This is a genomic window from Streptomyces sp. NPDC056987 (assembly GCF_042673865.1).
In the GTDB taxonomy this organism is placed as follows: Bacteria; Actinomycetota; Actinomycetes; order Streptomycetales; family Streptomycetaceae; genus Streptomyces.
The window spans coordinates 52,114-107,511 of sequence record NZ_JBHURV010000026.1 but is presented as its reverse complement, the minus strand read 5'-3'; the positions used below and the strand labels follow the sequence as shown (position 1 = coordinate 107,511).

Genomic DNA, 55,398 nt, shown 5'->3' with positions numbered 1-55,398 from the left:
GACCACGTCGATCTGCTCCAGGGTCGCGCTGACCGCGTCGTCGCCGGCCATGTCGGACCGTACGTAGACGGACCAGAACTGGCCGCCGACACCACCGCGCCGCAGCCGGGGCAGGTCGGTGTGGAGGTGCCCCGACAGGTCCCCGGCGATGTCGAGGCGGTCCAGGTCGTACCGGACGTTCTCGCGCAGCGCCCACGGCAGGTCGTTGTGGCCGTCGACGACCGGGGCGTCGGCCAGCAGCGCGCGGGCCGCCGCCAGGTGGTCCGGCTCCACGGCCGGAACGGGCGCGGTCACTTTCCGAACCCGAAGTGCTCCGAGCCCTCGACCTTGGCGCGCAGCCGCTTGCCCTTCTCCGACGCCTGGTCGTTCAGCTCCTGCTGGAACTCACGCATCCGGCCCTGGAGTTCCGGGTCGTGCGCCGCGAGGATCCGGGCGGCCAGCAGGCCCGCGTTGCGCGCGCCGCCCACCGAGACCGTCGCGACCGGGACGCCCGCCGGCATCTGAACGATGGAGAGCAGCGAGTCCATACCGTCCAGGTACTTCAGGGGTACGGGGACGCCGATCACCGGCAGCGGGCTCACCGAGGCCAGCATGCCCGGCAGATGGGCCGCGCCGCCCGCGCCCGCGATGATCGCCTTGAGGCCGCGGCCCGCCGCGTCCTCGCCGTACGAGATCATCTCGCGCGGCATGCGGTGCGCGGAGACGACGTCCACCTCGTACGGGATCTCGAACTCGTGGAGGGCCTTGGCCGCCGCTTCCATGACGGGCCAGTCCGAGTCGGAACCCATGACGATGCCTACGACAGGTGGAGTCATTCCGTGATCGTTCCTCTGAGGTAGCCGGCTGCGTGACGGGCGCGCTCCAGCACGTCGTCCAGATCGTCGCCGTAGGTGTTGACATGCCCCACCTTGCGGCCGGGCTTCACGTCCTTGCCATACATGTGGATCTTGAGCTGGGGGTCCCGGGCCATGCAGTGCAGATACGCCGCGTACATGTCGGGGTAGTCGCCGCCCAGGACGTTGCACATCACCGTCCAGGGCGCGCGCGGGCGCGGATCGCCCAGCGGCAGGTCCAGAACGGCCCGCAGGTGGTTGGCGAACTGCGAGGTGATCGCGCCGTCCTGCGTCCAGTGCCCGGAGTTGTGGGGGCGCATCGCCAGCTCGTTGACGAGGATGCCGGGCGTGCCGTCCTCGGACCTGACCTCGAAGAGCTCGACGGCGAGATGGCCGACCACGCCGAGCTCGGCGGCTATGCGCAGGGCGAGGCGCTGGGCCTCGCCCGACAGCTCCTCCGAGAGGCCGGGCGCGGGCGCGACGACCGTGTCGCAGACGCCGTCGACCTGCCGGGACTCGACCACGGGGTAGGCCACGGCCTGGCCGTGCGGCGAGCGGACCACGTTGGCCGCCAGCTCCCGTACGAAGTCGACCTTCTCCTCGGCGAGGACCGGGACCCCGGCGCGGAAGGGCTCCTCGGCGTCCGCCTCGGACCGTACGAGCCAGACGCCCTTGCCGTCGTACCCGCCGCGCACCGTCTTGAGGATGACGGGGAAGCCGCCCGCCTCGGCGGCGAAGGCCGCGGCGTCGGCCGGGTCGGCCACGATCCGGTGGCGCGGGCAGGGCGCGCCCAGCTCCGTGAGCCGCGCGCGCATGACGCCCTTGTCGTGGGCGTGCAGCAGCGCCTCCGGGCCTGGTCTGACGGGGATGCCGTCCGCCTCCAGGGCGCGCAGGTGCTCGACGGGGACATGTTCGTGATCGAACGTGATCACGTCACAGCCGCGCGCGAAGTCACGCAGCGTGTCCAGGTCGCGATAGTCGCCCACGACGACCTCGCTCACCACCTGGGCCGCCGAGTCCTGGGGGGTGTCACTGAGGAGCTTGAATCTGAGGCCGAGGGGGATGCCCGCCTCGTGGGTCATACGGGCGAGCTGACCGCCGCCGACCATGCCGACTACCGGGAACGTCACGCACCTAGCGTAGCCGCCGCCCGCCCCGGCCCGCCCACTTGTCCACAGGCACCCCACCTCCGGGCATCGGCGGGCACCGCGCCGGGCACTGCCGGACGCCGCCGGGCTGTGGACGGAGGGGCGGGCTCCGGGGGCGCTGGTTAGCATGGTCCGACCGGCGGTGCCGATCACGGGCACCGCACGCCAATACCGCATGCCGACACCAATTACCGCACACCAATACCGCGCACCGATACCGCACACCGAAACCGAAACCGAAACCGACCGGACGGGGCTGAACGGGCAGATGAGCGAAGAGGGCGCACTCCGCGTGCGACTGGGCCGGCTCGTGCGCGAGGTGGCCAAGTTCGGGGCGGTGGGCGGCGTGGGCCTGCTGGTCAACCTGCTGGTCTTCAACCTCGTACGGCACACCACGGAGCTGCCCGTGGTCCGGGCCAGCATCCTCGCCACGGTCGTCGCGATCGCCTGCAACTACGTCGGGTTCCGGTACTTCACCTACCGGGACCGCGACAAGAGCCGCCGCACCCGCGAGCTGACGCTCTTCCTGCTGTTCAGCGTCGTCGGGCTGGTGATCGAGAACGGGGTGCTGTACGCGGCGACGTACGGCTTCGGCTGGGACACCCCGCTCCAGAGCAACGTGTTCAAGTTCCTCGGCATCGGGATAGCCACGCTGTTCCGCTTCTGGTCGTATCGCACCTGGGTCTTCAGGGCCCTGCCCGCCTCCGGCGACGCGGAGCAGCCGGAGTCGGAGCCGGCCGGCATCCGCTGACCTGGGGGCTTTCGTGCGTCGGTGCGCCGGTGCGTCGGTGCGTCGGTGCGTCGGTGCGTCCGGGTGCTCGCGGCGCCGTCGGCCGCGTCAGCGGACCGGGCGGTCCGGGTCCTTCGTCGCCTTGCGGGTACGGGCCTCCCGGCTGAGGAAGAGCGCGAAGACCGGCGGCTGCTGCTGGAGCAGCTCCAGCCGTCCGCCGTCCGCCTCCGCGAGGTCACGGGCGACGGCGAGGCCGATCCCGGTGGAGTTCCGGCCGCTGATGGTCCGCTCGAAGATCCGCGCCCCGAGGTCCGCCGGTACGCCCGGCCCCTCGTCCGTCACCTCGATCACCGCCTGGTTGCCGGTGACGCGGGTGCGCAGCGCGACCGTACCGCCGCCGTGCATCAGCGAGTTCTCGATCAGCGCCGCGAGCACCTGGGCGACCGCGCCCGGCGTGGCGACCGCCCGCATGCCGTGCCGCCCCGAGCAGACGATGGCGCGCCCCGCGCTGCGGTAGGCGGGCCGCCACTCCTCGATCTGCTGCTTGACGACCTCGTCGAGATCGAAGGCGACGGCCGAGCCCGTCCGGGGGTCGCGCGCGTTGGTCAGGAGCCGTTCCACCACGTCGGTGAGCCGCTCGACCTGCGTCAGCGCGATCATGGCCTCCTCCTTGACCGTGTCCAGATCGTCGGTGGCGGAGATCTCCTCCAGCCGCATGGACAGGGCGGTCAGGGGCGTACGGAGCTGGTGCGAGGCGTCCGCGGCGAGCCGGCGCTCGGCGGTGAGCATCCGCGCGATCCGCTCGGCGCTGGAGTCCAGGACATCGGCGACCCGGTCCAGCTCGGGCACCGCGTACCGCTTGTGGCGGGGGCGCGGGTCGCCCGAGCCGAGGCGCTCCGCCGTCTCCGCCAGATCGGTGAGCGGTGAGGCCAGCCGGTTCGCCTGGCGTACGGCGAGCAGCACGGCGGCGACGACGGCGAGCAGCGCCACCGCGCCGATGATCAGCAGCGTACGGCCGACCTCGCGGGTGACGGAGGAGCGCGCCTCCTCGACGATGACGGTCTCGCCCTCCTCGCCCTCCGCCTTCGCGCGGATGACACTGCCGGTGGGGCGCGTACCGATCTCGACGTCCGCGCGGCCGGGGATCTCGATCCGCGCGTACCGCGTCTGATCGATCTGTTCGGAGAGGATCCTGGCCGTGATGCGGTCGCCGCCGATCAGCCGGCTGTCGACGATGCTGACCAGCCGCAGCGCCTCGGAGTCCACGCTCTCCTGGGCGCTGTTGCTGATCGTGCGGGTCTCGACGATGACGAGCGACACCCCGAAGACGGCGATGACGACAAGCACCACGGCGAGCGTGGAGTTGATCAGACGACGGCGCACGGTGCCCTCCGGGCATCAGCTCTCAGTACTTCAGCTCTTCTCGAAGCGGAAGCCGACGCCCCGTACCGTCGCGATGTACCTCGGGTTCGCCGCGTCGTCGCCGAGCTTCTTGCGCAGCCAGGAGATGTGCATGTCGAGCGTCTTGGTGGACGACCACCAGGTGGTGTCCCAGACCTCGCGCATCAGCTGGTCGCGGGTGACGACCCGGCCCGCGTCCCGGACCAGGACGCGCAGCAGGTCGAACTCCTTGGCCGTGAGCTGCAGTTCCTCGTCGCCCATCCAGGCCCGGTGCGACTCGACGTCGATCCGCACGCCGTGGGTGGCCGGGGCCGGCACGGGGTCCGCGGCACCGCGCCGCAGCAGCGCCCGGACCCGCGCCAGCAGCTCCGCCAGCCGGAACGGCTTGGTGACGTAGTCGTCGGCGCCGGCGTCCAGGCCGACGACGGTGTCCACCTCGTCGGCGCGGGCGGTCAGCACCAGGATCGGGACGGTGTGGCCTTCGGCGCGCAGTCTGCGGGCGACTTCGAGGCCGTCCATGCCGGGCAGCCCCAGATCGAGGACGACGAGGTCGACGCCGCCCTGGAGTCCGGCGTCCAGCGCGGTCGGACCGTCCTCACGGACCTCGACCTCGTATCCCTCCCGGCGCAGGGCGCGGGCCAGCGGCTCCGAGATGGAAGCGTCGTCCTCGGCGAGCAGTACACGGGTCATGGGGTGATGGTAGACCGCGAAGGGTGCCGGTCGGGAAGTGCTCGGCGACCGTCACGGGGGCGCGGCGGGGCGCCCGGTGGGGCGTCCGGCGGGCCGTGGACGAGCCGCGGAGGGAGTCCGGACGGGGTCCGGTGTGACGCCTGCGGCTCAGTGGTTCGATCGGATGATCAGCCTTCGAATATAAGCGTTTGGTTCCATGAAAACCTGTGATCCATCTCTCAGACCCTTCCATAGGGTGCTCTATCGTGCCGTATGGTGTTGAGACGCCTGTAGTACCACCCGGGGACCTTTGGCCTGCTGAGCGCCGAAGGTCCTTTTTCTGTGCAGACCCCCCACGAAGGATCGACCATGGCGTCCAGCCTGACGAAGGAATCGCCCGATTCGCCCGGCGCACCCGCCGGACCGGAGAAGACCTTCTTCGGCCACCCCCGCGGACTGGCCACCCTCTTCATGACCGAGATGTGGGAGCGTTTCAGCTTCTACGGCATGAGGGCACTGCTCACGATCTATCTGCTCTCCGGCGGACCCGATGCCTCGAAGGGGCTTCAGGGCGGCGGCCTCGCGATGGACCTGGCCACGACCACGGCCATCTACTCCATCTACCTGTCGATGGTCTATCTGCTGGCGCTGCCCGGCGGCTGGCTGGGGGACAGGGTCTGGGGCCCGCGCAAGACCGTCACGATCGCGGCCTGCACGATCATGCTGGGCCACCTCACGCTCGCCCTGCCGGGCTCGGGGACCTTCTTCGCCGGTCTGGCGCTGGTGGCGCTCGGCTCGGGCCTGCTGAAGGCCAACATCTCGACGATGGTCGGCCATCTCTACGACGGCCCGAACGACCCGCGCCGCGACGGCGGGTTCACCGTCTTCTACATGGGCATCAACATCGGCGCCTTCTTCGCCCCGCTGATCATCGGCACCGTGGGCGAGAAGTACAGCTGGCACCTCGGCTTCGCGCTCGCCGCGGTCGGCATGGCCATCGGCCTGGCCGCCTTCCTGCTCGGTACGAAGCACCTCAGCCCGCAGAGCAGCCGGGTCCCCACCCCGCTCTCCCGCGAGGAGCGTGCCGCCTGGCTGCGCAAGGGCCTGACCTGGCTGCTGATCGCGGCCGTCTTCTACGGGGCCGTCGTCCTCAGCGGCCACTTCACGCTCAACTGGGCGATGGTCCCGCTGACCCTGGCGGGCCTGGCCATCCCGGCCGCCGTGCTGATCAGGATCAAGCGCGACAAGGAACTGTCGGCGACCGAGCAGACCAAGATGTCCGGGTACATCTGGTTCTTCGTGGCCGCCGCCGTCTTCTGGATGATCTACGACCAGGGCGGCTCGACGGTCCAGGCGTTCGGCACGACGAAGGCCGCCGACTCGCTCTTCGGGCTGTCCTTCCCGACCTCCTGGTACCAGTCGCTGAACCCCGTCTTCATCATGGCGCTGGCGCCGGTCATCGCCTGGTTCTGGCTGTGGCTCAACCGCAGGGGCCAGGAGCCCAGCACGGTCGTGAAGTTCGCCGCCGGACTGTTCTTCATCGGCGTCTCGTTCTTCTTCTTCCTGCTCCCGCTCTTCATGGCGGACGGGGGGACGCTGGTCAGCCCGATGTGGCTGGTGGGCATCTATCTGATCCAGACCGTCGGTGAGCTGTGCGTGTCGCCGGTGGGCCTGTCGGTGACGACGAAGATGGCGCCGGCGAAGTACGCGAGCCAGATGATGGGCGTCTGGTTCCTGGCGGTGACGGCGGGCGACTCGGTGACCGGGCTGCTCTCCATCGGCGGCGTCGATCTGAGCCGTACGGGCGTGGTGGCCCTGGAGGCGCTGCTCGCCACGGCGGCGGGGATCGCGGTCTTCATGTACCGGCGGAAGGTCAGGGCACTGATGGGCGACATCCACTGAACCGCTGAACCACTGAGCCGCTGAGTCACCGGACCACCGGGCCAGGGCCGCGAGCCGGTTCCGTACGGGGATACGGGACGCGTCGGCACGGGCGTACGGGAAGGGGCGCCGCACCGGTCATCCGGTCGCGGCGCCCCTTCGCGTACGTACGGCCTACGTACGACCTACGCGCGTCACGCCGGAGCGGACAGCTCCGCCCAGACGGTCTTGCCCACCGCGCCCGGCGTCCTGGCGACGCCCCAGTCGAGGCAGAGCCGCTGCACGATAAACATGCCGTGGCCCCCGGGTCGCCCCGCGCGATGCGGGGTGCGCGGCGCCGGCTGGCCCGTGCCCAGGTCGCTGACCTCCAGCCGCAGCACCTTCGCGGTGTACGCGACGCGCAGCCCCTCGGGGCCGCCGGCGTGCAGGCAGGCGTTGGTGACCAGTTCGGAGACGACCAGGAGGACGTCCTCCGCGGCGGCGCGGCGGTCGGCGGTCGCGGCCGGGAGCCAGCCCCAGTCGTGGAGCGCCTGGCGGGTGAAGTCACGCGCGAGCGGGACAACACCGCTGGCGCCGGCCAGTACGAGCGTTCGCACCCGCGCGTCGGACGCCACGGGGGGATGCCCCGACCGGTCCGACTCGGGGCCGAGGTCGCCCGGCGGCGGCTGCCGGGTGGTGCTCATCAGCGCTTCACCTCACCGATTCACCAATGCGTGAGTTCATCAATGCGACTTCAATACAACTTCAGTGCAGCTTCAGTACAACTTCAATACGGCTTCATCAATTGTGCGAGCCAGGATCCCGCGGGGCCTGCCCGGGGTCTTCTGCCCCTCCGAATCGTGACAACACCCACTTCATCGATCGGGCGTCGTGACACAGGCAACACAGAGGCCTCCGCTGCCACGACAAGGCGGAAAAGAGGCCATGAAAGGGGTCGGATCCGATCGACGGCGGAGGCGGCGCCAGGAGCATCGCCGGGACCGGGTCCGGGGCACAGGCCGAGGCGCCGGCCGGGACCGGCCCCCACTCAGCCGGCCAGGGCGTCCGCGAGCGAGTCATGGACGGTGAACACGGCGTCCGCCCCGGTGATCTCGAAGACCCTCGCGACGACGGGCAGCATCCCGGCCAGATGAACCCCTCCCCCGGCGGCCTCCGCCTTCAGGCGGGCACCGAGGAGCACGTTGAGCCCGGTGGAATCGCAGAATTCAAGCTGTGAACAGTCGATCACCAGGCGCACCCGGCCCCGCCCAACGGCGTCCTCCAGAGGCTCGCGCAACAACTCGGCCGTGTGGTGATCCAGCTCACCGACCGCCGTCACTACCTCACTCAGGCCCTCGGCCCGAACTCCGACCTGAAGCCGGCCCCGGTTCGTGCTGCCGACCGTCTGGCGGTCCATGCCCGTCCCTCTTCGCCGATGGTGTCGATCATGCCGACAGTGGTCCGTCTCGCCGTCATCACCAGCGGATGACGCCCGTCGAACATTACGCCTTTCACACGTCGGGCGGTACCCAAAGTCCCCCACAATATGGACATATGCCGCAATTAACACTTGCAACGGTCCGTACCTACCGGGTAGGGCTAGTAGGGACACGTCCGCCCGCGACCGGCTTTGGAGGCGCCGCAAACCGGAGCAACACATATCGGCTTCGGCAGCCATATGCCGAGAACGTATGGAGGAGACCATGTCACCCCGGCTCGACGAACCGCGTACCCAGAACGCGCCGTCGGCAACTCCGCCCGCAGCTGTTGAGACCCACGTCACTCTGTCCGACGCTCCGTCCGGCACTTCGTCCGACGCGACGCGGCAGTCCGAGGACTGCCCCGACGGGCTCACCGACCTGGCGGACCTGCCTGCGATTCCGCCCTTCGACGAGGTGGGCGCGGTGGACGCCCGGGCCCTGTCGAAGACCCTCTTCGCCCGCCTCGACGCGCTGGAGGAGGGCACCCACGAGCACGCGTACGTCCGCAACACCCTGGTCGAGCTGAACCTCGCCCTCGTGAAGTTCGCGGCCTCCCGGTTCCGCTCCCGCAGCGAGCCGATGGAGGACATCGTCCAGGTCGGCACGATCGGCCTGATCAAGGCCATCGACCGCTTCGAACTGAGCCGGGGCGTCGAGTTCCCCACCTTCGCGATGCCGACGATCATCGGCGAGATCAAGCGTTTCTTCCGCGACACGTCCTGGTCGGTACGCGTACCGCGCAGGCTCCAGGAGCTGCGCCTCGACCTCGCCAAGGCGGGCGACGAACTGGCGCAGCGCCTCGACCGCGCACCCACCGTCCGGGAACTGGCGGAGCACCTCGGCCTCACCAGGGAGGAGGTCGTCGAGGGCATGACGGCGAGCAACGCGTACACCGCGAGCTCGCTGGACGCACAGCCCGAGGACGACGACACCGAGGGCGCGCTGGCCGACCGGATCGGGTACGAGGACCACGGGCTCGAAGGCATCGAGTACGTCGAGTCGCTGAAGCCGCTGATCGCGACGCTGCCGTCGCGCGACCGTACGATCCTCTCCCTGCGCTTCGTCGCGAACATGACGCAGTCGGAGATCGGGGAGGAGCTGGGCATCTCGCAGATGCATGTGTCGCGGCTGCTCACCCGCACCCTGGTCAAGCTCAGAAAGGGCCTGACGCTGGAGGAGTGAGCGGGCCGGAGTTGCGTTCCTCTCCTCGCCGCCGTTGTCCGCCCCGTGCGCCCGTCCCCTGAACGTGGGGACGGGCGCACTCGGCTGTGGGGCCGGGCCCTGACGGATCAGCGGCGGCGTGGCAGCCGCGCACAACAGCCCGGACCGCCGTGCCGGGTATGGCTGTTCACCTGGATGGGGAGGGAGAGACCATGGGAGAGGAAGAAACGCGCCGCACGAGCACGGGAGATGACACCGGCGACGGAGCCGGGCAGGGATCCGGGGACGGGAGCGGGTCCGGGGACGGGTCCGGGGGCGGAAACGTTCCTGGGGTCCGTGCCGGAGACGGTGGTGCGCCGGCCACCCCCTTCTGGCGCAGACCGCAGGACATCCTCACGACCGTCGGCGGAGTGGTCGCCGTCGTCGCCGGAGTGGCCGGGCTGATCTTCCTCTTCTGGCCCGACGCCCAGCCCCGACCGACCCCGGAGCCGGAACCTGAACCACCGCCTGCCGTCACCCTGGTCAACTCCGATGTGGACCGCGAGGAGAACATCGCCGCCGACACCGTCTTCGACGGCCAGGTCACGGGCCGGATCGAGCAGAGCACCTCGGTGGTCAGCGCGGTGCTGCGGAACAGCGGCGACAACCCTGCTCTGGTGAGCCACGCGGAGGTGCACTTCAGCGCGGCGACCCAGGTCGGTTGTACCTACGGCGGTGGCGGAACCGACATCATGGCGCAGTACAACGTCAAAGTGCCGGAAAAGGTGGGCAAGGGTTCGGTGGTCACCCGGAAGATGCTGTACACCCTTCCCCCGCACGCGCAGGAACGTGTGGCGTTCACGGTCGGGCCGGTGCGCCATGGCGGGGGTTCACTGCCGTGGGTCTACACCTTCACCATCTCCTTTCACATGGAAGACGGTTCGACGGCCACCGTGCCCGAGGTCAGCTATCTCTCACCTCTGATACGCGCCGAGGCTTTCCTGGAGGGCGCCCGGCAGGCGATGGACCCCGAACAGATCGGTGGGCCAGGGCTGATGGACCCCGCCTGCGTCGCCGAGCAGGCCCGGTCCGTGGCGGGGCTCGTCTCCTCCGCCGCGCGGCCCTCGCCGGAACTGCGGGAGTTCAGCGCGGAATTGACCCGTATCGCGGCTCAGTGATCGCGGCTCGACGGCTCCCCGGGCCGCAGGCCGTCACAGTAGGGTCATCGGATGACCAGTGACTTCGCTTCCTCCCGCCGTATCGGCGTGATGTTCGACAGAGACGGGCGCCCGGAAGAGCTGGCGGCGTACGCCCGCGCGGTCGAAGAGCTCGGCGCGGACGACCTGTGGGTCGTGGAGGACCTGGCCTGGGCGGGCTCGGTCTCCTCGGCGACGCTCGCGCTGGCCGCCACCGACCGGCTGCGGGTCGGCATCGGCATCATGCCCGCGCCACTGCGCAACCCGGCGCTCCTCGCCATGGAACTCGCCACGCTGGCACGGGTGTTCCCGGGCCGGATCATCGCCGGCATCGGACACGGGGCCCCCGACTGGATGGCGCAGGTGGGCGCCGCCTCCCCCACCAAGCTCGCGCTGCTGGAGGAGACGATCACGGCGGTACGGAGCCTGCTCGCCGGTGGGACCACGACCGTGGACGGCCGCACGGTCCACATCGACGGCGTACGCCTGGTCCACCCGCCGGAGGTGGCACCGCCGCTGGTGGCCGGTGTCGTACGCCCGCGCTCGCTGGAGCTGTCCGGCCGCGTGGCCGACGGTACGGTCATGGCCGAGGGCCAGGGCCCGGACGTACTCAAGGCCGCGCTCGAAACCATCGGGAAGGGCCGCGCCGCCGCGACCCCGCCCCGCCCGCACGAACTCATCGCCTTCACCCACCTGTACGTGGACGACCGGCCCGACCGCGTCGCCACGGCCACCGCGCCGGTGGTCGAGGAGTACACCGGTTGGTTGGGCATCCCGCCCGAGGAGGTCTTCCTCGCGGCGGGCGACGCGGCGACAACCGCCCGCCGCATCGAGAGCCTCTGGGACGCGGGCGCCGACACGGTGGTCCTGCGCCCGGTCGGGGACGCCCCGTTGGACCAGGTCAGCGCGGCGCTGGGGCACCTGGCGCGCTGAGCCCGGCGCCCGTTCGCCGTACGGACCGTGGCCTGCCGCCCGGGGATCCCCGGGCGGTGCGCTTCGGCCCGGCGGGCGCCCGGGGGCACGGTGAACAGCAACACGGGGTCCCGCATGGCCGGCCCAGGCCCGCGTGGACCGGTCGCACCGGTCATGTGGATCCCGCCGACGCCTCGTGCGCGATCGGCAGCTGGGCCCATACCGTCTTGCCGGGATCACGCGGCCGTACGCCCCACTTCTCGCAGAGCGCTTCCACTTCACCATGCTCAGCCTCGGCGCAGAACCCGCGCCTGAAGTCGTTGCTTACGACACGACGATGAGTACGGTGCTTCTTGAGGACCTGGAAGACATGGCCGTGCACGCCAAGATCTTCGAAGCCCTGAGGTCTGCCGCCCTGACCACTGGTCAGAGCCTCGCCTTCATCAGACAGACACTGAAGGACATCCCTGCGGACAAGGACGCGAAGGAAGCAGAATGAAGAATCGGCACATCGTCACGGCGTTCAAGAAGGCCAGCCGTTCAGCGGGCGGAGCCCAGGACTGCGTGGAAGTCGCCCACACCGCGGACGGCGGCCGCGCCGTACGGGACAGCAAGGACCCTGACCGTGGCGTCCAGTACCTCACCCCCGGTGAGTGGACCGCCTTCCTGGACGGGGTGAAGGCGGGCCGCTTCGACGTCTGAACCGCGCCGAGGTCTGACACTCACACTCACCCGTCACGCCGAGGCGGGGAACGGTTCCAGCAAGCCGAGCAGCCTCTTGGAACGGTGCGGCGGGATGATGTGGCCGCAGTCCTCCCAACACACCACCGGCCCACCACGGCCCCACGGCAACCAATACGCCCCCGGCCCACGCGGCGTGCCCCCGACGCGGCGGGCGGAAAACCGTTGGACAGGGTGGGGGTGGGCGGGGAGCGTGGGCGGTATGGAGCAGGATGAGATCTGGGACGCAGAGACCGCCCAGCGCTATGACACGCCCGGCGTCGGTATGTTCGCGCCCGAGGTCGTGACGCCCACCGTGGACCGTCTCGCCGCGCTCGCGGACGGCGGGGCGGCGCTTGAGTTCGCCGTCGGGACCGGTCGGGTGGCCGTGCCGCTGGCCGGGCGGGGGGTGCCCGTCACCGGCATCGAGCTGTCCCTCCCGATGGTCGGGCAGCTGCGTACCAAGGCCGACGAGGCGACGGTCCCCGTGGTCGTCGGTGACATGGCGACCACCGCCGCCCCCGGGGAGTACACCCTCGTCTATCTCGTCTTCAACACCATCTCCAACCTGCTCACCCAGGCCGAGCAGGTCGAGTGCTTCCGCAACGCCGCCCGCCATCTCGGACCCGGCGGCCGGTTCGTGGTCGAGCTCTGGGTACCCGAGCTGCGCAAGCTGCCGCCGGGGCAGGCGGCCACCGTCTGGCACTCCGAGACCGGGTACATCGGTCTGGACACGTACGACGTCCTGCGTCAGCACGTCGTGTCGCACCACTTCCACTTCGGCGACAGCCGAGAGGCGCAGCTCTATCGCAGCCCGCACCGCTACATCTGGCCGGCCGAACTCGATCTGATGGCCCAGCTCGCCGGATTCGAGCTGGAGAGCAGGCACGCGGACTGGGCGGGGGCCGAATTCACCGCCGATTCGCGCGATCACGTCTCCGTCTACCGCATCCCACCGAAACCGTAGTCGACGAGCGCCCCTCGAACGCCTCCATACATCTGTCCGCCCGCGTCCGGGCTCTCGTTCGAGCGCCCGGTGAGCGCTACCTTTCCCAGAGGGAACCGCTCGCCGGCAAGGGGGACTGATGGAGCGACCTGGATACCCCGATTTACCGAGATCCCGACCGGACTTGGTGACTCGGCAGCTCTGCGGATACGCGTATCTCGACATGGACTTCGCGTCGACCGTGCTCAAGCTCTTCCTGGTGGAACGGTTCAGGGCACACGGCGCGCCCCTGGGCATCGACCAGGTGGCAGTGGTCCGGCACGCGCGTCGCGCCGAGCGGCTGCGGTCGGTGCGGGACGTGCTGCTCGGTCTCTGTCTCGTCGCGCTGGTCCTGGCTGTGGTCGGAGCCGCCGCAGCAACGCAGGCGGGGGCCCACCAGGCCCGGCCACTCCTGCACCGTTACCTGAGTCTGGGCGGCTGGGCTCTCCTCGCGGCCGTGCTGCTCGTGTACGGCTGGGGCTGGTTCGTGTGGCGGACGGCCCACCTCCTCCACTGGGGGGAGACCGGGCCACGCGAGGGCGCCCGGCCTCTGGATTCTCTTCTCGAAGCCGAACTGGACGCGCTGGACGAGGCCAATGTCCGGGCGTACGCCACGACGTACGACGGCAGACGTCCCCTGGTGGACGGCGAGCATCCTTTCGTGGGGCACGGCAGCCTGGTCATGGAGACCGTATGGCCGGGCATCGACGTGGGCCGGCCCGCAGTGGACAAGGAGGGCCGCAAGCTCACGATCAAGCCGTTCGACGGGGCCGCGCTGCATGCCTATGTCGCGGAACAGGCGGCCGGCATCGCGGGCATCGACGGGTTACGCGCCCGCGACAGGCTGTACGTACGGGGGCACCATGTACGCGATCTCGGCACCGAGTTGCTGCCGGATCCAATGCGGCGTCCCGTCACCCGTATCGGATCCGACCGCATCGCGGAGGGGGTGGCGGCGTCGGGAAACGTACGCACCTATCTCTCGCTGGAGCTGGTCGGTTCCGACGGCACGCATGTGGAAACCATGTTCCTCCGGGCCCGCCTCACCCTGTCCCGCCTCTCCTGGGAAGTCTCGGCCTATGCGGTGCCGCCCCTGTGGGCGTCGATCGGCGAGAAGGTGGACGAGCTCCCCCTGGGCCCCGGAGAACGGGCGTTCCGGCTCCTGGGATACACCCTCCGGGAACTGCGCCCGCAGCTCTTCAGATCGGTGGGCCGGCTGGCCCGGCGCACCGCGCGGCCGCTTCGCGACGGGGTGCGGCTCTGGTCGAACCGGCGTCGGATCGTGCGACGCCAGAGCCGTTTCGACTACGGAACCCTGTACACGCTGCGCGCATACGTGTCGGACGCGGATCGCTGGGACTACCTCCAGCGGATGGACGCGCGGGACGCATTACAGCGGCTCCAGCAAGCGGTCCTGCTCGCCACGGAACGGTTCCTGACCGAGCACAACGTCGACGCGTCCGACCTGAAGCGCATCCGGGAGGTCGTCAACAACCAGACGTACAACTTCAACGGTCCGGTGGTCGGGCAGAACAACTTCGGCAACCACGGGACCAACGTCGCGGGGCGGTCCCCTGCCTGGTCCGGCGACGGCACGGGCAAGGGTCCCGGCTCAGGTCCAGGCACAGGCACAGGTGCGGGTGCGGGCATGGGCGGAAGCGAGCCCGGCAGGGGCGGCGGTGCAGGCCCGTCGCAGGCAGCCGCCGCCGGACTTGGGCCCTCGTCCGCGCCCGCGCCCTCGTCCGCGCCTGCTCCCGCACCGGGCAAGGCCGAGAGCTGACGACGACGCGGAACGGAGGCGGCAATGGGCACATACAACTTTCACGGACCGATCAGCGGACAGTCCAACTTCGGTGACCACGGCCTGAATCAGATCTTCCAGGGGCCGTCCGCCGCCGAGGCGATGGGCGTCGCCGACGACTTGGTGCGGCTGTTGCGTGCCGAGCAGAGCGAGCAGGACGACGCCGCCGTACAACTCCGTGGCGAGCTCGCGCGGGCGGAGAGTGAGGAGCGGCCCGTGGACGGGGAGCGCGTACGCGGCTGGCTCACCACGATCCGGGACGGCTCCGCCGCGGGCAGCGGCGCGCTCGCCCTCGTCACGTCCCTGGCACAGCTGCTGGGCCTCTGACACTCCTGGGGAGCGGGGGACAGGGCGCGGGGGCGGACGTAGCGTGGGCCCGTGCCTGAGATTCAGCGGCTTCGTGCCGACCATGCCGCCGCTCTGCTCGCGTTCGAGCGGGAGAACCGGGCCTACTTCGCGGCCTCCGTTCCGGACCGGGGTGACGCGTACTTCGCCCGGTTCGAGGAGCGGCACCGTGCGCTGCTCGACGAGCAGGAGGCCGGGGAGTGCCACTTCCATCTGCTCGTGGCTGAGGACGGGGCCGTGTGGGGGCGGGTCAATCTGGTGGACGTGGCGGACGGGAGCGCCGAGTTGGGGTACCGGGTGGCCGAGCGGGCCGCCGGGCGCGGGGTGGCGAGCAGCGGGGTGCGGCGGGTGTGTGAGCTGGCCGTCGCCGAGTACGGGCTCTCCTCACTGCGGGCCAGGACGTGGGCGGACAACGCCGGTTCGCGTGCCGTGCTCGCCCGTACCGGCTTCACGCAGGTCGGCGAGTTCGAGCTGGACGGGCGGCCCGGGCTGCGGTTCGTGCGCGAGCTGGCGGGGTGAGTGGGGGGCGTCGCGGGGAGGCTGGGCCTTATTGACGGGGCGTCCGGTATGCGCCACATTGAGCCGGGGCAGGGGGGATGGGGATACGCGATGGCTCTTGGGGAGGGCGGCCCGGCGGAGTACTCGGTGCTGGAGTCGCTGATGGGGCAACGCCTCGGCAGGGAGTGTCTGTACGTGCCGTCGTGCCGGCTGGGGCTGTACGTGGCGCTGCGCCACTGGTGTCCGCCCGGCGGCCGGGTGCTGATGTCGCCGGTCAACGACGACGTGATCTTCTTCGTCGTGCTCGCCGCCGGGCTGCGCCCCGTGCAGGCGCCGCTGGACGCGCGCGACGGGTCCCTCGACGCCGGGGCCGTGCCCGAGTCCGTCTGGCGTGGGCTCTCCGCCGTGCTCACCACCAATCTGTACGGGAACCCCGACCCCGCGCCCGAACTGCGCGCCCGCTGCGACGCGTTGGGCATCCCGCTGATCGAGGACGCCGCGCACGCCATCGGCAGCGAGATCGGGGGCCGGCCCGTCGGCGGGTTCGGGGACGCCGCCGTGTTCAGCCTCTCCAAGCACGTCGGGGCCAAGACCGGCGGCTTCCTCGCCGTCGCGGACCCTGACCTGCGTACGGAACTGGCGCGGGCCCGCGACGCGCTGCTCCAGCCCGCCCGGATCGGCACCGAACTCGCCTACGCCGTACGGCCGTACGCCGAGGCCGGGGTGCGCGGGCTGCGGCTGGCGCGGGGTGCGCGGGCCGCGCTGCGGCTGCTCGGGCAGGAGGAGCGGGACGGGATCCGGATGCCCCTGCGGGGAGGAGAGTTACGGGAGGCCCTCAGGACGGCGCCGGGACTCGACGGGTTCCATTCCTGGGTCCGGGTGGACCTGCACGACTACCGGCTCCGCCCCGGCCGCCCGCGCCTCGGACGGACCGAGCGGCTGCTGCGCGGGCTCGACGGAACGCTCGCCGCCCACCGGGAGGGGACGCGGCGGCTGCTGAACAGCCCATGGGCCGCGCCGGGCGCCGCCGAGGGGCCCGTACAGCCGCTGTTCCGGGTGCCGCTGCTCGTCGAGGACCGCGACGCGGCGATCGCCGCCCTCGCCCGGCGCCGCATCACCACCGGCTATCTCTACGATCCACCGCTCGACGTGTACGCGGGCGCCGCGTTCACCGATCCCTCGCCCGCGCCGGACCCGGCGGCCTGGTTCGCCCGGCACGCCCTGCCCGTCGATCCCCGCCACGCCGAGCGCGCACTTGCCGTACTCACCGAACTGGGCGCCCGTCCGGTGGAGTTGGAGGAGACCGGCAGCGGTGGCTGACACCGCCCGGCGGCCGGATCCGCATCCGGGGCCTCGCCTGGAGTCGGGCGAGTCCCTTCTCGTCGACAGCGGTTCGGGGCGGGCCGTCGGCCCCTCCCCCGGGCCGGGCCACAGCGGCAGTAGTGACAGCGGCGACCCGGGCCGCGACTCCATGTTCCGCAACGCGTACGCGCTGATGCTCTCCACCGGTGTCTCCGCCGCCCTCGGCCTCGGCTTCTGGCTCGTCGCCGCCCGCTACTACACCGAGGAGGCCGTCGGCCAGGGCTCCGCCGCCATCGCCGCCATGCGGCTGCTCGCCTCGATCACCGCGACCACCATGATCGGCGCGGTGGTCCGCTACGTCCCCCGGGCCGGCCGGGCCACCGGACCGCTGGTGTGGCGCGCGTACGCCGTCAGTTCGCTCGTCGTGTGCGTCGCCTGCGCCGTGTTCCTGGCGACCCTCGATCTCTGGGGGCCCTCCTACGCGCCCCTCGACGGGCTGACGGCCGGGCTCGTCTTCACCGCGTCCTGTGTCGCGTGGGCGCTGCTCACCCTCCAGGACGGGGTGCTGACCGGGCTGCGGAAAGCTTTCTGGGTGCCCGTCGGCAACGCCGTCTTCTCCATCGGCAAGCTGCTCATGCTCGCCGCGTTCGCCACCGCCCTGCCCGTGCTCGGCGTCTTCGTCTCCTGGGCGGCGGCCATCGCCCTGTCCGTACTGCCGCTGGGCTGGCTGATCTTCCGCCGCCTCATCCCGCGCCAGGCCGCCGCCGACCGCGACCGCGAACCGCCCCGGCTCCGGGAGATCGGGCGGTTCCTCGCCGGTGACTCGGTCGGGGCGCTCTTCAGCCTCGCCATGATCAACCTGCTGCCGGTGATGGTCGCGGTCCGCTTCGACTCCGCGCACAACGCCTTCTTCTACACCGCCTACACCGTCGGCGGCACGATGGAGTTCATGGCCATCAACATGGCCTCCTCCCTCACCGCGCACGCCTCGCACAGCCCCGACCGGCTGGCGGAGGGCGTGCGCGGGGCGCTGCGCCGGATGACGCTGCTGCTGGTGCCGGTGGTGCTGGTGCTGGTGCTCTTCGCGCCGCAGATCCTCACGCCGTTCGGCGCCGACTACGCCGAGCACGGCACCACCGTGCTCCGGCTGCTCGCCGCCGCCGCGCTGCCCCGCGTCGTCGTCGAGCTGTACATCGGGGTGCTGCGGGTCCAGGGCCGTACGGGCATGCTCGCCGCGCTCCAGGGCGCCATGTGCGTCCTGGTCCTGGGCAGCGCGCTGGTCCTGCTCGGGCCCGCCGGGATCTCCGGCGCCGGGCTGGCGATGCTGCTGTCCATGACGCTGATCGCCCTGGTCGCGGCGCCGGGACTGCGCGCGGCGCTGCGCTACCGCCACCGGACGAAGGACGGCGCCGACTGGGTCGGTGTCCGGCGCACGGGGGCGGAGCGGGGCGGGAGGCCCGGGGACGGGAAGAACGGGGAGGAGGACTCGTATTACGGGACCGCCTGGGCCCGCAGGGCCGCCGTACAGGGTGCGGCGGGCACGGTGGCCGCGGCGGGCGACGCGCGGGCCGAGGAGGACGCGGCGTACGGCACGACCTGGGCCGGACGCACCGCCTATCTGCGCGGCGCCCACGACACGCCGACGCCGGCCTTCGGCATGGCCGTACCCGTCCCCGTACGGGGTCCCGGGAACGCGCCCGCGCACCCGCCGGGGCATGCCGACCGGATCGACGAGAGCCGGACCGTCACCGTGCTGTGGCTGCTGCTCGGGCTCTGTGCCGGGCTGTTCTGGACGCCGCTGGCCCGGCTCGGCGACATCGGCCGCGATCAGCTCACCGGCGCCCAGCTCCTGGACGTACTGCCGCCTCTCACGCTCGTCGCGGGCATGCTGCTGATCGTGGTCCAGTGCGCCGCCGTCTCGCTGGAACGGCCCGGGCCCGTCCTGCTCGCCCTCGGGCCGCTGATCACCTTCGCCGCGCTGCACAGCGCGCCGCCCCTGCTCGGCGTACGGCCGGACCGGGCGTCGGGACCCTGGCACCGGCAGATCGGGGACGCGCTGGCGGGAGCCGCCGGGCAGAGCGGTCCCGACGGGCCCGATCAGGTGCTGCGTGCCCTGCCCGTCGTGCTGCAACTGCTCTGCCTGGCGCTGGTCGCCGTGATGCTGTGGGCGCTGGGAACGGACGGGCGGGTTGTGTCGGGGGTGGTGTGGGTGCTCGCGGTGGCCGGGTGGTCGGCGCAGGATCCGCTCGCGGCGGTGGCCCTGCCGCTCTTCCTGGCGCTGCTCGGGGTGACGTGTGGGGCCCTCCTCGTACGGCGTCAGCTGGGCGTACGGCGCCAACAGGACGTACGGCGTCAGTAGGGCGTACGGCGTCAGCGCGGCGGGACCGGCTGGCGGAAGTAGTCGTCCCGGCCCGCCTCCCGGTAACCGTCCAGCGCCGGGCCCTGGTTGACGGTCAGATCGCAGTGCGGGCCCGGCACCGGCCGGTTCCACTGCACCAGCGCCTTCACCCCCGGCAGCGTCCGCGCCACCTCCGGCACCCGCTGGTACCAGCCGCGCTGCCGGTCCGGGTCGTCCGGGTCGGGCGCCGTACTGAACTCCGAGAGCATGACGGGCTTGCGGTCCGAAATGTTCGCGCGCAGCCATTCGTAGGTGGGGCGCTGGCTCTCGTCGAAGTCCAGCCAGCGCGCGTTCCGCTGGCAGCGGTAGTAGTTGTACTGGTCCATGCCGATCCAGTCGACGTACGCGTCGCCCGGGTAGAGCGATTTCATCAGCTCCGCGTTCCCCAGATAGCCGGAGACCGTCCACACCCACACCACGTTGTCCACGCCGAGCTTCTCGAACCGGTCGTGGATGTGGCGGTAGGCGGCGACGAACTCCTCGGGCGTGCCCGCGTCCGGCGTACGGAAATCCGTCTCCTGGTCGAAGGAGAAGAAGACTCGCTTACCGTACGCCTTGAGCCGCCTGGCCTGCGGATCGATGATCTCCTCGTCGAACTTCCCGGCCGCGACATTGGCCCAGCCCAGCTGGGTCTCCGTCCAGTTCTCGTGGTGCGGCTCGGTCCACACGGTGGACTCCCAGGCCAGCATCAGCATCCGGTCCCGGCCCAGCTCCTGCTCCTCGGGGGTGAGGAGCACTCCGTCGCGCTGCGTGTTGGACATGTCGTGGTAGTTGTAGACGAGATCGAGCTTGCGCCCGATCTTCTTCTCGAAGCCGTGCACGGCGTCCGTGAGCGAGCCGTTCGCCGCGTACGGGACGTACGCGCCCCACCAGGCCCCGCACGGCGGGGCCAGCTTCTCGTCCGGCGCGCACGGCCCCTGCGGCAGCGCGCCGGAGGCGGCGTTCTCCGGGAGGGCCTGGTCCGGGCCCGGCCCGTCCTTCTCCGCCCGGGCGACCCAGACCCCGAGCCCGGCGAGCAGGGCGCCGACGGCGGCGAGGACGAGCGCCAGGTACGTGCCGCGGCTCGCCCCGGCGCGTACCCCCGTACGTATGTGGTCGCGCGTCATATATGGCCTTCCGGAGCGGGTTTGGCGCGTTCGGCCGCGCCCCGCGTCGCGGCGGGCAGCGGCATGGCGGGCAGCGGGGCCACGACCGTGCAGAAGACCGCGAGCGAGCCGAGGAACAGCGGGACGGAGAAGCCCGCCACGAGGAAGAGCGCGGTGGCGGTGAGCGTGGCGAGGGAGAGGCTCAGCGGCGCGGCCAGCGCCAGGGCCTCCAGCCGGGCGGCCGGGCGCAGACCGCCGGGCAGCGGGAGGAGCAGGGCGCACCCGGGGCCGAAGGTGACGAAGAGCAGGATGGGGATCCAGCGCAGCGGCACCCCGTCGGGGAGCGCGGTCGCCGCGAGGGCGGGCCACCCGGAGAGGGCGAGCCCGGCTCTGAGCCAGGGCCGGGAGTGGAGCTGCGGCTGGTGGGCGGTGCGTTGGTCCATGGCGGCTGCCTCCGTGTTCGTCATCGGGCGGGAGTCGCGGGAGTGCCGGGAGTCGCGGGAGTGGGCGCGGGAACGGGGGTCTCGACGTGTTCCAGCAGCAGGCCGTAGCGGCTCTCCTCCACGACCTTGAAGTGCGGCGACCGCTTCAGCGCCTCGCGCATCCGGGCGAAACCGCCCGCCGGCAGATACCCCTCGCCGATGGTGGCCTTCTCCTGGGACGGGGTGAGGATCACGTACGCCGGACGGCCGTCCGGGATGCCCTCGTCGAGGTAGCGGGCGGGATCCTTGAGCATTCTCAGGTTCTCCGGCACTTCCTGTTCGGTGAAGAACCAGCGCTCGTACCGGTCGTAGCGGTAGTACGCGCCGGGGAAGGAACCGGTGGTGGCGAGGATCAGCGAGCCGTCCGGCGCCCGGTCGTAGGCCCGTTCGACGAACGCGTTCTCGGCGGGCGGCGCGTACTGCATGCCCTCCTTGCCGTAGTACGAGGGCAGGAAGCCGACGAGCAGGGCGGCCAGGGCCACGGGAAGCACCAGGGCCGTCGCCCGGCGGGCCAGGCGCCGGGCCTTCTCCCGTCCCGCGGCGGGCGGTACGAGCGCGGCGGCGGCGAAGAACGCCGTGCCCGGCAGCCCGAACAGATAGACGCGGAACAGCATTTCCCCGCCGTAGTCGTTCACGGCGAACAGCGGTACGGGCGCCGCCGCGGCCAGCAGCAGCGGCAGCGCGCTCCGTACCAGCCTGCGCCGCAGCAGCACCGCGGTCGCGGCCAGTGCGCCCAGGACCAGCACCATCAGGATGTTGGCGGTGCCCACCAACTCCGGCCCGGGACCGGTCGGTTCACCGGCGAAGCCCGGGCGGGAGTTCTTCAGCAGGTCGCCCGCCGAGTCCCGCAGGGTGGCCAGGGTGTCCAGGAAGAGGACGCGGCCCATCGTCAGGTCCCAGACGAGCATGATGAGGCCGGTGACCACGAGCAGCCCGATGTTGCGGTAGCGGCGGGTCAGACAGAGGGCCATGAGCGTCATGCAGAGCATCACGGGGGTGAGTTGGTGCGAGGCGTTGACGGCGGCGATCAGCGGGGCGAGGATCGCCACGCAGACCGCGCGCTGTCTCAGGGTGGTGGGCGGCGGCACCGACGTCGCCGACGGATCGAGGCGGGAGCGCTCGCGCAGCCGGCCGGCCGATCCGGGCCGTACGAAGTGCCGTACGACCACGGCGAACACGGTCAGGAAGAGCAGATAGGCGAAGCCCTGCGGCGCGAGGTAGTCCTGGCCCACCCAGTTGGCGAGCTGGAAGATCCAGACGGCGGTCCAGACGAGCCGCCAGTCGTCGGTGAAGGTGCGGTAGATCAGGATCAGCACCGGAAGCATGAGCAGCCCGAAGAGCACCGGCGCCCAGTTGGTGTACGAGGCCGCGCCGTGCACCCCGAAGGCTCTGATCAGCGCGGCGTTGAGCGAGAAGAAGCCCGGCCACTGGTCGTACGCGGACATCCCGCCGGAGAGCCGCTGCTGCGGGTGGAAGGTGCCCTCGGCGAGCAGCCGCGCTATCACGGCGTCGTGCTTGGACGCCCAGGCGTAGCGCACGGAGTCGTAGAGGATGCCGGGCGGCGCCTTGAGCGCGACGAGCATCGCGACGCAGTAGGTCAGCGGCCACCACGGGGCGGTCCCGGCCCGGCGCAGGCTGACGAGGAAGCCGAGGGAGAGCACGGCGAGCGAGGCGTAGTACGCGACCGGGAAACGGTCGAGGAGACCGAACTCCCCGATGTCCCGGAACCCGATCCGGGGCAAGGACCAGGTCCAGAGGACGGCCGCGATCAGCAGCGGTGGCCAGGTGAGGAACCGCTGGAAGCGGATCAGGAACGACGCGCCCGGGCCGCGGCGCGGCGGACGGGGCGGGAGGGGCGGGCGCGGGTCGGTACGCGGTGGACCGGTGCGCGCCTGGTCGGTGGGCGCCTGGTCGGTGGGCGCCTGGTCGGTGGGCGCCTGGCCAGTGGATGCCTGGCCGGTCGGCGCCTGGCCGGTACGCGGCGGACCGGTGCGCGCCTGGCCAGTGGGCGCCTGGCTGGTGGACGCCTGGTCGGTGGGCGGCGGACCGGTGCGCGCTTGGCCAGTGGGCGCCTCGCCGGTGCGTGCCGGGTCGTTGGTTTCGGAGCCGGTCGTGCTGTCGGTACGCGCGGTCATGAGATACCTTCCCCCCTCGTCATCATCCGTCACCGTTCAGCGCCGTTCAGCGCCGTTCATGACCATCCGTCCGTAACGACCCGGCATGGCCGCCCGCCCGTGACTGCCGTCCGTGGCTACCCGGCGAATTCCGGCCCCTTCACCCGCGCCCGCGCGCCCCGGTACAGCCGCCAGCCCAGCGTGGCCGGCGAGTCCCGGTACGGCGCCACCTTCGCCCGCTCCCCCGCTGCCGCCCCGCCCGCCATCCAGGACGCGACGTCCGCCGCGGTGTGGGTACGGCGCACGATGAGCCGGGCGATGCGGTACGGCTCGTCGCGCCCCGAGCTGAGGGCGTGCCGTACGGCGACGGCCGAGGCGTACCCCGCGCCCTCGGCCGCCCGGCGCACCGCGCGGCTGTTGTAACCGTGCGGATAGGCGAGATGCGCGACCTCGCGGCCGAGCGTGTCCTCCAGCACGTCCTTGGATTCCCTCAGTTCACGCCGGAGAGCGGGGCCGCGCAGGGTGTCGAGCTGGGCGTGCGTGACCGTGTGCGCCCCGACCTCCAGGCCGTACGACTCCAGCCGGCCCGCCTGGGCGAGGGTCATCATCGACGCGGGCGGCAGCAGGCTGGTGCGGCCCGGGGTGATGGCCCCGGTGGTCAGATAGGCGGTGGCGGGCAGGGCCCGGGCGGCGAGCGCCTCGGCCGTCGGGCCCGGCAGATCGGCGAAGCCGTCGTCGAAGGTGAGGACGACCGGCCGGGACGGCAGCGGCGCGCGCCGGGTGAGGTGCCGGACCAGGGTGCTGACGGGGACGGCGGTACGGCCGCTCGCGGTGACCGCGTCGAGATGAGCGGCGAAGTCCCTTGGCGTGACGGTGAATTCGGCGATCCAGGCGGGCGGGTCGTCCATCACGGCGTGGTAGAGGAGGACGGGGATCCGGTCGGGCGTGCCCCACTCCGGCGTGCGCCGGTCCGGTGTGTCCCACTCCGGCGTGTCCCACTCCGGCGCGTGCACGTCCGGTGTGTTCCGGTTCAGTGTGTTCCGGTCCGGTGGGTTCTGCTCCCGCGCGTGCCGGTCCGGTGTGTGCCGGTCCGGTGTGTTCCGCTCCGTCACGGCGTCCTCCCGGTGGCACCGCCGCGCGCCCGGAGCCGCGCCTTCGCGTAGCCGAGGGGGCCGTACAGCATCCCCCGGCGCTCCAGGCGGGAGAGGGAGCGCGGCCAGGGGTACGACTGCGCGCCGTGCGTGCCCGGCGCTTGCGTCATGTCGCCGGCGGCACCACCGGCGTGCGCGTCGTACGGGCGGTGCGCCGAGATCGCGCGGGCGTGCGCCAGTCCGCGTGGCACCTTCACGAGCAGGGCCGGCAGCAGGGCGGGGCGGCGTACGAGGATCGCCGTGAGGTACGCGGTCAGGCCCGCGCCGTATCCGTACGCCTGGTTCCGCAGGTCCTGCCAGGTCTCGCGGTGGTGGTGCCAGACCAGCGCCTCGGGGGTGTAGCGCAGCCGGTGCCCGGCGGTGAGGACACGGACGAAGGCGTAGAGGTCGTCACCGCCCTTGGCGGGTGTGCCGGTGCCGGTGGCCGGGTCGAAACCGCCGACGGCACGCAGCGCGTCGGCGCGGAACGCCATGTTGGCCCCGGAGCCGAAGCTTCCGGCCGTGAACGGGAAGAGGGGTTCGCCCGCGGGCGGCGCCGCCGGGTCGTACAGCCGGGGCGCGAAGCCTTTGGCGAAGCCTCCGTGGCTCTCCAGCAGGATCTGCGCGGGGGTGGTCAGCCGGGCCGGGAGGATGAGGCCCGTGGTGCAGCCGAGGCCGGGGTCCGCCGCGAAGGGCGCGGTGAGGGCGGAGAGCCAGTGCGGGTCGGCGATCACGTCGTCGTCGGTGAAGGCGAGGACCGGGGCGGCGCGGTCCGCCGCCGCGACGCCGCGGTTGTGGGCCACGGCGAGGCCGGGGCGCGGCTCGTGCGCGTAGTCGACGCGGCCTGCGTAGCGGGAGACGACCAGGTCGCGGGTGGCGGTGGTGCGGGGCGCGTTGTCGACGACCAGGACGCGGAAGTCGGGGTGGTCCTGGGCGAGGAGCGAGTCGAGGGCGCGGGCGAGTTGGCCGGCGCGCTCGCGGGTGGCGACGACGACGGCCGTACGCGGGGGAAGGGGCGCGGGCGGTGCCGGATCCGGGTCGGCGGGGGACCCCGCGCCAGGGGCCGCCTCCGGCCCGCGGAAGGCGGCCACCAGCGCCTCCGCCGGGTCCTGGCCCGCCGCCACCCGGCAGGTCACCGTCGCGACGGGGCGGCCGTCGATCCGCACCAGCGCGTACACCGCCCCCTCCCCGAGGGGCGGGCCGCCGGGCGCCGGGCGGAGGGAGCGGACGGTGCCGTCGGCCGCGCGGAGATCGAGCTCGGCGACGGCGACGGCCGCCGGAACCGCCGGAACCTGCGGGCGGCGTAACGGCGGGCGACGGTCAGGCCCACCCCCGCCGGCCTCCGGGCCCGTCCCCTCGCCGGTCCCCCGACTCGTCCCTCCGCCGACCGCGCGGCCCGTCCCCCCGTCGGCTGCTCCGTCGGGCTCTGCGCCAGTACCTGAGCCGGTGCCCGCGCCAGTAACTGAGCCGGTGTCTCTACCCGTCGTCCGTGGTGTGTGCGTCATCGCTCCCCCTGGTCGGTTGATGCGCCGCCCGCCCCCGTGCCGCGTGCCGCGCGTTCGTCAGCTGTCCCGCAGGCGGCCGTCCCGCAGGCGGCCCATCCGGTTCAGCGCCGTCTTCGCGTGCGCGGCCAGCCGGGGCCGCTCCCGTACGAAGCCGTGCGCCCGGCGGACCGGCTCCTTGCCCAGCCGGTAGAGGGCGCCCCGCACCCCCGGGCGGGTCACGGCGCCCTCGTGGACCCGCAGGCCGCCGGTCTTGAGCGCGTCCTTGTACTCCGCCGCGCCCCGCCCCAGATCGAGCACCCCGATCCCGGCCGCCGCCGCGGCCTCCGCCATCCGCAGATGCAGGATCAGGCCCGGCGAGAACTTGGCGAAGTCCGGGTCGTACGCCGGGAACCAGCACGACAGCACCGTGCGCGAACGCAGCCCGAAGTGCGCCGCCACCGGGCGGTCCGCCACGTACAGCACGGAGAGCACGCCGGAGCACCCCGGCGTACGGGTCGTGGCGAGCTGCTGTACGAGTGCGCTGATCCACTCCTTCGCGAAGCGGTCACGGCGGCCGGTCCTGCGGTACTGCGCGGACTTCCACTCCATGAGCGTGCGCAGCGCCGCCGGGTCGCGCTCGTCGAAGACGAAGCGGACCTCGCCCGCCTGCCGGCCGAGCCTGCGCTCCTTCGCCGCCGTCGTGCGGAAGAACTTGGGCGACCGGGCCCGCAGGGCCGCCGCGTACGCCTCGTACCCCTCCCCGACCTCGATGACCGGGGACTCGAACCCGGCGGGTTCACCGGCGCCGCCCGGGACGAACAGCCGCTGGCCCGCTTCGAGGTTGTCGTACTCCCAGGCCACCAGCGAGCAACCGGCGAGCAGTTCGCGTGCCGTGAGCCGCAGTCCGCCGCGGAACACCCCGCCCTGACAGTCGGAGACGCCGAGGCCGATGGCCCTTCCGTGCCCCAGCGGGCCGCGCTCGTACGGGAAGAATCCCACCGGCTCGCCGGGCCCGCCGGGCCCGCCCGTGGCCGTACCGGACGCGCCCGGCGCGCCTCCCGTCCCCTCCCGTACGACGGCGACACGCGCGCCCGGCCGGACGCGGCCGACCGCCAGGGTGAATTCCGGTTCCATGAAAGGGCTGGCGGGAGCCCCGGACTTGGCGCGCAGCTCGCGCCAGGACTCGATTTCCGCGTCGTCCAGATCCGCGGGTGCCACCACGCGCAGGCGCGCAGTGCGGCGCACATCGTTCAACTCGACCAACTCGACCCCCCGGTCGCATCCCCCCGCGAACCCGTGTCCCCCGTGGGCCCGCACTCGACAGGACGTTACCGGCCCACATCATTCCGGGACAGTGCCAGTCGCCCATCTCGTCACGGATCAGGGCATCGCACGCAACAGGTGGTGCAGAAGGGTGCGGGAGGTGGAGGAGGCAGGGAAGGCGGAGGAGGTGCTGAAGGTGTCCAGAGGCGCGGTGGACACGGGTGTGCGCCCATCCGGACCAGTGGGGCCTGATCCGGACCGGCGCCCTGAAGTGACTCTCCGCCGAACTCTCCGGCCGAACGTCGCGCCGAACTTGCGCCGAACTTGCGTCGAACTCTGCGCCGGGCGACGGGCCGCCTCAGAGGCGCAGTCCCACGGCGAGTGCGATGGTCAGCCCCAGTGTGCAGACCGCGATCACGAACCAGGCTTGCTGTTTCCCTTCCGGAGTCATGGCCGCTGCCGGCCTTCACGGTCACGTTCCCGCAGGTAGTCCATGAACGTACGGCACATGCGCGCCAGTGCCCGCATGTAGACCCAGTGGGCCATGGCGCCGGGCCCGGGTCCGCTGTCGGTCAGGTCGTACCAGTCCTTGAGTGCTCCTTTGGCCCGTACGGTGTGCTCGGCCTCGGGGATCGCCTCCACGATGGAGACGAGCCTCGCGCCGTGGCCGACGAGCCGGGCGGTGAGGTCCGCGATCTCGGCGGGCGGCGGCATCATGCGATGCGGCGCCAGCGCGCGATCGGCGTCGAACCCTATGGCGTTGTGGTCCACGCACTCCGAAGTGTGTGAAGTGTGAGGAGTCTGCGCGGAGTCGGCGTTGTAGGTGGTGTGCGCGTTTTCTGCTGTGCCACCTGTTCTGTCGTCTGTCACTGTGTTCACCTTGGCCCCCGTCTTCGTGTGCTGTGCTGCTTGGCCCTGTTGAACAGAAAACAGCCTTATGACCCTCCGCGAGTACCGTGGAGAACAGTCTGATGATGAAAGCCATGAACGCTTGGGGGAGTTGGACACATGGCGAGTAATTCCCGCACTCCGAACACCGGTCTCGCCGGTTTGCTGGCGCAGGCGAAGTGGTCCCGTGCGCAGTTCGCACTGATCATCAACCGCATCGGCGCCGAGGCCGGGCTCGAACTCCACTACGACCAGTCGGCGGTCTCCCACTGGGTCGCGGGCACCATGCCCAAGGACCAGGTCAGGCCGCTGATCGTGGAGGCTTTCGCACGGAAACTGGGCCGTCCGGTCACGCACGCCGAGGCCGGACTGCCCGTCGCGCGCCCGGGCCCTCCGGGCTCCGGCTTCACCGGCGCCCCGGGGGGCTCCGCCGGTTTCACCGCTTCCGTCGGCTCCACCGGCTCCGCCGGTGTCAACACGATCGAAGAACTGGCCGACATGGGGAGAGCAGACATGGATCCGTCACGTCGCGGCCTGATCGCCGCAGGGCTCTTCTCCGCCGCCGTCGTCGTCCCGCTCTTCCCCGATCTGGCCCACGCGGCGGCCCCTTCGACACCCGCTCCAGGGAAGCGGACCGTACGGATAGGCGCGCCACAGGTACAGGCCGTACGCACAATGACGGACCGGATAGCGGACATTCTGGATGAACTCGGGGGCGGTCACGCGCGCCCGATGGCGGCGGCGTTTCTGGTGAACACGGTCATGCCGTGGCTGAAGGCGGAAGCCGCCGAGCCCGTGCGCAACGACATGCTCGCCGCCGCCTCCGACCTGGTCTACCTGACCGGCTGGATGGCGATGTACGAGCGGGCGCACGGGCTGGGCCAGCAGTACTACCTCAGGGCCCTGGAGCTGGCCGGTTCCGCGGGGGACCACGTCACGTACTGCCGGACGCTGCGCGGCATGTCCCTCCAGGCGTCGAACCTCGGGTACGGCAAGCGGGCGCTGGAGCTGGCCGACTCGGCCGCCGAGGCGTCGCCGAAGGCCGAGCCGCGCCTCCAGGCCTTCCTGTCGGGGCAGCAGGCGCACGCGGCGGCGATGGTCGGGGACAAGCGGCAGGCGTTCGGCCGGCTGCGCCAGACGGAGGCCGCGCTGACCAAGGCGGACAACCGGCGTGAGTCGATCGGCGGCTACGACAGGACCGCGTACCTCTTCCATGTGTCGCACGTGCTGTACGAGTTCAAGGACCTGCCGGGCTCGATATCCGCGCTCCAGCAGTCCCTCCAGGTGCAGCAGAAGCACGAGCGCCAGGGGCGCGTCCACTTCCTCGCCGTACTGGCGCAGCGCCAGTTGGAGCTCGGCCACCTGGAGGCGGCGTGCGGGAGCTGGTGGCAGTTCCTGGACGACTACGAACACGTCTCGTCGGCCCGCGGGGACGAGCACTTCGAGACGATGCGGCGGCGGTTGAAGCCGTACGCGAAGACGCTGGCCGTACGGAAGCTGCGGCCCCGGATCGACGAGGTCGCCGCGCTGAAGGGGTAGGTGGGCACAGAGGTCCCGCCCGCGGGCGGGGAGCGGCCCCGTGTCAGTGGACGCGGGTGCCGTTCCGCCAGACCGAGGAGACCAGGGGGACGCCGGGCCGGTAGGCGAGGTGGACATGGCTCGGGGCGTCGAGGAGGGCGAGGTCGGCGCGGGCGCCGGGGGTGATCCGGCCGATGTCCGTCCGGCGCAGGGCCGCGGCGCCGCCCGCGGTGGCCGACCAGACCGCCTCGTCCGGGGTCATGCCCATGTCGCGTACGGCGAGCGCGACGCAGAACGGCATCGAGGAGGTGAACGACGAGCCGGGGTTGCAGTCGGTGGAGAGCGCGACGGTCGCGCCCGCGTCGAGCAGCCGGCGCGCGTCCGGCCAGGCGGCGCGGGTGGAGAACTCGGCGCCGGGCAGCAGCGTGGCCACGGTGGAGCTGTGGGCGAGGGCGTCGACGTCCGCGTCCGTGAGGTGGGTGCAGTGGTCGGCGGAGGCGGCGTCGAGTTCGACGGCGAGCTGGACACCGGGGCCGTACGAGAGCTGGTTGGCGTGGACGCGGGGGTGCAGGCCCTTGGCGCGGCCCGCGGTGAGGATCGCGCGGGCCTGGTCGCCGTCGAAGGCGCCCCGCTCGCAGAAGACGTCGATCCAGCGGGCGTACGGGGCGCACGCGTCCAGCATCTCGCCGGTGACGAGGGCGACGTACGCGGCCGGGTCGGCGGCGTGGTCGGGCGGGACGATGTGCGCGCCGAGGTAGGTGACCTCGTCGGTCCGCTCCCGGGCGATACGGAGGGCGCGGGCCTCGTCGGCGACGGTCAGCCCGTAGCCGGACTTGGTCTCCTGCGTGGTGGTGCCCTGGCGGAGCGCCTCGGCGAGGTAGCGCGCGACGTTGGCGTCCAGCTCGGCGTCGGTCGCGGCGCGGGTGGCGGCGACGGTGGTGCGGATGCCGCCCGCGGAGTAGGCGCGGCCGGACATGCGGGCGTTGAACTCCTGGGTCCGGTCGCCCGCGAAGACCAGGTGGGAGTGGGAGTCCACGAAGCCGGGGAGGGCGGCCCGGCCACCGGCGTCGACGGCGTTGTCAGTGGCGGGTGCTTTGCTTGATTCACCGACCCAGGCGATGCGGTCGCCGTCGATGACGACGGCCGCGTCCTGGATCAGACCGATAGGGGTTCCGTCACCGAGAGAGGGGTCGTTGGTGACCAGACCGGCGATGTTGGTGATGAGGGTGGTGGTGGTCCCGGTGGTGGTGGCCGTGGCCGTGGTCGTCGTCATGGAAAAAATGATCTCCTTCGGCCGCGCGGGGGCTCGTGCGGGCCGCGCGGGGCGGCGTTTCGGGCGCTCCGTGCGGCGGGTGGGCCGCGCGGGGCGTGGTGCCGGCGGCGCGGTCCGTGGGGTCAGCCGCGCAGGGCGGCGATGGACCGGTCGAGGGCTGCCGGGACATCGGGGATCAGGGCATGGGCTCCGTCGCGTACGACATGACGGCCGCCCACGACCGTATGGCGTACATCAGCCGCGGAGGCGGCGAATACGGCGGTCTCCGCGCCGAGCCGTGGCAGCGTGCCCGCTGTTCTGACGGAGTCCAGCGCGATCGTGACGAGGTCGGCGAGCGCGCCGGGCCCGATGCGGCCCGCGTCGGGCCGGCCGAGGGCCGCGTGGCCGCCCGCGGTGGCCGCGTCGAGGAGCGTCGCCGCCGTCCAGTGACCGCGGCGGCGGGAGCGCAGCCGTTCGTTCAGCTCCATCGCGCGGGCCTCCTCGAAGAGGTCGATGACGGCGTGGCTGTCGCTGCCGAGGGAGAGCGGCGAGCCCGCGCGCTGGAGCAGTCCGGCGGGGCCGGTGCCGTCGGCGAGGTCGCGCTCCGTGGTGGGGCACATGCAGGTGCCGGTGGCGGCGGTGCCCAGGAGTGCGATGTCCGCGTCGGTGAGGTGGGTGTTGTGGACGCCGGTGGTACGGGGGCCGAGGACGCCGTGGTCGGCGAGCAGCCGGGTGGGCGTGACGCCGTGGACGGCGAGGCAGGCCTCGTTCTCCGCGGTCTGCTCGGAGAGATGGACATGGAGCGGGGCGCCGTGTTCCCCGGCCCAGGCGGCGACGGTGGCGAGCTGTTCGGCGGGGACGGCGCGTACGGAGTGGACGGCCGCGCCGATCAGCGCCTGGTCGCTGTCCTTGACGGCCGAGGCGAGGGCGGAGGCGCGCTCGGCCCAGGCGGTCGCGTCACCGTCGGAGAAGCGGAGCTGGTGCCGCTCAGGGGGTTCGCCGCCGCGCCGCCGGGCGATGCCGGAGGAGAGATAGGCGGTGTCGAGGAGGGTGATCCGGATCCCGGCCTCGGCCGCCGCCGCGATCAGCGCCTCGCCCATGGCGTTGGGCTGGTCGTAGGGCGTCCCGCCGGGGGCGTGGTGGAGGTAGTGGAACTCACCGACGGAGGTGATGCCGGCCAGCGCCATCTCGGCGTAGACGGCGCGGGCGAGGGCGAAGTACGAGTCGGGGGTCAGCTTGGCGGCGATCCCGTACATGATCTCGCGCCAGGTCCAGAAGGTGCCGGAGCCGACCTGGACGGTGGAGCGCAGGGCGCGGTGGAAGGCGTGCGAGTGGGCGTTGGCCAGTCCCGGGAGGGTCAGGCCGCGCAGGACGGTGGCGCCGGGGGGCGGGGTGGTGACCTGGGTGCGTACGGCGGTGATCCGGCCGCCGGTGACGTCGACGGCCACGCCGGGCTCGACATGGGGCCGGCCGTCGGTGAGCCAGGCGTGCTCCAGCCAGTAGGTGCGGGCCGGTTCGGGCGGGCCGGCGGGGCCGGCGGTCTCCGCGCTCCCGGTCCGGGCGGCGCCGGTGCCGGTGGCCGGGGTGGCGGATTCCGGCCGGGCGGTGACCTGGGTCCGGCCCGAGGAGGCGGTCGGCCGCTTCATGCGCACGCGAGTCCTTCCAGTACGTCGGCGAGGGTGAGGACACCGGCCACGCAGTCGTCCTCGGCCGCGGATTCGGCCGGGGAGTGGGAGACGCCCGTGGGGTTCCGTACGAACAGCATGGCGGTCGGGAGGGAGCCGGACAGAATGCCCGCGTCGTGTCCGGCGCCGGTGCCGAGCACGGGAACCTCACGGCCCCCGGATCCGGCCCGGTCCGCCACCCGGCCCCCGGATCCGGGGCGGTGGGCCAGGATGCGGGCGAGTTCGTCCCGCAGGGCGTGCTCGAACTCGACCACGGGGGTGAAGGACTCCCGTACGACCCGCACGTCGATGCCCGCGCGGTCCGCGGCCTCGCGGGCGGCGGCCTCGATCGCGGCGACGACGGTGTCCAGGGCGGACTGGTCGGCGGCGCGGGAGTCCAGCCAGCCGCGGACGAGGGAGGGGATGGCGTTGACGCCGTTGGGCTCGACGGAGATCTTGCCGAAGGTGGCGAGGGCCCCGGCGAGTTCCGCCTCGCGGCGGGCGGCCAGGACGGTCTCCGCGTACGTCAGCATCGGGTCGCGGCGGTCGGCGAGACGGGTGGTGCCCGCGTGGTTGGCCTCGCCGTGGAAGTCGAAGCGCCAGCGGCCGTGCGGCCAGATCGCGGACGCGATGCCGACGGGGTCGCCGGAGAGGTCGAGGGCGCGCCCCTGCTCGACGTGGAGTTCGACGAACGCGCCGATCCGGGCGAGGCGTTCGGGGTCGGGGCCGAGGGTGGCCGGGTCGTATCCGGCGGCCTCCATCGCCTTCGGCAGCGGGATGCCCTCGCCGTCGCGCAGCTCATGGGCCTGGGCGGCGGTGAGCCGGCCCGCGGTGAGCCGGGAGCCGACGCAGGCGAGACCGAAGCGGGCGCCCTCCTCGTCCCCGAAGTTGGTGATGGCCAGGGGCTTGGTGAGCCGCGCTCCCCTGCGCCGCAGCTCGTCCAGCGCGGCGAAGGAGGAGACGACACCGAGGGGCCCGTCGAAGGCGCCCCCGTCGGGTACGGAGTCGAGATGCGATCCGGTGACGACGGCGTCCCCGGCGAGGGGGTCGCCGAGCCAGGCCCACTGGTTGCCGTTGCGGTCGACCTCGCAGGTGAGACCCCGGTCCTCGGCCTGCGCGCGGAACCAGGCGCGGCAGTCCGCGTCGGCGGCGGTCCAGGCGTAGCGGCGGTAGCCGCCGCTGCCCGGGTCGCGGCCGAGGGGGGCGAGATCGCGCCACATCTCCTGGAAGGAGGCGGGCTCGCGGGAGGAGGAAGGCTCCTGCGAGGAGGCGGGCTCGTGGGAGGAAGCGGGGGCCGTCATGCCGTGGCGCCCTCGGCCGGCGCGGCGGCGGTCGTGTCCTCGCGCATGGGGACGCGGACGTCGCGCTCCTCGGCGACCGTCTCCGCGAGGTCGTACCCGGCGTCGACATGGCGGATGACGCCCATGCCCGGGTCATTGGTGAGCACGCGGCGGATCTTCTCGCCCGCGAGCGGCGTCCCGTCGGCGACCGAGACCTGGCCCGCGTGGATCGAGCGGCCCATGCCGACGCCGCCGCCGTGGTGGATGGAGACCCAGGAGGCACCGGAGGCGACGTTGACCATGGCGTTCAGGAGCGGCCAGTCCGCGATGGCATCGGAGCCGTCGAGCATGGCCTCGGTCTCGCGGTACGGGGAGGCGACCGAGCCGCAGTCCAGGTGGTCGCGGCCGATGACGAGCGGCGCGGCGAGTTCGCCGGAGGCGACCATGTCGTTGAAGCGCTCGCCCGCCTTGTCGCGCTCGCCGTAGCCGAGCCAGCAGATCCGGGCGGGCAGGCCCTGGAAGTGGACGCGCTCGCCCGCCATCTTGATCCAGCGGTGCAGGGACTCGTTCTCGGGGAAGAGGTCGAGGATCGCCCGGTCGGTCTTGTGGATGTCGGACGCCTCGCCGGAGAGCGCCGCCCAGCGGAACGGGCCCTTCCCCTCGCAGAAGAGCGGCCGGATGTAGGCGGGCACGAAGCCGGGGAAGGCGAAGGCCCGGTCGTATCCGGCCAGTTGGGCCTCGCCGCGGATGGAGTTGCCGTAGTCGAAGACCTCGGCACCCGCGTCCATGAAGCCGACCATCGCCTCGACGTGCCGGGCCATCGACTCACGGGCCCGCCGGGTGAAGTCGGCGGGCTTCTCGGCGGCGTACGAGGCCATGTCGTCGAAGTCGACGCCGATCGGCAGGTACGCCAGCGGGTCGTGCGCGGAGGTCTGGTCCGTGACGATGTCGACGGGCGCGCCCTCGGCGAGCATGCGCGGCAGCAGTTCGGCCGCGTTGCCCAGCAGCCCGATGGAGAGCGGACGGCGGGCGTCGCGCGCCTCGGTGGCGAGCTGGAGGGCGTGTTCCAGGCTGTCGGCCCGCACATCGAGGTAGCGGTGCTCGATACGGCGGTCGATGGCGCGCGGGTCGCAGTCGACACAGATGGCGACCCCGTCGTTCATGGTCACGGCGAGCGGCTGGGCGCCGCCCATGCCGCCCAGACCGGCGGTGAGGGTGATCGTCCCGGCGAGCGTGCCGCCGAACTTCTTGGCGGCGACGGCGGCGAACGTCTCGTACGTGCCCTGGAGGATGCCCTGCGTGCCGATGTAGATCCACGACCCGGCCGTCATCTGGCCGTACATGGTGAGCCCGAGGGATTCGAGCCGGCGGAACTCCTCCCAGTTGGCCCAGTCGCCGACCAGGTTGGAGTTGGCGAGCAGCACGCGCGGCGCCCATTCGTGGGTCTGCATGACGCCCACGGGCCGGCCGGACTGGACGAGCATCGTCTCGTCCTGCTTGAGCGTGCGCAGCGTCCGCACCATGGCGTCGAAGGAGCGCCAGTCGCGGGCGGCCTTGCCGGTGCCGCCGTAGACGACGAGCTTGTCGGGGTGTTCGGCGACCTCGGGGTCCAGATTGTTCTGGAGCATGCGGAGGGCCGCTTCCTGCTGCCATCCCAGGGCGCTCAGTTCCGTACCGCGCGGTGCCCGTACGGGCCGGGGTCCTGACATGGCGGGTGCCTCCTCCGTGACGCTCCTGTTGAACAATCTATTCACATCCTGACCGGATGAATAGAACTAGTCAACCACTGCGGGGTCGCCCACCGGATGATTGGCTGGCGCCCATGCCCTCAGACACGCCCTCGGACCCGCCCCCGGACACGCCGTCGGACCCGCCCCCGAACATGCCCCCGGACACGCCGTCGGACCCGCCCCCGGACGCCTCCGCGCGCCTCTCCCCCGCCGCCCGTCGCGACCGCGCCGTACGGGCCGCCGTCGAGCAGGGGCTGGTCGGGGACGCGGCCCCGGTCGTCGCCCTGCTCGACGTGGCCGGGATCCGCGCCTCGGCCGCCGCGCTCCACGCCGCCTTCGCCGAGGTCACCGCGCCCGGCACGCCCGTCCTGCACGCCTTCGCCGTCAAGGCCGCGCCCCTGGTGCCCGTACTGCGCCTGCTGGCCGCGGAAGGGATCGGCGCCGAGGTCGCGAGCCCCGGGGAGCTGGCGCTCGCCCGGGCGGCGGGGGTACGGGCCGACCGCACCGTCCTCGACTCCCCCGCCAAGACCGCCGCCGAACTGCGGGACGCCTTCGCCCTCGGCATCGCCGTCAACGCGGACAACCCGCAGGAGCTGGCCCGTATCGACGCGCTGGTCGGCTCGGCCACCGGGGCCGGAGGCCGCGCCGCCCCGGGCCCCGGGGCCCCGGCCACCGCCGCCTCCCCCGTCCCGCCGTGCGGAGTGCGGGTCAATCCGCAGCTCGGCGCCGGTTCCATCGGGGCGCTGTCCACCGCCACCGCCACCTCCAAGTTCGGCGTCGCGCTGCGCGACGAGGGCGCCCGCGCCTGGGTGGTCCAGGCGTATCTGGACCGCCCCTGGCTCACCCGGCTGCACACCCACTCCGGCTCGCAGGGCGTCCCCCTCGACCTGATGGCCAAGGGCGTACGGAGCCTCTACGAGCTGGCCGAGGAGATCAACGCGGCAGCCGGGCGCCGGCAGATCGACACCCTCGACATCGGCGGCGGACTCCCGGTCAACTTCGCCGGCGACGAGGAGACGCCCACCTACGCCACGTACGCCCGGCTCCTCAAGGACACCGTGCCCGGGCTGCTGGACGGGCGGTACGGGCTGGTGACGGAGTTCGGCCGTTCGCTGCTCGCCAAGCACGGCGCCGTCCTGGCGCGCGTCGAATACGCCAAGTCCGCCGGGGGCCGGCCCATCGCCGTGACCCACGCAGGCGCGCAGGTCGCCACCCGTACCGTCTACGCCCCGGCCTCCTGGCCCCTGCGGATCGCCGCGTACGACGCCGGGGGACGGCCCAGGACGGGTCCCGCCGTGGCCCAGGACATCGCGGGGCCGGCCTGCTTCGCGGGCGACCTGCTCGCCGAGAACCGGCCGATGCCCCTGCTGGAGCAGGGTGATCTCGTCGCCGCGCTCGACACGGGAGCGTACTTCTTCACCGCCCACTACTCCTACAACAGCCTTGCCAGGCCGGGGATTCACGGCTTTGTCGTGAAAGCGGGTACCGGCGGCGAGGTGCGCTTCGCTACCGTACGAGAACAGCAGACGACCGACGGGATCGTGGCCGAGTCGGGCGGCGCGTACGCCGACGCGCTGCTGGACTGAGCAGCGGGAGCACGGGCGCGGAAGCACGGGAACGACCAGACGGAACATTCCGGGCGGGAACGACTCGGCGGGAACCACCAGATCCAGCCTTCTTCATATCAAGTACCTCGGAATCGCGTGCATGTTCCGATGGAAAATGCCAGAACACCCTCCCCTCGCGCGGACGTTGCGTAATCTCGCGGTTACTGCTGTACGGCAGTGCGCCCGCACGCCCGTCTGGGAGGAGAGTCCGCGTGCCCGGAATCGATGCGTGCCTGGAAGAGGCCATGAGCCTGCCGGGAGCGCGCGGCGCGGCGATCGTCGACTGGACGAGCGGGCTCGCCCTCGGCACGGCGGGCCAGTCACCCAACGGTGACCACGAGGCCACGGCGGCCGAAACCGCCGAACTGGCGCGCGCCGCGGCCGAGTACACGGCCTTCGCCCCCGAACCGCCGGACGGGTCCGCGTTACCCGGCGCGCCCGGCACGAGCGGACCGGGCGCCCCCGGCGGCGGCACGCAGGGCGCGGACGCCACGACGCGCGCGGACGCGAACAACGGCGACAGCGACGGCGACAGCGAGGGGCAGGGCAGCAAAGGCCCTCCCGTCCAGGATCTGATCGTCACCACCCGCACCGGCTACCACATCCTCAGCTTCGTCGAGACGACCTTCGACAGCAGCGTCTTCCTGCACCTCTGGATGGACCGCGACACGGGCAATCTCGCCCTCGCCCGGCTACGCCTCGGCCGCCTCGCCGAACGGCTGGTACTGGGATGACCGGCAGACCACAACCCCGTTCGCCCGACGCCGCCTCCACCCCGTCCACGCCCCAGGCCTCCACCGCCTCCGCCGCCTCCGTCGTCTCCCCGATGCTCGGGCGCCTCGCGGGCGAACGGGCCACCGGCGCCCTCCTGCGCGACCACGGCACGCTCTACCTCAGCGACGGCCGCGTCGTACACGCCGAGAGCCCCGCCGCCCCCGGCATCGACGTCCTCCTCACCGCCGGGGGCCGGCTGCCCCGGGCCGGCTGGGACGAGGCCGTGGACCGGGCGGGGACCCGCCGCGAGGTCGGCAGATTCCTCGTGGACAGCGGTTGGCTCCACAACGGCGAGCTGGAGATAGCCCACACCGGCGCGCTCTTCGACGCCGCCTTCTTCGCCCTCGCCCCCGCCAGCGGCCCCACCCGCTTCCGCTACGGAGCGGCCCACTGGATCGGCACCGTACGGCCCGTCACGGCGTCGGCCGTGGAGCGCGAGACCCTGCGGCGGCGCGAACTCCTCGACCAGGTCTGGCCGTACGCCGCCGTCGACACCGCCCCCGTCGTCGCCCGAAGACCGGCGCCCGGTCAGGCGGTCACCCGAAGACAGCGGGCCCTGCTGGAGCTGGCCGACGGCGTACGGACCCCGGTGGCCATCGCATGGACGCTGGGACGGCCCGCGTTCCACACCCTTCTCGACATCCGCAGGCTGGCCGCCGCGGGTCTGGTCGAGACACCCGACGACCCGTCGTCGGCCCCCCACGCGACGGTTCCCTCCTGGGTCGCGACGGTCTCCGCGGCCCCGGACATCGCCCTGTTACGCCGGCTCCGCGACGCACTGGAGGCAACCCTGTGACTTTCCGCCCCATCCACCGAGACTCCGAGGGTCCCCGGCCGGGAGCGGGCCCGTACGGCCCGGTCCGAACAGGCCGAGCCACGGCGTCATGAGGCGTGCTCTGCGGGCGCGCGCCGAGAGGAGACAGCTGATGACAGCGGAGGCCGACGTACTCGGCGAACTCAGGCGCCTTCGGGCGCGCCTCCCGCAGCTCACCGGGTCCCTCGCGGCCAGTACCGACGGTCTGGTGCTGGCGCAGGACACGGCGGACGTGGAAGCCGAGGGGGTCGCCGCGCTCACCGCCGCCGCGCTCGGCGTCTCCATGCGGCTGTCGGACGCCACCGGGCAGGGCGCCTTCAAGGAGCTGCTGATCCGGGGTGAGCTGGGGTACGTCGCCACGTACGCGGCGGGCTCCTCGGCGGTGCTGACCCTGCTGGCGGAGTCCAGGATCAACGTGGGCCGGCTGCATCTGGAGGCGCGCCGATCGAGCGCCCGGATCGGGGAACTGGTCGACGGCGCCCTCGAACGGCTGGAGAACGCCTGACCCATGGCCTCCTCCAGCCCGCAGTGCCCCTCTGTTCCCTCCACCTCCTCCGCCCCCTCGGGCTCCTCCGACTCCTCAGGCTCCTCCGACTCCTCAGGCTCCTCCGACTCCTTGAACCCCTCCACCCCCTCCCCCTCACGAAGAACACGCGCCCCCCGGGCGTCCGGAACTCCCCGGGCGTCCGTACGACGGAAAGGAAGTGCGACGTTCATGGCCAACACCGAAGCCGCTCTCAAAGAAGCGGTCACCGTCATCGAAGGGGCCCTCGGGGCCGCCCTCGTCGACTACTCCAGCGGCATGGCCCTCGGGACGGTCGGCGGCAGCAAGGATCTCGACCTGACCGTCGCCGCGGCCGGCAACACCGACGTGGTCCGGTCGAAGGTCCGCACGATGGAACTGCTCGGCCTGAAGGACGAGATCGAGGACATCCTGATCACGCTCGGGAACCAGTACCACCTGATCCGGCTGCTCAAGGGCCGCGGCAACAGCGGGCTCTTCCTCTACCTGGCGCTGGACAAGTCGCGGGCGAACCTGGCGATGGCCCGCCACCAGCTCAGCAAGATCGAGTCCGAGCTGGAGGTCTGACCACCGGCTCAGCGACGACGCCGTGCCCCGCCGGGCACGGCGTCGCCCGCGCCGAGCCCCGTCGTCCGGAAACCCTTCACCTTCGCACCGACGGGCCGCCCGGCTCCGGCCCAGTCCGTACGGACCCACAGCAGCGCGTCGTCCCGCTCCTCGCGCCGCCCCAGCCAGGCCGCCTTGAGCCACAGCCCGGCGCCCGCGCCCGCGAGGGCGGGCCCGGCGGCGGCCGGCAGCACGAACGAACTCGCCACGGCGGCGAGGAAGGCCGCCAGCAGCCACCACCGGTGGGCGCGCCGCCAGTTCCGCGCCGTCACGGCCCGGTCCTGGAGGAAGTCGAACTTCCCGGCGCGCGTCGCCGCGTCCGCCCACCCGGTGTACCGGCGCCGGCGTACGAGAGCGACGGCCACCGCGCACACCACGAAGAGCGCGGCGCCCGCGTACCCGCCGACGCGGCGTCCGGTCATCCCGGGCAGCAGCAGCCCGATCCCGGTGGCGAGCACCCCCAGCCACCACAAGGGGGCCGCCCCGGCCCGTACGACCACCGCCACCCGTGCCAGAGACTGTCCCGCGCGCGCCACGACCTACCCGCCTCCTCAAGCGTGCTGCCCCACCGTGTGGCGGCAGGTTAGTGACGGACTCTGAGCGTTTCCTGAGAACGAGGAATCCTCACCCGCGAAGAGCTTCACCAAGAGCTTGACGAAGAGCTTCACGAGGAGCACCGCCAAGGGCCCTCACTCCACGAAGAGTCCCCGCGCCGATGCCCGCGCGTCGAACTCCTCCAGCCGCGCCTGTGCGTCCGGCAGCCCGTCGCACATCGCCTCCAGCAGCACCCGGCCCAGCAGCATCGGCGCGCACGCCGTGTCGAAGGCGAGGCCCGTGCCGACCGCCGCCGGGATCAGCAGGTCGCTGTGGGCGGCGACCGGGGCGAAGGCCGAGTCCGCGACCGTCACCACCGTGAGCCCCGCCGAGCGCGCGTAGGCCAGCGCCTCCACGACCTCCTTCGGATGGCGCGGCAGCGCGAAGCAGAGCAGCGCGCTCGCGCCCGCGCTCCTCGCCGTGTCGATCCGGTCGGGGAGCATCGTGCCGCCCTCGTCCAGCAGCCGTACGTCCGGGTGGACCTTGGCCGCGAAGTAGGCGAAGCCGCGCGCCTGCGAGGAGGCCGCGCGCAGCCCGAGCACCGGCAGCGGGCGCGAGTCCGCGAGGAGCCGGCCCGCGCGCTCCACGGGCGCGGGATCGGCGAGGAGGTCCGCGAGCCGGCGCAGATTCTCGATCTCGCCGCGCACGGCCTGCTGGTACTCGTTGTACGGGGTCTCCCCCTCCGCCCGTTCGCCCGGCGAGACCTCCCGCAGGTGCCGGCGCAGCGCCGGGTAGCCGTCGAAGCCGAGCGCCACCGCGAAGCGGGTGACGGAGGGCTGGCTGACCCCGGCCAGCTCCGCCAGCTCGACGCTGGACAGGAACGGCGCGTCCACCGCCTGGCGCACCATGCTGTGCGCGATGCGCCGCTGCGTGGGCGTGAGGCGGTGGCCCTCGAAGAGCTGCTGGAGCCGGGCGGCGGGGCTGTCGCTCATGCGCGTTTCCCTCAATTCCCTTCCTGGGGTCGGTCGTGGCGCGGGGGGCCGTACCGGTCCAGGTACGGGTCGGGGTCCGTCGTCGTGGCCGGCGGGTGGGTGGTCAGGTCGTTCGCCAGCTCCGTGAACCGGTCGAGCAGTGCGGCCGCCGCCGTCACATCATCGGTCAACGGCCGGTCCTCCACCGCCTCGTCGAGCACGGACTCGGCCAGCGCGAACGCCCGGCCCACCGGCAGATCCGGCTCGGGCCGCAGCCCGCGCTGGCGCAACGTCCTTACGGCGGCGACGAGTTCACAGCCGACGACCAGCCGGTACGGGGCGGCGAGACGGAGGGTCTGCCGGGCGGCCAGGGAGGCGAAACTGGCCTGTTCCTCCACGCCCCGCGAGAGCACCGCGTGGCCGAGCGAGGCGGGCGCGGAGAACGCCCGCAGGTCGCCGAGGGCCGCGCCGGCCGCGTACTCCAGGATCATCACGCCGGAGCTGGCGGGCTCCGCGTCGGCGAGGAAGGGCCGCAGCCGGGTGAAGCCCGGCTCGTTGAGCGCGGAGAGCCGGGAGGTGGAGAGCCGCGCGGTCTGGACGAGCGAGAGCCTGAAGTGGTCCAGCGCCAGGGCGATCTGCGCCAGGTAGAAGCCGCCGTGGTGGTAGGCGGCGGGCACGGGGTCCTCGTCCGTGCCGGGACGGATCAGCGGGTTCTCGGCGGCGGCGTTGATCTCGACGGCGAGCGCCCGCTCCAGCGCGTCGGCGGCGTCCCGCGCCGGGCCGTGGATCTGCGGGACGCAGCGGAAGCCGTACGGGTCCTGGATGCGGCCGAGCGGCGGCCCAGGCCGTTCGGGGGCGCCGAGGATCGCCCGCAGGTCGGCGGCGACGGCGTACGAGCCGGGGTGGTGGCGCGCGGCGTGCACGGGCTCCGCGTACGCCTCGTACGAGCCGTCGACGGCCAGCAGGGAGAGCGCGGCGACGAGTTCGGTGGCGGCGACGAGGCGGCGCAGTTCGTGCAGGGCGAGCGCGGCCTGGCCGAGGGTCAGGGCGTTGCTGCTGATCAGGGCGAGGGCGTCGTTGTTGTCGAGCGGCTGGGCGGCGGGCGGCGGTCCGGTCCGCCCGGGGTGCTCGTCGGTGAGCTGCCAGGGGTGCTCCCCGGCGAGGGCGAGGCCCATCTGCGCGAGGGCGGCGATGTCCCCCGTGCCGACCGAGCCGAATTCGTGCACCAGCGGGTACGCGCCGGTCTCCAGGGCGTCGCAGAGGGCCGTGACGACGGTGGGCCGCAGCCCGGCGCCGCCCGCCAGGAGCTGGTTGGCGCGGACGGCGAGCATGGCGCGGACCTCGCGGGCGGGCAGCGGTTCCCCTATGGCGCCGGCGTGACTGCGCAGCAGGCGCAGCCCGTGGTCGGCCGCCGCCTCGGTGGGCACGGCTTCGGTACGGTTGGCGCCGACGCCGGTGGAGCGCCCGTACACCCGCCCCGAAGCGGCCAGCTCACGGGCGGTGTGCCAGCTCCGCTCGACCCGCTTGATCGCCTCGGTCCCGGGCACGGGACGGGCGGCGCCGTCGGCCAGCCGGACGATGTCGGAGACCGGGAGGCTCTGTCCGTCGAGCACGACGATGGACGGGACGTACGGGACAGGCGGAACTGCCGGAATGAACGGAATCGACGGGATCGTAGGATTCGACGGATTCGATAGATTCGCTGGATTCGACGGAGTGGCCGAAGCGGCCGGACCGGCACCCCCGTCCCCATCCCGTGGATCCATCATGCGGGACGACATCATGCTCAAAATCCCTCTTTTCGGACCTCGCGTCTCGCCCTGCGGTCTTCCGTAACCTGTGATTTACCCGCAGGCATTGACAATCTATTCAGGGAACAAGAACTCTGCATGACTATATGCAGCGAGGCAAGAGACGCGGGCATGAGACGCGGGGCGACTCAAGGGACTACTGATGATCACATTCGACGCGGTGAACAAACGCTTCCCCAACGGCACCACGGCGGTCCACGACCTGACGCTGGAGATGCCCGAGGGCGGCATCACCGTCCTGGTCGGCTCCTCCGGATGCGGCAAGACCACCACGCTCCGCATGATCAACCGCATGGTCGACCCGACCTCCGGCACGATCAGGCTGGGCGGCAAGGACATCCTCGACCAGGACGCCGCCGAGCTGCGGCGCGGCATCGGCTACGTCATCCAGCAGTCCGGGCTCTTCCCGCACCGCACGGTCCTGGACAACATCGCGACCGTGCCCCTGCTGCTCGGCTGGGGCCGCAAGAAGGCCCGGAGCCGGGCGGCGGAGCTGCTGGAGACGGTGGGTCTTGCGGCCGACGCCGGCAAGCGCTACCCGCACCAGCTCTCCGGCGGCCAGCAGCAGCGCGTCGGCGTGGCCAGGGCGCTCGCCGCCGACCCGCCGGTGCTGCTGATGGACGAGCCCTTCGGCGCGGTCGACCCGGTCGTACGGACGCAGCTCCAGGACGAGCTGCTCCGCCTCCAGCAGGAGCTGAACAAGACCATCGCGTTCGTCACGCACGACATCGACGAGGCGGTACGGCTCGGTGACCGCATCGCCGTCTTCCGTACGGGCGGCCATCTCGTCCAGTGCGCCGCCCCCGCCGAACTGCTGGCCCGCCCTGCGGACGCGTTCGTCGCGGACTTCCTCGGCGCGGAGCGCGAGCTGAAGCTGCTCTCGCTGACGACGCTCGCCCAGGTGCCGGTGGAGCGGGCGACGACGGTACGGGAGGACGAGCCGGCCCCGGCACGCGGCAGCGGGCCACGGCTGGTCGTCACCGCGAAGGGCGAGCCGCTGGGCTGGCTGGACCCCGACGCGGGCCCCGGCACCGGCTCCGGCACGGCGCGCGAGGCGGTTCTCGCCCCCGTACGGCCGCTGCGCGACACGGACTCGCTGCTCGCGGCGCTGAACGCGTCGATCGCCTCACCCACGGGGCTCATAGCCAGGGTCGACACGGAGGGCGTGCTGACGGGGGTCACCTCGCGCGAGGCGATCCACGACCACGCCGGGCACAGCCACCGCGCGGCGTCGAGGGCCACCGTGGTGGCCGAGGACACGGCGGCCAAGGACACGTCGGTCAAGGACGCGGTGGCCAAGGACGGAGCCGCATGACCATCCAATGGTCGTGGATCTCCGACCACGCGGGCGACCTCGCCACCCTCACCGTCTCGCACCTCCAGGCCGCCCTCACCGCCGTCCTGCTCGGGCTGCTGATCTCCCTCCCCCTCGCCGTCCTGGCGCACCGGGTGCGCCCGCTGCGCGGGTTCCTGCTGGGGCTCTCCAACGTCCTGTTCACGATCCCGTCCATCGCGGTCTTCGTGCTGCTGCTGCCCGTCTCCGGGCTGACCAGGACCACCACCGTGATCGGCCTGACGATCTACACCCTGGTCGTCCTGCTGCGGAACACGGTCGAGGGGCTCGACTCCGTACCGGTCAAGGCCCGCGAGGCCGCCACCGCGATGGGCACGCGCCCGCTCCGTACGCTCCTCACCGTCGAGCTGCCGCTCGCGCTCCCCGTGATCATGGCGGGGGTGCGGATCGCCACGGTCATGTCGATCTCGCTCGTCAGCGTCGCCACGTACATCGGTGACGGCGGCCTCGGACAGCTCTTCACCGACGGGTTCCAGCGCAACTTCCCCACCCCCGTGGTGGCCGGCGTCGTCCTGACGCTGCTGCTCGCGCTGGTCGCGGACGCGGCTCTGGTCGGCGTGCAGTACGTACTCACGCCCTGGACGAGGCGTCCCGGCCGTCCCAAGGCGAGCGGAAAGGTCTGACCCGGCATGTACGAACTCTTCAAGAACCTCGGCACCTGGCTGACCGCGAGCGAGCAGTGGGCGGGAGCCGACGGCATCGGCCACCGGCTCGCCGAGCACCTTGAGTACTCGCTGCTCGCGACCCTGATCGCCGCCGTGATCGCGCTCCCCCTCGGGCTGCTGATCGGGCACACGGGGCGCGGCGCGTTCCTCGCCATCAACCTGGCCTCCTTCGGCCGCGCGCTGCCGACGGTCGGCCTGGTCGTGCTGGTCTTCCTGGCCAGCGGGCTCTCCATGACCCCGGTGTACGTGGCGCTGGTGGCCCTCGCGATCCCGTCGATCGTGACGAACACGTACGCGGGGATGAGCGCGATCGACCCGGAGGTGAAGGACGCGGCACGGGGGCAGGGCATGCGCGGCCGTCAGGTCCTCCTCCAGGTCGAGATCCCGCTCGCGCTGCCGCTGATCATGACCGGGCTGCGGCTCGCGCTGATCCAGGTGGTGGCGACGGCGACGATCGCCGCGTACGTCAGCTTCGGCGGCCTGGGCCGGTACGTCTTCGACGGCCTGGCCCAGCGCGACCTCGTCCAGGTGCTGGGCGGGGCGGTGCTGGTCGCGGTGGTCGCCGTCGTGCTGGACCTGGCGCTCTCCGGGCTCCAGCGCCTCCTGTTCCGCCACCGCACGCCCGCCTGACGCGGCGACCGGTTCCCACCGCCCCAACCGCCCCACCGCCTCCACCGCCGCCACCACCCCCTCCGTACCCCTTCCGCACACCCCCTTCCGGGAGAGCTTCCAATGAACGCACCGATGAACCGGCGAACCCTCCTCGGCGGCCTGTTCGCCGCGGCCTCCGTCCCCGTGCTCGCCGCGTGCAGCAGCGGCATCACCTCCCTCGACGGCCAGAGCTCCGGCGGCGCGAACGGGGGCGGCGGTTCCAGCGCGGACGGCCTCACCATCGGCACCGCCAACTTCACCGAGAACCAGATCCTCGGCTACCTCTACGCCTCCGTCCTCGGCGCCGCCGGGGTGAAGACGAAGGTCCGCCCCAACCTCGGCACCCGCGAGATCCTCATCCCCGCGCTCAAGGGCGGGGACATCGATCTGCTCCCCGAGTACCAGGGCGCCCTGCTGCACTACCTCTCCCCCAAGGCCACCGCCACGGAGGAGGGCGAGATGCAGAACGCCCTGGCCGTCGCCCTCCCGGCAGGGCTCCAGGTCCTCCCGTACGGGAAGGCCGAGGACTCCGACGCCTTCGCCGTCACCCGCGCGACCGCCGAGAAGTACGGCCTCACGACGCTGGCGGACCTGAGGAAGCAGAACGGGAAGCTGGTCATCGGCGCCGCACCCGAAGTGAAGAAGCGGGTGGTGGGGGTCGTGGGGCTCAAGGAGATCTACGGGGTGGAGTTCAAGGAGTTCAAGTCGCTGGACTCCTCGGGACCGCTGGTCAAGGGGGCGCTGAAGAAGGGGGACGTGGACGTCGCGAACCTGTTCACCACGGACACCGACATCGCCGCCGAGGGCTGGGTGGTGCTCACCGACCCGAAGAACCTCATCCCCGGCCAGCACATCGTCCCGCTGATCGCCGACCGCAAGGCCGACTCCACCGTGCGCAAGGCGCTGGCGGAGCTGGGCAACGCGCTGTCGACGGAGGACCTGACGGAGCTGAACCGCAAGGTCGACAAGGACAAGAAGGACCCGGAGGACGTGGCGCGGGCGTGGACGGACGAGCGGGGCCTGACAAAGAAGGCCTGAGCCTGAGAACGAACTGGCGCTCAGGGCCCCAGGCACTCGGCGCCCAGCCGGCTCAGGGCCCCAGGGGCTTCACCATCACGGCGAAGACCGGCGAGTCCGCGAACGGCCGGTCCTCGCCGACCCGTTCATACCCCCAGCTCTCGTAGCGCGCCCGCACCTTGGCGTGCGCCGCGTCGACCAGCAGCACCGCCAGGTCCTCGTCGCGCTCCGCCAGCAGGGCTCCGTGGAGCCGGCCCGCGGCCCCGGTCCCCCGCCACGGCGGACGCACCATCAGCTCCGACACGGCGTACGTACGGGACGCCCCGGCATCCGGCGTGCGGTGGCCCCGCCACCACTCCCGGCCCTCGGCCAGCGGCGCGCCGTAGGCGAATCCGGTGGGCTCGTCCCCGTCGTACCCGATCACGCAGGTGAACCCCGGGCGGGCGCCCCAGTGATCGACGAACCAGGGGAAGCGGCGTACGAAGGGGTCGTCGGGCGGGTACTCGGGGATGTCCGCGTGGATGCCGAGAAGCACCCGGCGGATGTCCGGCAGCTCGCCCTGGCCGTAGTGACGTACCTCGATCACCGCACCATCTCCTCGGGTGTACCGCAGGCGAAGACGGGGGTTAGCCCCAATGACCCGGGCCCGCCCGCTTCGTACCGTACCGGTATGGAAGCCCGCGATCCTGAGCTCAAGAAGGAACTCGACGCCACGCTCCAGGCCCGCAACGAGCTGGGAGCCGATTACGACTCCGCGCTCATCGAGTCGTTCCTGGAGAAAGTGGAACAGCGTCTGGACAGCACGGTGGACCGCCGCGTCCGGCGCCAGCTCGCGGAGAAGCAGATGGTCGCCGCCCGTGGGAGCGCGCCGTCGGCCGTCCCCGTGGAGGGGTTCGGGGAGCGCTTCGGGTTCGGTCTCGTCTCCCTCGTCCTCGCCGTCCCGCTCACCGCGATCGCCGTGGTGAACGCGGGTTTCGGGGGCCTGGTCGTCTGCTGGATCGGCATCGTCGCGGTCAACGCGGTGCACGCCTCGCGCGGCCTGCCGTGGCTGTCCCGGCGGCCGCGTACGGAGTCCGACTGGGAGGACTGAGCCGGACCGGAGCAGACCGGACCGGAGCGACGGACGAGCGCCTCGCCGAAGGGATAGTCGCGGGGACCGCCGCACCCCCGATACCGGGGGGCGGGACGACGGCGGTCCCCGCGAGGGACACGGTCCGGGTCAGGGCCGGTTGCCGTGTCCTGGCGTCCATGGAGGTCCGGGAGCCGCTCCGGAGGTCCTTGACGCCGACACCCATGACTATGCAGGGCGCGTGTTAAGCGGGTGCTGCGTGGACGTGTCGCGCTCGTACCACTTTCGCGAACCCGAGATTCCGCATGACCCTTGACAGCCCCTCGGCAGGTGTGCGGGTGGCCTGATCCGGCCACCCGCAGGTGGCTACTTCACGCCGCCGGCCAGGCCGCCGGCGAGGTACGCCAGCAGGTCCTGCCTGCTCACGACCCCTGTCGGCTTCCCCTCGACCAGGACGATCGCCGCGTCCGCGCCGTCCGCGCCGCTGAGCGCGGCCATCAGGTCGGCCACCGGCTCGCCCGAGCCGACCTGCGGCAGCGGGGAGGACATGTGCTTCTCCAGCGGGTCGCCGAGCGAGGCGCGCTGGGTGAACAGCGCGTCCAGCAGCTCCCGCTCCACCACCGAGCCGATGACCTCCGCGGCCATCACGTCCGGGTGGCCGGCGCCCGGCTTCACGATCGGCATCTGGGAGACGCCGTACTCCCGCAGGACGTCGATGGCCTCGCCCACGGTCTCCTCGGGGTGCATGTGGACGAGCGCCGGGACCGGGCCCGCCTTGTGCCGCAGGACGTCCCCGACGCTCGCGGTGTCGCCCTCGTGGTCCAGGAAGCCGTAGTCGTTCATCCACTCGTCGTTGAAGATCTTGCTGAGGTAGCCGCGGCCGCTGTCCGGCAGCAGCACGACCACGACGTCGTCGGGGCCGAGCCCCTCCGCGACCTTCAGCGCCGCGACGACGGCCATCCCGCAGGAGCCGCCGACGAGCAGGCCCTCCTCCTTGGCGAGGCGGCGCGTCATCTGGAAGGAGTCCTTGTCGGACACGGCGACGATCTCGTCCGTGACCGTACGGTCGTACGCCGTCGGCCAGAAGTCCTCGCCGACGCCCTCGACCAGGTACGGCCGCCCCGAGCCGCCGGAGTAGACGGACCCCTCGGGGTCGGCGCCGACGATCCGTACGTGGCCGCCGCTCTTCTCCTTCAGGTAGCGGCCGGTGCCGGAGATCGTGCCGCCCGTGCCGACACCCGCGACGAAATGGGTGATCTTCCCGTCGGTCTGGTCCCACAGCTCGGGACCGGTGGTCTCGTAGTGCGAGCGCGGGTTGTTCGGGTTGCTGTACTGGTCCGGCTTCCAGGCGCCCGGCGTCTCACGCACCAGCCGGTCGGAGACGTTGTAGTACGAGTCGGGGTGGTCGGGGTCGACCGCCGTCGGGCAGACGACGACCTCGGCGCCGTACGCGCGCAGTACGTTGATCTTGTCCGTGGAGACCTTGTCCGGGCAGACGAAGATGCACTTGTAGCCCTTCTGCTGGGCCACGATGGCGAGGCCGACGCCCGTGTTGCCGCTCGTCGGTTCGACGATCGTGCCGCCGGGCCGCAGTTCGCCGCTCTCCTCGGCCGCTTCGATCATGCGCAGGGCGATCCGGTCCTTGACCGAGCCGCCGGGGTTGAAGTACTCGACCTTGGCCAGGACTGTCGCCTGAATGCCTTCGGTCACGCTGGTCAGCTTCAGCAGCGGGGTGTTGCCGACCAGGCTGATCATCGAGTCGTGGAATTGCACCGTTGTCTCCGGGGTCTCCGTGATGGTCCGGCCAGCGTATGCGCCCGCGGGGGAGATTGGGCGACCGTCCTCACGGGGCAATGAGCTGGTGTATGTACTCGTGCGTAGCACGACGAGCGGGACGACGAGGAGGTGGCTCGCGCTGTGTCAAGGGCGAGGGTGGCACGACGGATCGCGGCGGGCGCGGCCTACGGCGGCGGATCCATCGGCCTGCTGGGAGCGGCGGGCATCGGGGTGGTACTGGCGGAGGTCCAGCTCGCGAAGCGGTCGGTGGGCGGCGGGACCGCCCCCGTACCGCCCAGCGGCGACGGCTGGTACGGACTGGCCTTCGGCCACACGGAGCCGCTGCGGATGGGCATTCTGGGTGACTCCACGGCGGCGGGACAGGGCGTACGGCGGGCCGGGCAGACCCCGGGGGCGCTGCTGGCCTCGGGGCTCGCGGCGGTCGCGGAGCGCCCGGTCGACCTGCGGAACGTGGCACTGCCCGGGGCCAGGTCGGACGATCTGGAGCGGCAGGTGAGCCAGCTCCTGACGGCACCGGGCCCGTGGGCGAACCCCGGCCGCGGTGCCGGCTCCGGCGTCGGCTCCGGGTCCGGTTCCGCCGCGGACCGCGTCCCGGACGTCTGCGTGATCATGATCGGCGCGAACGATGTCACGCACCGGATGCCGGCCACCGAGTCCGTACGGTGCCTGGCCGCGGCGGTACGGCGGCTGCGCACGGCCGGCGCGGAGGTGGTCGTCGGGACCTGCCCGGATCTCGGCACGATCGAGCCGGTGTACCAGCCGCTGCGCTGGCTGGCCCGGCGCGCGAGCCGGCAGCTCGCCGCGGCGCAGACGATCGTGGCGGTGGAGCAGGGCGGCCGTACGGTCTCGCTGGGCGACCTGCTGGGCCCCGAGTTCGCGGCGAACCCGCGTGAGCTGTTCGGCCCGGACAACTACCACCCGTCGGCGGAGGGGTACGCGACCGCCGCCATGGCGGTGCTGCCCACGCTCTGCGCGGTGCTCGGCCTGTGGCCGGAGACGGACCGCCTCGACGCCGCGCGCGACGAGGACCTGCTGCCGGTCGCGAAGGCGGCCTCGGCGGCGGCGTCCCGCGCCGGTACGGAGGTCACGGGCGTCCGGGCGCCGTGGGCCCTGCTCAAGCACCGCCGCAGGCGCCACCCGCTGCCCACGCCCGCGGAGGCGACCCCGGAGGACCCGAGCACGGCGGAGGCGCACGGGGTCCGGGAGTCGTGAGGTCCAGGAACAGGAACGTGAGGTCCAGGAACAGGAACAGGTGAGCAAGCGCTTAGAAAAGAGGCCCGCATCACATGCCGCACCGGGTGACCCGTGCACTACGTACGGGTAACTTCCCAGTGAGTTCTGCCCCCGCACCCTTGGAGCCGTGATGCCCGAAGCCGTGATCGTCTCTGCCGCCCGGTCCCCGATCGGCCGGGCCTTCAAGGGCTCGCTCAAGGAGCTGCGGCCCGACGACCTGACCGCCACGATCGTCCGCGCCGCGCTCGACAGGATCCCCGAGCTCGACCCCCGCGACATCGACGACCTGATGCTCGGCTGCGGCCTGCCGGGCGGCGAGCAGGGCCACAACCTCGGCCGGATCGTCGCCGTACAGCTCGGCATGGACCACCTTCCGGGCTGCACGATCACCCGCTACTGCTCCTCGTCGCTCCAGACCTCCCGGATGGCCCTGCACGCCATCAAGGCGGGCGAGGGCGACGTCTTCATCTCGGCGGGCGTGGAGATGGTCTCCCGCTCCGTCAACGGCTCCTCGGACGGCATGCCGGGCACCCACAACCCGCTCTTCGCGGACGCCGAGGCCCGGACCGCCGCGGTGGCGCAGAGCGAGGGCGCGGAGTGGCACGACCCGCGCGCCGACGGCCTGCTCCCCGACGCGTACATCGCGATGGGGCAGACCGCCGAGAACCTGGCCCGCCTGAAGGGCGTCACACGCGCGGACATGGACGAGTTCGGCGTACGGTCCCAGAACCTCGCCGAGGAAGCCCTCAAGAACGGCTTCTGGGAGCGCGAGATCACCCCGGTGACCACGCCGGACGGCACGGTCGTCACGGCGGACGACGGGCCCCGCGCAGGCGTCACCCTGGAGGGCGTACAGGGCCTCAAGCCGGTCTTCCGCCCCGACGGACGGATCACGGCGGGCAACTGCTGCCCCCTCAACGACGGCGCCGCCGCGCTCGTGATCATGTCGGACACGAAGGCGCGCGAGCTGGGCCTGACCCCGCTGGCCCGGATCGTCTCCACGGGCGTCACCGGCCTGTCGCCGGAGATCATGGGATACGGCCCGGTCGAGGCGTCGCGGCAGGCGCTCTCCCGCGCCGGCCTGACCATCGGCGACATCGACCTGGTGGAGATCAACGAGGCGTTCGCCGCACAGGTCATCCCGTCCTACCGGGACCTGGGCATCCCCCTGGAGAAGCTGAACGTCAACGGCGGCGCGATCGCCGTGGGCCACCCCTTCGGCATGACCGGCGCGCGCATCACCGGCACGCTGATCAACAGCCTCCAGTTCCACGACAAGCAGTTCGGCCTGGAGACGATGTGCGTCGGGGGCGGGCAGGGCATGGCGATGGTGATCGAGCGGCTGAGCTGAGGCGCAGCGGAGGGTAGGGGTCGCCCGAGGCACGAGGGCGGCACCTGCCCGCAGCGGAGGCGAAGCTCAGCGCGACCGGAAACACGAGCGGCTCAGCTGAAGGGCTCGGCCACCCCCACATTCACCCAATGTGATCATCCGGTTCGGGAAAGCGACGATCGCGCCCCCCGATCCCCAGTCGTGACTGAATCTCCCCCAGGATGTGACCTATGCCCGGGGGAGATTCGTTTGCCCTGGTCAGGACCTTGAAGCGCCGATACGTAAGGCCGAAAGACCTGTCCATTTCATGACGTAATGCACTGCCGGGCGGTACTCGCCCGCGACAAGCTGAGGTAGGAAGTCGGGGGTATCGATCGGAACGGGAGTAGTCAGTGAGCACCATGTCTCTTGCCCTGCTGCTGACCACGGCCACCGCCACGGCCGTGGGTGTCGCTGCACTGCACGCCGCTCACTCGCTGCGCCGGCAGGTCAGCGCCCTCCGTGGCGAGCTGGCCGCGGTGCACCCCGGCGGGTTCGCCGCCGCCGTCCCGCAGGCCAGAAGCGCCACCGACCCCGCCCAGGCCGACGCCATCCGCGGCGCTGTCGCCGAGGCCCTCGCCGAGGAGCGGGAGCGCGAGCTCGCCGAGGCGCGGGCCTTCTGGGCCGCGCAGGAGGCGCGCGACGCCACCGACGCCCCGTCGATGCTGGGCGGGCTCTCCGGACTCGGCACCGAGGAGACGCCGTTCTACGTGCCGCGCCAGATGGACTTCGTCGGCCTGGAGTCGCTGGAGGCCCTGGAAGCGCTGGACCTGGACGCCACGGAGGCGTTCGACGGCGGCATGAGCGAGGCCGTCGAGTTCGCGGAGGACTCGCCCGAACTGGCCGCCGCGCGCCGCCGCCACCCCTCGCACCCGGACTTCGTCCCCGTGCAGACCCCGGTCGTCACCGACCACGAGCGCACCGTCGCCCGGCTGGAGGAGCTGGCCAGGACGCGTACGGCGCTGGCCGACGTCCGCCCGGGTCCGCTGGGCACGCTCGACGTGTACGTCTTCGCGGACGGTACGACGCTGTGCATGACCCCCGGCCACCGGGAGACCGCCGAGCGGCTCTCCGACGCGCTCCGCGAGGGCGAGGCCCCGTTCCTGCTGGGCGGGTCCGGTGTCTCGGGCGCGTACACCCTGACGTTCTCCTGCGGCGGCGACGACCACCCGCACGGCGACACCGGCGCCGAGCACATCTACATCCTCGCGGACCGCGTCATAGCCTCGCTCTGACCCCCGCCACCCCGTCCGGAGCAACGCTCCAGCACGACGCCTCAGAGCGACGCCTCGGAGACCGCCTTCTCCACCGACCGCACGGCCTCGTCCAGTTCCGCCTCGGACGGGGCCGTTCGCAGTGCCTCGGCCAGGTCGCCGGCCGCGACCGTGAGCTGGTCGGCGACGGCGAAGACACCGGCGTCCGGCATGATCCGCGGCTCCGCCCCCGGGCTCTCCAGCCGCTGCGCGCGTACGGACAACTCCCGGGCCAGTTCGAGCGCGCGAGCCGCGGCGCCGCGCTGGAGCCGGCTCTGCGGGGCGGCCCTCAGCCGGTCGGCGAAGCGGCCCACGGCAGTTGTCAGCGGCGTTGTATCGAGCACCCGCCCGACCCTACGCGGCCCCCGGGACGCACGGCCACCGGGTTGCCGACAACCCTTGCCAACACGTCCCGGCTCAGGCACGGTGGGCGTAAAGGACCAGAAGGACCGAAAGGATCCGTCCAGAAGGCCCCGTAAGCGCAGAGCGTCCGGAGGCGCCGATGTCCCTTGTCTTCTCCGAAGAGACCCATCGCAATCTGCTCGCACGTATCCCCCATTGCACCGGTCGTGAGATCTCCGACTGGCTCCGCACCGTCGAGGACGGCCCATCCCTTCTCCGTTTCGAGGAGAAGGTGAGCTGGCTGCGGAGTGAGCACGACCTGGCGTACGGACACGCGAAAGCGATCGTCCACGAGTACGACCTGAGGCGCGCGGCGCGCCGCTTCTCCTAGGCCGGCCCGTTCCGGCAGCCGAGCAACCCGACAACCGAACAACCCGACCGACAACACGACGGAGGGGTCCACGGGCTTGCTGCCCGCGGACCCCTCCGGTCACTCCGCCGGCCGGTACGGCCGACGGGTCGTTCGTGACTAGTCGTTGCCGCTGAGGATCGAGAAGAGCCGCAGCATCTCCATGTAGATCCACACCAGGGTCAGCGTCAGACCGAACGCCGCCAGCCAGGACTCCTCGCGCGGCGCGCCGTACGCGACGCCGTCCTCGACCTGCTTGAAGTCGAGCGCCAGGAAGCACGCGCCGAGGATGATGCCGATGACGCCGAAGAGGATGCCGAGGCCACCGCTGCGGAAGCCGAGGCCGTCACCGCCGCCGAAGACGCTGAACAGCAGGTTGGCGACCATGAGGAGCATGAAGCCGACGGCCGCGGCCATCACGAAGCCGTAGAAGCGGCGCGTGACGCGGATCCAGCGCATCTTGTACGCGAACAGCACCCCGGCGAAGACCGCCATCGTGCCCATCACGGCCTGGATCACCACACCGGGCGCGATGTAGGTGCTGACGACGCTGCTGATCACGCCGAGGAAGACACCCTCGAACGCCGCGTACGACAGGATCAGCGCCGGCGACGGCTTGCGCTTGAAGGACTGGATCATCGACAGGACGAAGGCGACGAGCACGGCGCCGATGGCGATGCCGTAGGACTTGCCGATGTTCGCCTGGTCGACCGGCAGCAGAACCCAGGAGAGCACTGCCGTGAGCACGACCGTGCCCAGCGTCATACCCGTACGGGTGACGACGTCGTCGATCGTCATGACGCCGGTGTTCGGCGGTGCCTGCGGCGTGCCGACCGGGGCGCCCTGCTGCTGCGCGTAGGGGTTGGTCGCGTACGGGTTCGTCGCGTACGGGTTGGTTCCTACGGCGGGGCCCCCGGCCTGCGGCGCCGCGTTGAAGCCCGCGTGGCCGTTGTCGCGGCTGAAGCCCCGTCGCGAGAAGACCGGGTTGCTGCTCCTCATCTCACTCCTCCATGGCCGCCCAGCGCGGCCTTGCGTCAAGAGTAATGGGACAGCAAAGCGTACGCCCTAGTGCTCGGGGAGGATCTTTCGTTAAATCGGTACGTCTACGACGTGCCGCTCGTCACAATCCCACCAAAAGGGACCGCGGCGGCCGTCGGCACGGGACGGTGATGTGCCCGGAGCCGGACTTGAACCGAATCCACGCACACTCTCCGACCTGCGGAAACGCTCTGACCAGGCAAACGGGATCTCATTCTTTCCCGTCCAGACCCGTTCCGGACCGTCCAATCC

The 55,398-nt window shown here is 72.0% G+C and carries 53 protein-coding genes (1 of these 53 only partly in view); 28 read left to right on the top strand and 25 right to left on the bottom strand.

Translation table 11 applies throughout. The features are described 5' to 3' along the window. The 3 genes in view from ACFTZC_RS27335 to ACFTZC_RS27325 are tightly spaced (each overlapping or abutting the next) and all read right to left on the bottom strand, a layout consistent with a single transcriptional unit that may run on beyond the window. A protein-coding gene (locus ACFTZC_RS27335; protein ID WP_382894097.1) for a dipeptidase crosses the window boundary here: on the bottom strand, positions 1-294 show its 5' portion. The gene continues 918 nt to the left of window position 1, outside the view; 294 of the gene's 1,212 nt are visible here — the first part of the coding sequence; the start codon lies at positions 292-294; its stop codon lies off the left edge, out of view. After that, positions 291-815: a 5-(carboxyamino)imidazole ribonucleotide mutase gene (gene purE / locus ACFTZC_RS27330; RefSeq protein WP_382894095.1), complete on the bottom strand. Its 525-nt coding sequence runs from the start codon at positions 813-815 to the stop codon at positions 291-293. The genes ACFTZC_RS27335 and purE overlap by 4 nt, the downstream gene beginning before the upstream one ends. After that, the gene (locus ACFTZC_RS27325) at positions 812-1,942 is read right to left on the bottom strand and encodes a 5-(carboxyamino)imidazole ribonucleotide synthase (RefSeq protein WP_382894166.1); all 1,131 of its coding nucleotides are present in this window, start codon (positions 1,940-1,942) and stop codon (positions 812-814) included. The genes purE and ACFTZC_RS27325 overlap by 4 nt, the downstream gene beginning before the upstream one ends. A gap of 307 nt (positions 1,943-2,249) precedes the next feature. On the opposite strand from ACFTZC_RS27325, the gene ACFTZC_RS27320 reads away from it, so the two are divergent. After that, positions 2,250-2,732: a GtrA family protein gene (locus tag ACFTZC_RS27320; RefSeq protein ID WP_382894093.1), complete on the top strand. Its 483-nt coding sequence runs from the start codon at positions 2,250-2,252 to the stop codon at positions 2,730-2,732. Between the two features lie 87 nt (positions 2,733-2,819). Here the strand turns inward: ACFTZC_RS27320 and ACFTZC_RS27315 are convergent, their stop codons facing one another. Both ACFTZC_RS27315 and ACFTZC_RS27310 read right to left on the bottom strand, forming a co-directional pair. Further along, positions 2,820-4,094 carry an ATP-binding protein gene (locus ACFTZC_RS27315; protein WP_382894091.1) on the bottom strand — a complete coding sequence of 425 codons (1,275 nt, stop codon included), beginning with the start codon at positions 4,092-4,094 and terminating at the stop codon, positions 2,820-2,822. Positions 4,095-4,124: 30 nt separating this feature from the next. Continuing rightward, on the bottom strand, positions 4,125-4,802 hold the full coding sequence (locus ACFTZC_RS27310; protein WP_365808391.1) for a response regulator transcription factor: 678 nt from the start codon (positions 4,800-4,802) through the stop codon (positions 4,125-4,127). A gap of 348 nt (positions 4,803-5,150) precedes the next feature. On the opposite strand from ACFTZC_RS27310, the gene ACFTZC_RS27305 reads away from it, so the two are divergent. Continuing rightward, the gene (locus tag ACFTZC_RS27305; protein ID WP_382894088.1) at positions 5,151-6,683 is read left to right on the top strand and encodes a peptide MFS transporter; all 1,533 of its coding nucleotides are present in this window, start codon (positions 5,151-5,153) and stop codon (positions 6,681-6,683) included. Between the two features lie 173 nt (positions 6,684-6,856). Here ACFTZC_RS27305 and ACFTZC_RS27300 read toward each other — a convergent pair whose 3' ends face one another. Together ACFTZC_RS27300 and ACFTZC_RS27295 are read right to left on the bottom strand one after the other, a co-directional pair. Further along, entirely contained in the window at positions 6,857-7,345 is a 489-nt protein-coding gene (locus tag ACFTZC_RS27300) for an ATP-binding protein (protein ID WP_382894087.1), read from the bottom strand. A gap of 344 nt (positions 7,346-7,689) precedes the next feature. Continuing rightward, positions 7,690-8,058 carry an STAS domain-containing protein gene (locus ACFTZC_RS27295; protein ID WP_382894085.1) on the bottom strand — a complete coding sequence of 123 codons (369 nt, stop codon included), beginning with the start codon at positions 8,056-8,058 and terminating at the stop codon, positions 7,690-7,692. A gap of 274 nt (positions 8,059-8,332) precedes the next feature. On the opposite strand from ACFTZC_RS27295, the gene ACFTZC_RS27290 reads away from it, so the two are divergent. From ACFTZC_RS27290 to ACFTZC_RS27240, 11 genes are all read left to right on the top strand, one after another. Continuing rightward, positions 8,333-9,304 (top strand): RNA polymerase sigma factor SigF, encoded by a 972-nt coding sequence (locus tag ACFTZC_RS27290; protein ID WP_382894083.1) that lies wholly within the window; start codon positions 8,333-8,335, stop codon positions 9,302-9,304. A 191-nt stretch (positions 9,305-9,495) separates the two neighbouring features. Then, complete coding sequence (locus ACFTZC_RS27285) at positions 9,496-10,440, top strand: hypothetical protein (protein ID WP_382894081.1); 945 nt, start codon at positions 9,496-9,498, stop codon at positions 10,438-10,440. 51 nt (positions 10,441-10,491) lie between these two features. Continuing rightward, on the top strand, positions 10,492-11,391 hold the full coding sequence (locus ACFTZC_RS27280) for an LLM class flavin-dependent oxidoreductase (protein ID WP_382894079.1): 900 nt from the start codon (positions 10,492-10,494) through the stop codon (positions 11,389-11,391). Positions 11,392-11,566: 175 nt separating this feature from the next. Next, positions 11,567-11,869: a Scr1 family TA system antitoxin-like transcriptional regulator gene (locus ACFTZC_RS27275; protein ID WP_382894077.1), complete on the top strand. Its 303-nt coding sequence runs from the start codon at positions 11,567-11,569 to the stop codon at positions 11,867-11,869. Further along, positions 11,866-12,072: a DUF397 domain-containing protein gene (locus tag ACFTZC_RS27270; protein WP_382894075.1), complete on the top strand. Its 207-nt coding sequence runs from the start codon at positions 11,866-11,868 to the stop codon at positions 12,070-12,072. Before ACFTZC_RS27275 ends, ACFTZC_RS27270 begins: the two co-directional genes overlap by 4 nt. A gap of 241 nt (positions 12,073-12,313) precedes the next feature. Then, entirely contained in the window at positions 12,314-13,057 is a 744-nt protein-coding gene (locus tag ACFTZC_RS27265) for a class I SAM-dependent methyltransferase (protein ID WP_382894073.1), read from the top strand. A 163-nt stretch (positions 13,058-13,220) separates the two neighbouring features. Beyond that, on the top strand, positions 13,221-14,855 hold the full coding sequence (locus ACFTZC_RS27260) for a hypothetical protein (RefSeq protein WP_382894071.1): 1,635 nt from the start codon (positions 13,221-13,223) through the stop codon (positions 14,853-14,855). Between the two features lie 24 nt (positions 14,856-14,879). Next, positions 14,880-15,203, top strand: a complete 324-nt coding sequence (locus ACFTZC_RS27255) for a hypothetical protein (protein ID WP_382894069.1) — start codon at positions 14,880-14,882, stop codon at positions 15,201-15,203. 51 nt (positions 15,204-15,254) lie between these two features. Continuing rightward, complete coding sequence (locus tag ACFTZC_RS27250) at positions 15,255-15,740, top strand: GNAT family N-acetyltransferase (protein ID WP_382894068.1); 486 nt, start codon at positions 15,255-15,257, stop codon at positions 15,738-15,740. Between the two features lie 141 nt (positions 15,741-15,881). Beyond that, entirely contained in the window at positions 15,882-17,039 is a 1,158-nt protein-coding gene (locus tag ACFTZC_RS27245) for a DegT/DnrJ/EryC1/StrS family aminotransferase (RefSeq protein WP_382894164.1), read from the top strand. Further along, entirely contained in the window at positions 17,032-19,380 is a 2,349-nt protein-coding gene (locus ACFTZC_RS27240; RefSeq protein WP_382894066.1) for a lipopolysaccharide biosynthesis protein, read from the top strand. The genes ACFTZC_RS27245 and ACFTZC_RS27240 overlap by 8 nt, the downstream gene beginning before the upstream one ends. Positions 19,381-19,391: 11 nt before the next feature. On the opposite strand, the gene ACFTZC_RS27235 is transcribed toward ACFTZC_RS27240, so the two are convergent. The 7 genes from ACFTZC_RS27235 to ACFTZC_RS27205 form a co-directional block, all read right to left on the bottom strand. Continuing rightward, on the bottom strand, positions 19,392-20,525 hold the full coding sequence (locus ACFTZC_RS27235; protein WP_382894064.1) for a glycoside hydrolase family 26 protein: 1,134 nt from the start codon (positions 20,523-20,525) through the stop codon (positions 19,392-19,394). Then, positions 20,522-20,947 (bottom strand): hypothetical protein, encoded by a 426-nt coding sequence (locus ACFTZC_RS27230; protein ID WP_382894062.1) that lies wholly within the window; start codon positions 20,945-20,947, stop codon positions 20,522-20,524. Before ACFTZC_RS27230 ends, ACFTZC_RS27235 begins: the two co-directional genes overlap by 4 nt. A gap of 20 nt (positions 20,948-20,967) precedes the next feature. Next, positions 20,968-23,121: a hypothetical protein gene (locus tag ACFTZC_RS27225; protein WP_382894060.1), complete on the bottom strand. Its 2,154-nt coding sequence runs from the start codon at positions 23,119-23,121 to the stop codon at positions 20,968-20,970. A gap of 116 nt (positions 23,122-23,237) precedes the next feature. Continuing rightward, complete coding sequence (locus tag ACFTZC_RS27220) at positions 23,238-24,008, bottom strand: polysaccharide deacetylase family protein (protein WP_382894163.1); 771 nt, start codon at positions 24,006-24,008, stop codon at positions 23,238-23,240. Positions 24,009-24,208: 200 nt separating this feature from the next. Beyond that, positions 24,209-25,408, bottom strand: a complete 1,200-nt coding sequence (locus tag ACFTZC_RS27215) for a glycosyltransferase family 2 protein (RefSeq protein WP_382894058.1) — start codon at positions 25,406-25,408, stop codon at positions 24,209-24,211. A gap of 384 nt (positions 25,409-25,792) precedes the next feature. Next, positions 25,793-26,959 carry a GNAT family N-acetyltransferase gene (locus ACFTZC_RS27210; RefSeq protein WP_382894056.1) on the bottom strand — a complete coding sequence of 389 codons (1,167 nt, stop codon included), beginning with the start codon at positions 26,957-26,959 and terminating at the stop codon, positions 25,793-25,795. Between the two features lie 465 nt (positions 26,960-27,424). Next, entirely contained in the window at positions 27,425-27,748 is a 324-nt protein-coding gene (locus ACFTZC_RS27205) for a DUF6415 family natural product biosynthesis protein (RefSeq protein WP_382894054.1), read from the bottom strand. A 237-nt stretch (positions 27,749-27,985) separates the two neighbouring features. Here ACFTZC_RS27205 and ACFTZC_RS27200 point away from each other — a divergent pair, with 237 nt between their 5' ends. Continuing rightward, entirely contained in the window at positions 27,986-29,404 is a 1,419-nt protein-coding gene (locus ACFTZC_RS27200; protein ID WP_382894052.1) for a hypothetical protein, read from the top strand. A gap of 43 nt (positions 29,405-29,447) precedes the next feature. Here ACFTZC_RS27200 and hutI read toward each other — a convergent pair whose 3' ends face one another. From hutI to hutU, 4 genes are all read right to left on the bottom strand, one after another. Beyond that, a complete protein-coding gene (gene hutI / locus ACFTZC_RS27195) occupies positions 29,448-30,656 on the bottom strand; it encodes an imidazolonepropionase (protein WP_382894050.1) in 1,209 nt (402 codons plus the stop codon). Positions 30,657-30,778: 122 nt separating this feature from the next. Then, complete coding sequence (locus tag ACFTZC_RS27190) at positions 30,779-32,281, bottom strand: formimidoylglutamate deiminase (RefSeq protein ID WP_382894048.1); 1,503 nt, start codon at positions 32,279-32,281, stop codon at positions 30,779-30,781. Continuing rightward, positions 32,278-33,519, bottom strand: coding sequence for an allantoate amidohydrolase (locus ACFTZC_RS27185; protein WP_382894161.1), 1,242 nt, complete (start codon positions 33,517-33,519; stop codon positions 32,278-32,280). The genes ACFTZC_RS27190 and ACFTZC_RS27185 overlap by 4 nt, the downstream gene beginning before the upstream one ends. A 77-nt stretch (positions 33,520-33,596) precedes the next feature. Beyond that, positions 33,597-35,288, bottom strand: coding sequence for a urocanate hydratase (gene hutU / locus ACFTZC_RS27180; RefSeq protein WP_382894046.1), 1,692 nt, complete (start codon positions 35,286-35,288; stop codon positions 33,597-33,599). 173 nt (positions 35,289-35,461) lie between these two features. On the opposite strand from hutU, the gene ACFTZC_RS27175 reads away from it, so the two are divergent. The 5 genes from ACFTZC_RS27175 to ACFTZC_RS27155 all read left to right on the top strand — a co-directional run bounded on the left by ACFTZC_RS27175 (position 35,462) and on the right by ACFTZC_RS27155 (position 39,594). Continuing rightward, a complete protein-coding gene (locus ACFTZC_RS27175) occupies positions 35,462-36,895 on the top strand; it encodes a diaminopimelate decarboxylase (protein WP_382894159.1) in 1,434 nt (477 codons plus the stop codon). A 233-nt stretch (positions 36,896-37,128) separates the two neighbouring features. Continuing rightward, positions 37,129-37,650 (top strand): hypothetical protein, encoded by a 522-nt coding sequence (locus tag ACFTZC_RS27170; protein WP_382894044.1) that lies wholly within the window; start codon positions 37,129-37,131, stop codon positions 37,648-37,650. A 92-nt stretch (positions 37,651-37,742) separates the two neighbouring features. After that, positions 37,743-38,486, top strand: a complete 744-nt coding sequence (locus ACFTZC_RS27165; RefSeq protein WP_382894157.1) for a transcriptional regulator — start codon at positions 37,743-37,745, stop codon at positions 38,484-38,486. An 88-nt stretch (positions 38,487-38,574) separates the two neighbouring features. Then, positions 38,575-39,009 (top strand): roadblock/LC7 domain-containing protein, encoded by a 435-nt coding sequence (locus tag ACFTZC_RS27160; protein WP_382894042.1) that lies wholly within the window; start codon positions 38,575-38,577, stop codon positions 39,007-39,009. A 210-nt stretch (positions 39,010-39,219) separates the two neighbouring features. After that, positions 39,220-39,594 (top strand): hypothetical protein, encoded by a 375-nt coding sequence (locus tag ACFTZC_RS27155; protein ID WP_365808339.1) that lies wholly within the window; start codon positions 39,220-39,222, stop codon positions 39,592-39,594. Between the two features lie 8 nt (positions 39,595-39,602). Here the strand turns inward: ACFTZC_RS27155 and ACFTZC_RS27150 are convergent, their stop codons facing one another. The 3 genes from ACFTZC_RS27150 to ACFTZC_RS27140 form a co-directional block, all read right to left on the bottom strand. Next, the gene (locus ACFTZC_RS27150; protein WP_382894040.1) at positions 39,603-40,169 is read right to left on the bottom strand and encodes a hypothetical protein; all 567 of its coding nucleotides are present in this window, start codon (positions 40,167-40,169) and stop codon (positions 39,603-39,605) included. Positions 40,170-40,322: 153 nt separating this feature from the next. Continuing rightward, a complete protein-coding gene (locus ACFTZC_RS27145; RefSeq protein WP_382894038.1) occupies positions 40,323-41,159 on the bottom strand; it encodes a MurR/RpiR family transcriptional regulator in 837 nt (278 codons plus the stop codon). An 11-nt stretch (positions 41,160-41,170) separates the two neighbouring features. Continuing rightward, complete coding sequence (locus ACFTZC_RS27140) at positions 41,171-42,922, bottom strand: aromatic amino acid ammonia-lyase (RefSeq protein ID WP_382894036.1); 1,752 nt, start codon at positions 42,920-42,922, stop codon at positions 41,171-41,173. Positions 42,923-43,091: 169 nt separating this feature from the next. Between ACFTZC_RS27140 and ACFTZC_RS27135 the strand changes: the two genes are divergently transcribed. The 4 genes from ACFTZC_RS27135 (at position 43,092) to ACFTZC_RS27120 (ending at position 46,657) form a co-directional block, all read left to right on the top strand. Continuing rightward, a complete protein-coding gene (locus ACFTZC_RS27135) occupies positions 43,092-44,264 on the top strand; it encodes an ABC transporter ATP-binding protein (protein ID WP_382894034.1) in 1,173 nt (390 codons plus the stop codon). Further along, positions 44,261-44,926, top strand: a complete 666-nt coding sequence (locus tag ACFTZC_RS27130; RefSeq protein WP_382894032.1) for an ABC transporter permease — start codon at positions 44,261-44,263, stop codon at positions 44,924-44,926. Before ACFTZC_RS27135 ends, ACFTZC_RS27130 begins: the two co-directional genes overlap by 4 nt. A 6-nt stretch (positions 44,927-44,932) precedes the next feature. Then, complete coding sequence (locus tag ACFTZC_RS27125; RefSeq protein ID WP_382894030.1) at positions 44,933-45,598, top strand: ABC transporter permease; 666 nt, start codon at positions 44,933-44,935, stop codon at positions 45,596-45,598. Between the two features lie 114 nt (positions 45,599-45,712). Then, positions 45,713-46,657, top strand: coding sequence for an ABC transporter substrate-binding protein (locus ACFTZC_RS27120; protein ID WP_382894028.1), 945 nt, complete (start codon positions 45,713-45,715; stop codon positions 46,655-46,657). Between the two features lie 52 nt (positions 46,658-46,709). Here ACFTZC_RS27120 and ACFTZC_RS27115 read toward each other — a convergent pair whose 3' ends face one another. Beyond that, on the bottom strand, positions 46,710-47,222 hold the full coding sequence (locus ACFTZC_RS27115; protein WP_382894026.1) for a GNAT family N-acetyltransferase: 513 nt from the start codon (positions 47,220-47,222) through the stop codon (positions 46,710-46,712). An 84-nt stretch (positions 47,223-47,306) separates the two neighbouring features. On the opposite strand from ACFTZC_RS27115, the gene ACFTZC_RS27110 reads away from it, so the two are divergent. Then, positions 47,307-47,726: a hypothetical protein gene (locus ACFTZC_RS27110; RefSeq protein WP_382894025.1), complete on the top strand. Its 420-nt coding sequence runs from the start codon at positions 47,307-47,309 to the stop codon at positions 47,724-47,726. 345 nt (positions 47,727-48,071) lie between these two features. Here the strand turns inward: ACFTZC_RS27110 and ACFTZC_RS27105 are convergent, their stop codons facing one another. Next, positions 48,072-49,478 carry a cystathionine beta-synthase gene (locus tag ACFTZC_RS27105; protein ID WP_382894023.1) on the bottom strand — a complete coding sequence of 469 codons (1,407 nt, stop codon included), beginning with the start codon at positions 49,476-49,478 and terminating at the stop codon, positions 48,072-48,074. 159 nt (positions 49,479-49,637) lie between these two features. On the opposite strand from ACFTZC_RS27105, the gene ACFTZC_RS27100 reads away from it, so the two are divergent. From ACFTZC_RS27100 to ACFTZC_RS27090, 3 genes are all read left to right on the top strand, one after another. After that, positions 49,638-50,714 carry an SGNH/GDSL hydrolase family protein gene (locus tag ACFTZC_RS27100; RefSeq protein WP_382894021.1) on the top strand — a complete coding sequence of 359 codons (1,077 nt, stop codon included), beginning with the start codon at positions 49,638-49,640 and terminating at the stop codon, positions 50,712-50,714. Between the two features lie 151 nt (positions 50,715-50,865). Beyond that, a complete protein-coding gene (locus tag ACFTZC_RS27095) occupies positions 50,866-52,086 on the top strand; it encodes an acetyl-CoA C-acetyltransferase (RefSeq protein WP_382894019.1) in 1,221 nt (406 codons plus the stop codon). 380 nt (positions 52,087-52,466) lie between these two features. Next, the gene (locus ACFTZC_RS27090) at positions 52,467-53,339 is read left to right on the top strand and encodes a hypothetical protein (protein ID WP_382894155.1); all 873 of its coding nucleotides are present in this window, start codon (positions 52,467-52,469) and stop codon (positions 53,337-53,339) included. A gap of 41 nt (positions 53,340-53,380) precedes the next feature. Here ACFTZC_RS27090 and ACFTZC_RS27085 read toward each other — a convergent pair whose 3' ends face one another. Next, positions 53,381-53,701, bottom strand: coding sequence for a hypothetical protein (locus ACFTZC_RS27085; protein ID WP_382894017.1), 321 nt, complete (start codon positions 53,699-53,701; stop codon positions 53,381-53,383). A gap of 158 nt (positions 53,702-53,859) precedes the next feature. Here ACFTZC_RS27085 and ACFTZC_RS27080 point away from each other — a divergent pair, with 158 nt between their 5' ends. Then, positions 53,860-54,090, top strand: a complete 231-nt coding sequence (locus tag ACFTZC_RS27080) for a DUF4287 domain-containing protein (RefSeq protein WP_382894016.1) — start codon at positions 53,860-53,862, stop codon at positions 54,088-54,090. A 138-nt stretch (positions 54,091-54,228) separates the two neighbouring features. Here the strand turns inward: ACFTZC_RS27080 and ACFTZC_RS27075 are convergent, their stop codons facing one another. Beyond that, positions 54,229-55,107, bottom strand: a complete 879-nt coding sequence (locus tag ACFTZC_RS27075; protein WP_382894014.1) for a Bax inhibitor-1/YccA family protein — start codon at positions 55,105-55,107, stop codon at positions 54,229-54,231. Positions 55,108-55,398 lie beyond the last annotated feature (291 nt).

What these genes read in the sequence shown, in the direction of transcription:
- ACFTZC_RS27075 (WP_382894014.1), bottom strand. Translation starts at nt 55,107, where the DNA reads ATGAGGAGCAGCAACCCGGTCTTCTCGCGACGGGGCTTCAGCCGCGAC.
- ACFTZC_RS27080 (WP_382894016.1), top strand. Translation starts at nt 53,860, where the DNA reads ATGTCCCTTGTCTTCTCCGAAGAGACCCATCGCAATCTGCTCGCACGT.
- ACFTZC_RS27190 (WP_382894048.1), bottom strand. Translation starts at nt 32,281, where the DNA reads ATGAAGCGGCCGACCGCCTCCTCGGGCCGGACCCAGGTCACCGCCCGG.
- ACFTZC_RS27110 (WP_382894025.1), top strand. Translation starts at nt 47,307, where the DNA reads ATGGAAGCCCGCGATCCTGAGCTCAAGAAGGAACTCGACGCCACGCTC.
- purE (WP_382894095.1), bottom strand. Translation starts at nt 815, where the DNA reads ATGACTCCACCTGTCGTAGGCATCGTCATGGGTTCCGACTCGGACTGG.
- ACFTZC_RS27175 (WP_382894159.1), top strand. Translation starts at nt 35,462, where the DNA reads ATGCCCCCGGACACGCCGTCGGACCCGCCCCCGGACGCCTCCGCGCGC.
- ACFTZC_RS27090 (WP_382894155.1), top strand. Translation starts at nt 52,467, where the DNA reads ATGTCTCTTGCCCTGCTGCTGACCACGGCCACCGCCACGGCCGTGGGT.
- ACFTZC_RS27320 (WP_382894093.1), top strand. Translation starts at nt 2,250, where the DNA reads ATGAGCGAAGAGGGCGCACTCCGCGTGCGACTGGGCCGGCTCGTGCGC.
- ACFTZC_RS27225 (WP_382894060.1), bottom strand. Translation starts at nt 23,121, where the DNA reads ATGACCGCGCGTACCGACAGCACGACCGGCTCCGAAACCAACGACCCG.
- ACFTZC_RS27120 (WP_382894028.1), top strand. Translation starts at nt 45,713, where the DNA reads ATGAACCGGCGAACCCTCCTCGGCGGCCTGTTCGCCGCGGCCTCCGTC.
- hutU (WP_382894046.1), bottom strand. Translation starts at nt 35,288, where the DNA reads ATGTCAGGACCCCGGCCCGTACGGGCACCGCGCGGTACGGAACTGAGC.
- ACFTZC_RS27165 (WP_382894157.1), top strand. Translation starts at nt 37,743, where the DNA reads ATGCTCGGGCGCCTCGCGGGCGAACGGGCCACCGGCGCCCTCCTGCGC.
- hutI (WP_382894050.1), bottom strand. Translation starts at nt 30,656, where the DNA reads ATGACGACGACCACGGCCACGGCCACCACCACCGGGACCACCACCACC.
- ACFTZC_RS27160 (WP_382894042.1), top strand. Translation starts at nt 38,575, where the DNA reads ATGAGGCGTGCTCTGCGGGCGCGCGCCGAGAGGAGACAGCTGATGACA.
- ACFTZC_RS27135 (WP_382894034.1), top strand. Translation starts at nt 43,092, where the DNA reads ATGATCACATTCGACGCGGTGAACAAACGCTTCCCCAACGGCACCACG.
- ACFTZC_RS27255 (WP_382894069.1), top strand. Translation starts at nt 14,880, where the DNA reads ATGGGCACATACAACTTTCACGGACCGATCAGCGGACAGTCCAACTTC.
- ACFTZC_RS27140 (WP_382894036.1), bottom strand. Translation starts at nt 42,922, where the DNA reads ATGATGTCGTCCCGCATGATGGATCCACGGGATGGGGACGGGGGTGCC.
- ACFTZC_RS27300 (WP_382894087.1), bottom strand. Translation starts at nt 7,345, where the DNA reads ATGAGCACCACCCGGCAGCCGCCGCCGGGCGACCTCGGCCCCGAGTCG.
- ACFTZC_RS27220 (WP_382894163.1), bottom strand. Translation starts at nt 24,008, where the DNA reads ATGGACGACCCGCCCGCCTGGATCGCCGAATTCACCGTCACGCCAAGG.
- ACFTZC_RS27095 (WP_382894019.1), top strand. Translation starts at nt 50,866, where the DNA reads ATGCCCGAAGCCGTGATCGTCTCTGCCGCCCGGTCCCCGATCGGCCGG.
- ACFTZC_RS27270 (WP_382894075.1), top strand. Translation starts at nt 11,866, where the DNA reads ATGAAGAATCGGCACATCGTCACGGCGTTCAAGAAGGCCAGCCGTTCA.
- ACFTZC_RS27200 (WP_382894052.1), top strand. Translation starts at nt 27,986, where the DNA reads ATGGCGAGTAATTCCCGCACTCCGAACACCGGTCTCGCCGGTTTGCTG.
- ACFTZC_RS27280 (WP_382894079.1), top strand. Translation starts at nt 10,492, where the DNA reads ATGACCAGTGACTTCGCTTCCTCCCGCCGTATCGGCGTGATGTTCGAC.
- ACFTZC_RS27230 (WP_382894062.1), bottom strand. Translation starts at nt 20,947, where the DNA reads ATGGACCAACGCACCGCCCACCAGCCGCAGCTCCACTCCCGGCCCTGG.
- ACFTZC_RS27245 (WP_382894164.1), top strand. Translation starts at nt 15,882, where the DNA reads ATGGGGCAACGCCTCGGCAGGGAGTGTCTGTACGTGCCGTCGTGCCGG.
- ACFTZC_RS27285 (WP_382894081.1), top strand. Translation starts at nt 9,496, where the DNA reads ATGGGAGAGGAAGAAACGCGCCGCACGAGCACGGGAGATGACACCGGC.
- ACFTZC_RS27235 (WP_382894064.1), bottom strand. Translation starts at nt 20,525, where the DNA reads ATGACGCGCGACCACATACGTACGGGGGTACGCGCCGGGGCGAGCCGC.
- ACFTZC_RS27310 (WP_365808391.1), bottom strand. Translation starts at nt 4,802, where the DNA reads ATGACCCGTGTACTGCTCGCCGAGGACGACGCTTCCATCTCGGAGCCG.
- ACFTZC_RS27290 (WP_382894083.1), top strand. Translation starts at nt 8,333, where the DNA reads ATGGAGGAGACCATGTCACCCCGGCTCGACGAACCGCGTACCCAGAAC.
- ACFTZC_RS27325 (WP_382894166.1), bottom strand. Translation starts at nt 1,942, where the DNA reads ATGGTCGGCGGCGGTCAGCTCGCCCGTATGACCCACGAGGCGGGCATC.
- ACFTZC_RS27125 (WP_382894030.1), top strand. Translation starts at nt 44,933, where the DNA reads ATGTACGAACTCTTCAAGAACCTCGGCACCTGGCTGACCGCGAGCGAG.
- ACFTZC_RS27155 (WP_365808339.1), top strand. Translation starts at nt 39,220, where the DNA reads ATGGCCAACACCGAAGCCGCTCTCAAAGAAGCGGTCACCGTCATCGAA.
- ACFTZC_RS27185 (WP_382894161.1), bottom strand. Translation starts at nt 33,519, where the DNA reads ATGTGGCGCGATCTCGCCCCCCTCGGCCGCGACCCGGGCAGCGGCGGC.
- ACFTZC_RS27295 (WP_382894085.1), bottom strand. Translation starts at nt 8,058, where the DNA reads ATGGACCGCCAGACGGTCGGCAGCACGAACCGGGGCCGGCTTCAGGTC.
- ACFTZC_RS27145 (WP_382894038.1), bottom strand. Translation starts at nt 41,159, where the DNA reads ATGAGCGACAGCCCCGCCGCCCGGCTCCAGCAGCTCTTCGAGGGCCAC.
- ACFTZC_RS27305 (WP_382894088.1), top strand. Translation starts at nt 5,151, where the DNA reads ATGGCGTCCAGCCTGACGAAGGAATCGCCCGATTCGCCCGGCGCACCC.
- ACFTZC_RS27265 (WP_382894073.1), top strand. Translation starts at nt 12,314, where the DNA reads ATGGAGCAGGATGAGATCTGGGACGCAGAGACCGCCCAGCGCTATGAC.
- ACFTZC_RS27130 (WP_382894032.1), top strand. Translation starts at nt 44,261, where the DNA reads ATGACCATCCAATGGTCGTGGATCTCCGACCACGCGGGCGACCTCGCC.